This is a genomic window from uncultured Sulfitobacter sp., from assembly GCF_947499945.1.
Taxonomy (GTDB): domain Bacteria; phylum Pseudomonadota; class Alphaproteobacteria; order Rhodobacterales; family Rhodobacteraceae; genus Sulfitobacter.
Window position 1 is genome coordinate 1,646,978 of the sequence record NZ_CANMQD010000001.1, and the last position, 57,671, is coordinate 1,704,648.

General features: G+C 53.3%; 53 protein-coding genes (2 of these 53 running past the window's edge). 22 read left to right on the top strand and 31 right to left on the bottom strand.

The window, feature by feature from the left end; all coding sequences use genetic code 11:
* The 8 genes from Q0775_RS08220 to Q0775_RS08255 all read right to left on the bottom strand — a co-directional run.
* Window positions 1-573 carry the 5' portion of a flagellar biosynthesis protein FlhB gene (locus Q0775_RS08220; protein WP_298859141.1) on the bottom strand. It extends 510 nt beyond the left edge of the window, so the window shows 573 of its 1,083 coding nt (coding positions 1-573); it begins with the start codon at window positions 571-573; the stop codon falls past the left edge of the window.
* Complete coding sequence (locus Q0775_RS08225) at window positions 570-1,343, bottom strand: flagellar biosynthetic protein FliR (RefSeq protein WP_298859143.1); 774 nt, start codon at window positions 1,341-1,343, stop codon at window positions 570-572. Before Q0775_RS08225 ends, Q0775_RS08220 begins: the two co-directional genes overlap by 4 nt.
* Complete coding sequence (gene flhA / locus Q0775_RS08230) at window positions 1,340-3,418, bottom strand: flagellar biosynthesis protein FlhA (protein ID WP_298859145.1); 2,079 nt, start codon at window positions 3,416-3,418, stop codon at window positions 1,340-1,342. The genes Q0775_RS08225 and flhA overlap by 4 nt, the downstream gene beginning before the upstream one ends.
* 269 nt (window positions 3,419-3,687) lie before the next feature.
* Window positions 3,688-5,967 (bottom strand): hypothetical protein, encoded by a 2,280-nt coding sequence (locus Q0775_RS08235; RefSeq protein WP_298859147.1) that lies wholly within the window; start codon window positions 5,965-5,967, stop codon window positions 3,688-3,690.
* The gene (gene motA / locus Q0775_RS08240; RefSeq protein WP_298859149.1) at window positions 5,964-6,833 is read right to left on the bottom strand and encodes a flagellar motor stator protein MotA; all 870 of its coding nucleotides are present in this window, start codon (window positions 6,831-6,833) and stop codon (window positions 5,964-5,966) included. The genes Q0775_RS08235 and motA overlap by 4 nt, the downstream gene beginning before the upstream one ends.
* 67 nt (window positions 6,834-6,900) lie before the next feature.
* Window positions 6,901-7,536, bottom strand: a complete 636-nt coding sequence (locus Q0775_RS08245) for a hypothetical protein (protein WP_298859151.1) — start codon at window positions 7,534-7,536, stop codon at window positions 6,901-6,903.
* A gap of 11 nt (window positions 7,537-7,547) precedes the next feature.
* Window positions 7,548-7,937 carry a hypothetical protein gene (locus tag Q0775_RS08250; RefSeq protein WP_298859153.1) on the bottom strand — a complete coding sequence of 130 codons (390 nt, stop codon included), beginning with the start codon at window positions 7,935-7,937 and terminating at the stop codon, window positions 7,548-7,550.
* Window positions 7,938-7,948: 11 nt separating this feature from the next.
* Window positions 7,949-8,443 (bottom strand): flagellar basal body-associated FliL family protein, encoded by a 495-nt coding sequence (locus Q0775_RS08255; protein WP_298859155.1) that lies wholly within the window; start codon window positions 8,441-8,443, stop codon window positions 7,949-7,951.
* A gap of 122 nt (window positions 8,444-8,565) precedes the next feature.
* Between Q0775_RS08255 and fliF the strand changes: the two genes are divergently transcribed.
* The 5 genes from fliF to Q0775_RS08280 all read left to right on the top strand — a co-directional run bounded on the left by fliF (window position 8,566) and on the right by Q0775_RS08280 (window position 12,598).
* Window positions 8,566-10,188: a flagellar basal-body MS-ring/collar protein FliF gene (gene fliF / locus Q0775_RS08260; protein ID WP_298860001.1), complete on the top strand. Its 1,623-nt coding sequence runs from the start codon at window positions 8,566-8,568 to the stop codon at window positions 10,186-10,188.
* A complete protein-coding gene (locus Q0775_RS08265; RefSeq protein ID WP_298859157.1) occupies window positions 10,185-10,790 on the top strand; it encodes a hypothetical protein in 606 nt (201 codons plus the stop codon). Before fliF ends, Q0775_RS08265 begins: the two co-directional genes overlap by 4 nt.
* Window positions 10,783-11,067: a FliM/FliN family flagellar motor C-terminal domain-containing protein gene (locus Q0775_RS08270; RefSeq protein ID WP_298859159.1), complete on the top strand. Its 285-nt coding sequence runs from the start codon at window positions 10,783-10,785 to the stop codon at window positions 11,065-11,067. Before Q0775_RS08265 ends, Q0775_RS08270 begins: the two co-directional genes overlap by 8 nt.
* Entirely contained in the window at window positions 11,067-11,801 is a 735-nt protein-coding gene (gene fliP / locus Q0775_RS08275) for a flagellar type III secretion system pore protein FliP (RefSeq protein WP_298859161.1), read from the top strand. Before Q0775_RS08270 ends, fliP begins: the two co-directional genes overlap by 1 nt.
* A 125-nt stretch (window positions 11,802-11,926) precedes the next feature.
* On the top strand, window positions 11,927-12,598 hold the full coding sequence (locus tag Q0775_RS08280; protein ID WP_298859163.1) for a hypothetical protein: 672 nt from the start codon (window positions 11,927-11,929) through the stop codon (window positions 12,596-12,598).
* Window positions 12,599-12,607: 9 nt separating this feature from the next.
* Here Q0775_RS08280 and Q0775_RS08285 read toward each other — a convergent pair whose 3' ends face one another.
* The 5 genes from Q0775_RS08285 to Q0775_RS08305 all read right to left on the bottom strand — a co-directional run bounded on the left by Q0775_RS08285 (window position 12,608) and on the right by Q0775_RS08305 (window position 18,455).
* Entirely contained in the window at window positions 12,608-13,720 is a 1,113-nt protein-coding gene (locus tag Q0775_RS08285) for a flagellar basal body P-ring protein FlgI (protein ID WP_298859165.1), read from the bottom strand.
* Entirely contained in the window at window positions 13,717-14,679 is a 963-nt protein-coding gene (locus Q0775_RS08290) for a flagellin (protein WP_298859167.1), read from the bottom strand. The genes Q0775_RS08285 and Q0775_RS08290 overlap by 4 nt, the downstream gene beginning before the upstream one ends.
* Window positions 14,680-14,722: 43 nt before the next feature.
* Window positions 14,723-16,165 (bottom strand): flagellar hook-associated protein FlgK, encoded by a 1,443-nt coding sequence (flgK, locus tag Q0775_RS08295; RefSeq protein ID WP_298859169.1) that lies wholly within the window; start codon window positions 16,163-16,165, stop codon window positions 14,723-14,725.
* 58 nt (window positions 16,166-16,223) lie between these two features.
* A complete protein-coding gene (locus tag Q0775_RS08300; RefSeq protein WP_298859171.1) occupies window positions 16,224-17,525 on the bottom strand; it encodes a flagellar hook protein FlgE in 1,302 nt (433 codons plus the stop codon).
* Window positions 17,526-17,624: 99 nt separating this feature from the next.
* A complete protein-coding gene (locus tag Q0775_RS08305; RefSeq protein ID WP_298859173.1) occupies window positions 17,625-18,455 on the bottom strand; it encodes a flagellar motor protein MotB in 831 nt (276 codons plus the stop codon).
* A gap of 94 nt (window positions 18,456-18,549) precedes the next feature.
* Here Q0775_RS08305 and Q0775_RS08310 point away from each other — a divergent pair, with 94 nt between their 5' ends.
* A complete protein-coding gene (locus Q0775_RS08310; protein WP_366863310.1) occupies window positions 18,550-19,458 on the top strand; it encodes an MFS transporter in 909 nt (302 codons plus the stop codon).
* Window positions 19,459-19,473: 15 nt separating this feature from the next.
* Window positions 19,474-19,782: a hypothetical protein gene (locus Q0775_RS19970; RefSeq protein ID WP_366863312.1), complete on the top strand. Its 309-nt coding sequence runs from the start codon at window positions 19,474-19,476 to the stop codon at window positions 19,780-19,782.
* 1 nt (window position 19,783) lies between these two features.
* Here Q0775_RS19970 and Q0775_RS08315 read toward each other — a convergent pair whose 3' ends face one another.
* Window positions 19,784-20,674 (bottom strand): rhodanese-related sulfurtransferase, encoded by an 891-nt coding sequence (locus tag Q0775_RS08315; protein ID WP_298859175.1) that lies wholly within the window; start codon window positions 20,672-20,674, stop codon window positions 19,784-19,786.
* A gap of 92 nt (window positions 20,675-20,766) precedes the next feature.
* Between Q0775_RS08315 and pncA the strand changes: the two genes are divergently transcribed.
* From pncA to Q0775_RS08330, 3 genes are read left to right on the top strand one after another with little or no spacing between them, the layout of a single operon-like run.
* A complete protein-coding gene (gene pncA, locus Q0775_RS08320; protein ID WP_298859177.1) occupies window positions 20,767-21,360 on the top strand; it encodes a bifunctional nicotinamidase/pyrazinamidase in 594 nt (197 codons plus the stop codon).
* Between the two features lie 59 nt (window positions 21,361-21,419).
* On the top strand, window positions 21,420-22,712 hold the full coding sequence (gene pncB, locus Q0775_RS08325) for a nicotinate phosphoribosyltransferase (RefSeq protein ID WP_298859179.1): 1,293 nt from the start codon (window positions 21,420-21,422) through the stop codon (window positions 22,710-22,712).
* Window positions 22,709-23,617 carry an aminotransferase class IV gene (locus Q0775_RS08330; RefSeq protein ID WP_298859181.1) on the top strand — a complete coding sequence of 303 codons (909 nt, stop codon included), beginning with the start codon at window positions 22,709-22,711 and terminating at the stop codon, window positions 23,615-23,617. The genes pncB and Q0775_RS08330 overlap by 4 nt, the downstream gene beginning before the upstream one ends.
* Here the strand turns inward: Q0775_RS08330 and Q0775_RS08335 are convergent.
* Genes Q0775_RS08335 through Q0775_RS08350 form a run of 4 tightly spaced genes read right to left on the bottom strand, consistent with a single transcriptional unit; the run spans window position 23,614 to window position 27,054 of the window.
* Window positions 23,614-24,447, bottom strand: a complete 834-nt coding sequence (locus Q0775_RS08335) for a metal ABC transporter permease (RefSeq protein ID WP_298859182.1) — start codon at window positions 24,445-24,447, stop codon at window positions 23,614-23,616. The genes Q0775_RS08330 and Q0775_RS08335 overlap by 4 nt on opposite strands.
* A complete protein-coding gene (locus Q0775_RS08340) occupies window positions 24,444-25,295 on the bottom strand; it encodes a metal ABC transporter permease (protein WP_298860003.1) in 852 nt (283 codons plus the stop codon). The genes Q0775_RS08335 and Q0775_RS08340 overlap by 4 nt, the downstream gene beginning before the upstream one ends.
* Window positions 25,295-26,158 carry a manganese/iron ABC transporter ATP-binding protein gene (locus tag Q0775_RS08345; RefSeq protein WP_298859183.1) on the bottom strand — a complete coding sequence of 288 codons (864 nt, stop codon included), beginning with the start codon at window positions 26,156-26,158 and terminating at the stop codon, window positions 25,295-25,297. Before Q0775_RS08345 ends, Q0775_RS08340 begins: the two co-directional genes overlap by 1 nt.
* On the bottom strand, window positions 26,155-27,054 hold the full coding sequence (locus Q0775_RS08350) for a metal ABC transporter substrate-binding protein (RefSeq protein WP_298859184.1): 900 nt from the start codon (window positions 27,052-27,054) through the stop codon (window positions 26,155-26,157). Before Q0775_RS08350 ends, Q0775_RS08345 begins: the two co-directional genes overlap by 4 nt.
* 121 nt (window positions 27,055-27,175) lie before the next feature.
* Between Q0775_RS08350 and Q0775_RS08355 the strand changes: the two genes are divergently transcribed.
* Window positions 27,176-27,601: a Fur family transcriptional regulator gene (locus tag Q0775_RS08355; RefSeq protein WP_298859186.1), complete on the top strand. Its 426-nt coding sequence runs from the start codon at window positions 27,176-27,178 to the stop codon at window positions 27,599-27,601.
* Here Q0775_RS08355 and Q0775_RS08360 read toward each other — a convergent pair.
* Window positions 27,598-28,485 (bottom strand): DMT family transporter, encoded by an 888-nt coding sequence (locus Q0775_RS08360; protein ID WP_298859188.1) that lies wholly within the window; start codon window positions 28,483-28,485, stop codon window positions 27,598-27,600. The genes Q0775_RS08355 and Q0775_RS08360 overlap by 4 nt on opposite strands.
* 178 nt (window positions 28,486-28,663) lie before the next feature.
* Here Q0775_RS08360 and Q0775_RS08365 point away from each other — a divergent pair, with 178 nt between their 5' ends.
* From Q0775_RS08365 to Q0775_RS08375, 3 genes are read left to right on the top strand one after another with little or no spacing between them, the layout of a single operon-like run.
* Window positions 28,664-28,834, top strand: coding sequence for a CbtB domain-containing protein (locus tag Q0775_RS08365; RefSeq protein ID WP_298859190.1), 171 nt, complete (start codon window positions 28,664-28,666; stop codon window positions 28,832-28,834).
* 3 nt (window positions 28,835-28,837) lie between these two features.
* On the top strand, window positions 28,838-29,521 hold the full coding sequence (locus Q0775_RS08370) for a CbtA family protein (protein ID WP_298859191.1): 684 nt from the start codon (window positions 28,838-28,840) through the stop codon (window positions 29,519-29,521).
* 9 nt (window positions 29,522-29,530) lie between these two features.
* Window positions 29,531-30,037 carry a hypothetical protein gene (locus Q0775_RS08375; protein WP_298859193.1) on the top strand — a complete coding sequence of 169 codons (507 nt, stop codon included), beginning with the start codon at window positions 29,531-29,533 and terminating at the stop codon, window positions 30,035-30,037.
* A 17-nt stretch (window positions 30,038-30,054) separates the two neighbouring features.
* On the opposite strand, the gene arfB is transcribed toward Q0775_RS08375, so the two are convergent.
* The 6 genes from arfB to Q0775_RS08405 form a co-directional block, all read right to left on the bottom strand.
* Window positions 30,055-30,474, bottom strand: a complete 420-nt coding sequence (gene arfB, locus Q0775_RS08380; RefSeq protein ID WP_298859195.1) for an alternative ribosome rescue aminoacyl-tRNA hydrolase ArfB — start codon at window positions 30,472-30,474, stop codon at window positions 30,055-30,057.
* Window positions 30,475-30,797: 323 nt separating this feature from the next.
* Complete coding sequence (locus Q0775_RS08385) at window positions 30,798-31,415, bottom strand: queuosine precursor transporter (RefSeq protein WP_298859197.1); 618 nt, start codon at window positions 31,413-31,415, stop codon at window positions 30,798-30,800.
* Window positions 31,416-31,509: 94 nt separating this feature from the next.
* Window positions 31,510-32,295 carry an esterase-like activity of phytase family protein gene (locus Q0775_RS08390; protein WP_298859199.1) on the bottom strand — a complete coding sequence of 262 codons (786 nt, stop codon included), beginning with the start codon at window positions 32,293-32,295 and terminating at the stop codon, window positions 31,510-31,512.
* Window positions 32,296-32,369: 74 nt separating this feature from the next.
* Window positions 32,370-33,326: a penicillin-insensitive murein endopeptidase gene (mepA, locus tag Q0775_RS08395; protein WP_298859201.1), complete on the bottom strand. Its 957-nt coding sequence runs from the start codon at window positions 33,324-33,326 to the stop codon at window positions 32,370-32,372.
* Window positions 33,323-34,696, bottom strand: a complete 1,374-nt coding sequence (locus Q0775_RS08400) for an MFS transporter (protein WP_298859203.1) — start codon at window positions 34,694-34,696, stop codon at window positions 33,323-33,325. The genes mepA and Q0775_RS08400 overlap by 4 nt, the downstream gene beginning before the upstream one ends.
* 79 nt (window positions 34,697-34,775) lie before the next feature.
* On the bottom strand, window positions 34,776-35,315 hold the full coding sequence (locus Q0775_RS08405; RefSeq protein WP_298859204.1) for an acyl-CoA thioesterase: 540 nt from the start codon (window positions 35,313-35,315) through the stop codon (window positions 34,776-34,778).
* Window positions 35,316-35,447: 132 nt separating this feature from the next.
* Between Q0775_RS08405 and Q0775_RS08410 the strand changes: the two genes are divergently transcribed.
* From Q0775_RS08410 to yaaA, 3 genes are all read left to right on the top strand, one after another.
* Window positions 35,448-35,735 carry a YggT family protein gene (locus Q0775_RS08410; RefSeq protein WP_298859205.1) on the top strand — a complete coding sequence of 96 codons (288 nt, stop codon included), beginning with the start codon at window positions 35,448-35,450 and terminating at the stop codon, window positions 35,733-35,735.
* A gap of 112 nt (window positions 35,736-35,847) precedes the next feature.
* Window positions 35,848-37,893 carry a DNA helicase RecQ gene (gene recQ, locus Q0775_RS08415; protein ID WP_298859207.1) on the top strand — a complete coding sequence of 682 codons (2,046 nt, stop codon included), beginning with the start codon at window positions 35,848-35,850 and terminating at the stop codon, window positions 37,891-37,893.
* Between the two features lie 29 nt (window positions 37,894-37,922).
* Window positions 37,923-38,702, top strand: coding sequence for a peroxide stress protein YaaA (yaaA, locus tag Q0775_RS08420; RefSeq protein ID WP_298859209.1), 780 nt, complete (start codon window positions 37,923-37,925; stop codon window positions 38,700-38,702).
* Here the strand turns inward: yaaA and Q0775_RS08425 are convergent.
* Window positions 38,687-40,858: a response regulator gene (locus Q0775_RS08425; protein WP_298860005.1), complete on the bottom strand. Its 2,172-nt coding sequence runs from the start codon at window positions 40,856-40,858 to the stop codon at window positions 38,687-38,689. The two genes, yaaA and Q0775_RS08425, sit on opposite strands and share 16 nt — an antisense overlap.
* A 136-nt stretch (window positions 40,859-40,994) precedes the next feature.
* Between Q0775_RS08425 and Q0775_RS08430 the strand changes: the two genes are divergently transcribed.
* Genes Q0775_RS08430 through Q0775_RS08440 form a run of 3 tightly spaced genes read left to right on the top strand, consistent with a single transcriptional unit; the run spans window position 40,995 to window position 49,384 of the window.
* Window positions 40,995-46,415 (top strand): alpha-2-macroglobulin, encoded by a 5,421-nt coding sequence (locus tag Q0775_RS08430; RefSeq protein ID WP_298859211.1) that lies wholly within the window; start codon window positions 40,995-40,997, stop codon window positions 46,413-46,415.
* Entirely contained in the window at window positions 46,412-48,445 is a 2,034-nt protein-coding gene (gene pbpC, locus Q0775_RS08435) for a penicillin-binding protein 1C (protein ID WP_298859213.1), read from the top strand. Before Q0775_RS08430 ends, pbpC begins: the two co-directional genes overlap by 4 nt.
* A 27-nt stretch (window positions 48,446-48,472) precedes the next feature.
* A complete protein-coding gene (locus Q0775_RS08440; RefSeq protein ID WP_298859215.1) occupies window positions 48,473-49,384 on the top strand; it encodes an AEC family transporter in 912 nt (303 codons plus the stop codon).
* Here Q0775_RS08440 and Q0775_RS08445 read toward each other — a convergent pair.
* Genes Q0775_RS08445 through Q0775_RS08465 form a run of 5 tightly spaced genes read right to left on the bottom strand, consistent with a single transcriptional unit; the run spans window position 49,381 to window position 56,519 of the window.
* Entirely contained in the window at window positions 49,381-49,809 is a 429-nt protein-coding gene (locus Q0775_RS08445) for a GNAT family N-acetyltransferase (RefSeq protein ID WP_298859216.1), read from the bottom strand. The genes Q0775_RS08440 and Q0775_RS08445 overlap by 4 nt on opposite strands.
* Window positions 49,810-49,814: 5 nt before the next feature.
* Window positions 49,815-51,857 (bottom strand): hypothetical protein, encoded by a 2,043-nt coding sequence (locus tag Q0775_RS08450; RefSeq protein WP_298859218.1) that lies wholly within the window; start codon window positions 51,855-51,857, stop codon window positions 49,815-49,817.
* Entirely contained in the window at window positions 51,854-54,619 is a 2,766-nt protein-coding gene (locus Q0775_RS08455; protein WP_298859219.1) for a DUF4159 domain-containing protein, read from the bottom strand. Before Q0775_RS08455 ends, Q0775_RS08450 begins: the two co-directional genes overlap by 4 nt.
* Window positions 54,616-55,497, bottom strand: a complete 882-nt coding sequence (locus Q0775_RS08460; protein WP_298859221.1) for a DUF58 domain-containing protein — start codon at window positions 55,495-55,497, stop codon at window positions 54,616-54,618. Before Q0775_RS08460 ends, Q0775_RS08455 begins: the two co-directional genes overlap by 4 nt.
* On the bottom strand, window positions 55,494-56,519 hold the full coding sequence (locus Q0775_RS08465; RefSeq protein WP_298859223.1) for a MoxR family ATPase: 1,026 nt from the start codon (window positions 56,517-56,519) through the stop codon (window positions 55,494-55,496). The genes Q0775_RS08460 and Q0775_RS08465 overlap by 4 nt, the downstream gene beginning before the upstream one ends.
* A gap of 70 nt (window positions 56,520-56,589) precedes the next feature.
* Here Q0775_RS08465 and Q0775_RS08470 point away from each other — a divergent pair, with 70 nt between their 5' ends.
* Both Q0775_RS08470 and Q0775_RS08475 read left to right on the top strand, forming a co-directional pair.
* Window positions 56,590-57,174, top strand: a complete 585-nt coding sequence (locus Q0775_RS08470; RefSeq protein ID WP_298859225.1) for a DUF1285 domain-containing protein — start codon at window positions 56,590-56,592, stop codon at window positions 57,172-57,174.
* Between the two features lie 9 nt (window positions 57,175-57,183).
* A protein-coding gene (locus Q0775_RS08475) for a hypothetical protein (RefSeq protein ID WP_298859227.1) crosses the window boundary here: on the top strand, window positions 57,184-57,671 show its 5' portion. 70 nt of this gene lie beyond the right edge of the window; 488 of the gene's 558 nt are visible here — the first part of the coding sequence; the start codon lies at window positions 57,184-57,186; the stop codon falls past the right edge of the window.

A 57,671-nucleotide genomic window follows, 5' to 3' on the forward strand; every position in this document is an offset into this window, starting at 1 on the left:
GATCTTAGCAAGAAGTGCGATAGCAGTTTGGGGATTTGTCTGAAGGACGCCAATCATATCTGACAGCCATAATCGAATGAATAGCGCAAGACACAAGGAGAAGATTACTAACTTCAAGAAACTTTTGAAGAATTCGAAAATACCGTCACGACCAAACTTATTCTTGGCGTTTGTTACGATAGAAATACGGTTTAGTTTTGGTTCAAGCTTACTAGGTGCGAAAACCCATGCCTGTTGTGCAAACATGGCAAGAACCACACCAACGGCGGGGAGTGCAAAGACTGGCGCGATGCTCCATCCTATGGTTTGCATGATTCCACCTGCGGGAGCAGAACCGCTCCCGTTAAAAAATAGCGTCGCAAGTTCTGTTGGCTGGTCGAGCAAAGTCATCAAAGCGGTTCCAACATTGTCCAAGATATTTCCCCCAAACGCGAGCAGCGCTGTGAGAAGGCCAAAATATCCACTTGCAGTAAGAAGGTCGTTAGACTTGGCAACGTCACCTTTTTTGCGCGCGTCTAGAAGCTTTTGCGGCGTCGCATCGAAGCTCTTGTCGGCTTCATCTTCTTCGCTCATTGCACAGGTTCCAGTGGGTTAGCGATAAAGCTGTTGAGCGCACTTAGCCAAGTTTCAAGTAAAAGGGGGCCAGAGAGGCACAAGAGCATCAAGCCGCCAGCAGTAATAACTGGAGCACCAACGAAAGCTACCATGAGTTGTGGCATCGCCTTGTTAATAACGCCTAAAGCGACATTATAGAGGACTGACAAAATGACAAAGGGTGCTGAAAAAGTGAATGCCAGCGAAAACGCACGGCGAATTTGGTCGACACCCCATTCGGCCAGGTCGACCCCGCTGGGCAATCGGCCCATTGGCAACATATCATAAGAGAAGATGATCATTTCGGCAACGCGCACGTGTAATCCGGTCATTACAGCTAAGGCCAACCCGCCCATAACAAGTATGTGACCCATTGCAGGCACTGGTTCTGACACGGCACCGCCGAGGATTTGAGCGAGTGACGTTGATTGCGCTGCGATTGAGCCAGCTGTTTGTAAAGCCAATATGAAAAGCCGGATACCAACACCTAAAGTCAAACCAGCCAAAATCTCGGTCACTGATATCCACAAGATTGTTTCGAGCTGAATGGACCGCGCTGGATCAGCTACAGCGGGTGCTATAATCAGGGTAAAAGCAAGTGCGATCGCAAGCTTTACACGGGCTGGAACAGACTGCTCGCCAAACGCAGGCAGTAAACTTACCAAAGCGCTGACTCTCAAAAAAACGACGAATCCTTGCCAAAGAAACGCGTCGGACAGTTGCAGCAATTCGGCCAACGCCTGAGTCATGCGGGGACAATACCCACCAAAGAGGGCCGTGCGTCTAAACCAATTTCCTCAAATGAAAGTACCGGAGATGTTATGCCTTTGGCGCGCAATACTGTATGCAAAAAGCGGCGGCGGCGTGTGTTAGTCACGACGGCAGGGAAAATTCCATTTTGGTTGGCGTCATTTATTTTTTGTGAAACACCGTCTGCTAGTTGATTAAACAAATCAGGTGGAAGTGCAATATCAAGCCCCCTATCGGCATCTATTTGATAAAGATTAAAGGTTTCCTCCCATTCTGGCGCAAGTTGTACGAGGGGGAGAGTGCCATCCTCGCGTCGCACCTCAGCCACTAATTGAAAACCCAAGCGCTGGCGAACCAACTCGCAAATTGCTTCAGGCAGCGCATTATGACCTCGCGCTTCTGCCGTCGCTTCAAGGATAAGCGGAAGATTTCTTATTGACACCTGCTCGGCCAACAACAAACGCAGAACCGAATGAAGAATATCAATTGGTACTTTGTCTGGAATTAATTCGTCGAGAAGTTTGCGGTTAGCTTCAGCGCGTCTTGGTGAGGAAATATTGACCATCTCGTCCAGTAAGCGGCGGAGAGATTTAAGTGTTAATAAGCGTGGAAAGTTACGCTTCACGATTTCGAGCAGGTGGGTGGCAAGTACTTCGGCTGGAGTTACAAGGGTGATGCCTCCTATTGCGGCATCTTCCTCATCTGTTTGATTAATCCAGCGGGCTGGCGCACCATAGACGGGTTCAACAGTATCAATACCGGAGGGTAATAAATCCAGGTTTTCAGGAGCGAGCGCGAGAACTTGATTTGGATTGAGAATAGCGCGAGCTTGCTCGACCCCTTGGATGCGCAATAGATAGGTGCCGTTGGGAAGGCTTGGATTATCGGTTAGTCGTATTTCAGGAAGGATAATCCCGAAAACAGATGCAACATGTGTTCGCATATTTAGAATTCGCGCATCGAGACCTGTACCTGGATCAAGTACCATACCCACTAAATCTGGTGCAAATTCGACATGAATGTCATCCAGCTCCAGAATATCGCCAAGTGGCTTTTCACGTGGCACCGGTTCGGCGTCTGTGTCGCCGTTGTCTGCAGTTGGTTCCTCAGATTTCTGGTACATGCGATAAGATAAATATCCGAGACCGATCGCTCCGGCAATAAAAGGTAAAAATGGCATACCTGGCACCAATGCAAATAGGGCCATTAAGCAGGCTACGGTTGCAAGAGCTGCGGGATGTTTACTCAACTGGGCGAAGACTGCGAGATCAGTGGAACCTTGGGCACCCCCACGAGCGAGCAAAAGAGCAGATGCAATTGAAATAATTACAGCTGGAATCTGAGAGACAAGCCCATCCCCAACTGTTAAAATTGCATAGGTTTCGAATGCAGCACTAAGGGGCATGCCGTGTATAATTGTCCCCATGATGAGTCCAGCAACCAAGTTTAACAAAGTAATTAGAAGTCCTGCGATCGCGTCTCCCTTTACGAACTTTGACGCTCCATCAAGTGACCCGAAGAAGGTGGTTTCTTGCTGTTCACGATTACGACGCTCTTTCGCTTCGGTGTGAGTGATTGCGCCTGCCGACATATCGCTATCGATCGCCATTTGTTTCCCTGGCATCCCGTCCAAAGCGAAACGTGCTCCAACTTCGGCCATTCGAGTTGCACCCTTGTTAATGACCATGAAGTTTACAATTAGAAGCACGAGAAACACTACCAAACCAAGAAAAATAGATCCGCCCATGACAAATTGAGCGAATCCTTGAATTACTTCTCCTGCAGCATCTGTTCCAGTGTGACCTTCACCGATAATCAACTTAGTTGAGGAAACGTTTAGTGATAGTCGGAGCATCAAAGAAGCCAGTAGAATTGTAGGGAAAGCTGAAAAGTCGAGTGGTCGCTCAATGAAGAGCGTCACTGTGAACATCAGAATCGCCAAGGCAAAAGAAGCTGCAAGGCCAATGTCCAAGATCCAAGCTGGCATAGGAAGTACCATCATTACGATGATTGTCATCAGTCCAACGGTCAACAACACAGTAGGCTGATAAAATGAGCTGATTGAGAATTTCATATTATAATGTTCTCTTAATTGAATAGGTATTCAGAGTATAATTATACAGGACATTTATAAACTTCTTTAAAATTAAGATTTCAAATTTTTCTACCGGCATACTTAGCTTAGAGTCCATAAAAATATCGTAATTCAGTGACTGCGTTACGCGGTGAAAAAAGAAGTAAACTCTGGTGCATTTTATACCTCACCTTAACAGTGTTCTACTGTTCGGTTTGAGCGTATACTAAGTAGTGTTTATTTTTTATGACTAATCCGATATTGATTTTTCAAGAATCTGGCTCTGGTTGGATAGTTGGATCGTTAAGCAACTCTCGAAGCGTGTTCCGAGCGGAAGTGCTTTCTTCAAGGGCGAGGCTTGCTCGACCCAACGGGCCCAAGCTGGAATCTATCTCAGGTTCAACAGAAAGAGCGGCTACTGCACCAAAACTATCTGTACCTATCGGGGTCAAATCTTTCCACTCGTTCGAAAGCCATGCAGCTTGTGCTGACTTGACAGTTTCATCGTTCTTTAGATAAATTTCCGATGCCTCGCGGTATGCCCCGGCCATCGCTTTAGCTTGAGCGAGAATGAGTTCAGATTCTGGGTCCTCAATCCCCAAAAGTGCTGCCTGGGCCTGAAACGGTTGGCGAAGTAACAGTGATGCTTTTGCAGCAAGAACCTGGCGTTCTTTCATCCGACCGATATCGGGCATGGAAGAGAGAACATATTGAACTTGTGCTGCAAAACCGAGTTCTAGTAAACGGGTCGCCAACTTAAGGCTTGTCTGTGTCGGTAGCGATGCGGCGCGCAAAACATCTGATGTAAATACGTAGTTCAGGAAATCGAAGTCACTACCCCTCTGAATGAGAAGGTCGAGGGTAGTGTATTTTAAACGATCAATTGTTTTTTGTGATAGAGACGGCTCAATAGTCTTTAAGGTATCGAAAGCCTCAGTAAACCGCCCTGACTGCCCCAAAGCGATAACTTGCGCTTGCCTTAACTGGTTACCAATCTCTGTTCCTCGCAATTCTTGGGCATACGCTTCGACCAGCGTAGCTGTTTCGGGAGAGATAATTTCATCTCTCGAGAGCTTACTGTTTATTAATTTCAAAAGAGCTTCTGGTGAGTGGGTCGTATTGGTACCAATAACCTGGTCTAAGAGCAGTTCCGCCGAATGCCCTGCATCCATCGCCAGTTCTGCTTTCGCCATTAATGATCCTGAACCTGATGCCTCAGACAAGCGGTCAATACTGCGTATCGCTGCGTTAGCAGCAGCAGCGTTACCGTACTTCAGAAGGCGACTGCTTAAAGCCGGCGCAACTAACTGTCGTAGTTGTTTGGGCAGCCGGTTAAGTGCAAGTAGGGCTGCATCGGTATTTACAATAGAGTTTGTGGGAATTTCATCAAAGCTCAATACGGCCCACAGCGCAATGTTTGACGAGCAGTCTGTAAATGGGCTGAGAGAGTTGGGACGAGTTAATGCTCCGTATTCTAGAATGCGGGCAACATCAGCGAGATATGGAAAGTCCTCAAGTAATGACGGATCTAATCCAAGCGTGTTTAAAGCTTCGGCACCAAATCCAAAGTAGATATAAACTCTAGTAAGATTATTTGCGGCGTCCTTGTTTAATCGATCTCGGGCGTTTACTAACTCATTCCGCGCTGCTCCAATTTGAGCAGAGAAACCGGACTCTTCTCCCCACATATCTATTTGTAAAAGCTCATTTTCGGGGCACTTAAGTCCAGTAGATGTGGCGTTCAGTCTTGCGGATGAATCGTCAACATAACGATCCATACTATTGGTAAATCGAATATTTTTTGAAGTCGGTTTAATGTTTCTTGGTAAATTTCCAGGTTCAAATGCTTCCGACTCCATTGACGAGTCTTTTGCTCTATTCTGGATTTTTGATGTTATGATGTCGCCATCTAGCAGCCCGATACTTGTTGCATTTGCGACTTCTTGCGCAAGTTTTCGGTGAACTTCTTGAAGCAGTTCAGCTCGATTATCTAGAATAGGCTCTGTGCTCATTACGGTAGATGTCGGTGTCATAATTTGAGCAAATTGATCTAAGCGACCTCCATCCACTCCAAATGGTGAGTTGCCGCCAATCCAAGGTAGCGCTTCCGCATGTTTTTGAGGGCGTTGTTCAGAGCGCAGTTGAGCACTATCAGCGGTTTGAATAGCACTCTCCATCAGAGGTCCAGCTAAAACAGTGCCTTTGTCAGCAACATCAATGACCAGTAAAGAACCATCTCGAAAAGCACTGGCGATACAATCACAGTTCACTTCTAGAAATAGCTTTTCATTATCGAAACCAATTTTAGAAATTCTGTTTTTCTGCATCCGAACGAATACACGATCAGTGTTCAAGATTCCAGAAAAGCCTGGGAGAGAGAGCTCAACAGCCTTGTCCGTTTGCCGTGCATTCCAAGGCTGCGAATTAGGAAGCGGAAAGGTGATTCTGCTGAAGGTTGGATGATCGCCAGAACGCAACTCTAGTTCTTGCGCATGTGCCGCACCTGTATAGATTACACACACAGCTAATAAGATCGCATCTATTCTCATGCTACAGCCTGCTTGAGCGCCTTGAGCGCTTCTTCAAGTTCCGTATAACTTGGTCGGCAATGTGATGGGGTGTTTTGGCGCCCCACCTCAATGCAAATGTTTGTTGCATGATTATGCAGGTTTGCAACTAAAACCTCGCGTATTAGCTGATAGAAATTGGCTTCGTCTTTCGTAACATCACTTACCTTCGCGGCAAACGGTCCAACGAAACCATATGCAAGGAAAACACCTAGAAATGTACCAACCAAGGCGCCGCCAATTAATTTTCCCAATACTTCGGGTGGCTGATCAATTGATCCCATCGTTTTAATAATACCCAGAACGGCAGCAACAATGCCAAGTGCGGGGAGACCATCTGCGATAACTTGCAATGCATGGCTGGAATGCATTGCGTGCTCTCGATTGGCATCAATGCGTTTTTCAAGAACTTCTTCGACTTGATGGGGATCATCATAATTCATAGAGGCGGACCGTAAGGTATCACAAATAAGTGCGACAGCTTCTTTATCAGCTAAGATTCGAGGGTATCTCGTAAAAATGGAAGAGTCCTCTGGACCTTCGATGTGCTCCTCTATGGCAACGGGATTTTGCCGTGCCAGTCGAATAAGCTCAAATAAAAGGCACAGCAAATCCGTATAATCTTCGTGCTTCCATTTTGGACCTTTGAAAACCTTACCCATATCTTTCATTGTGTGTTTGATTGCTGGGCCATCATTGCTAATCAGAAATGCGCCTAGTGCAGCACCACAAATCATGATTGCCTCGAAAGGTAGTGCCTTAAGGATGATACCCATCTTACCACCTGCAAGCAGGTAGCCGCCAAATACCATGACCAAAATTGTAATGATTCCGATAATACCGATCATGTCAGTCCTCAATGCGCCTATTTACATTAGCGTCACATATAATTGTTAAAGAAGCCTCTGCAGAATTTTAGGTTTTAGGCACGTTCGCATTGCGACCCGCCAAAATTACACTAATTGAATACGCCACCTGAGGTGACAGACCTGCCAAAACAGATGCTGCAGCTTCGGGGCGCATTCGTCCGAGAAAGCCAGCAGCAAAATTGGGCTCCATTTGTTCGAATAATTCGGCGGCTTCCTTTGGCTTCATATTCTCGTAAACTGTAGTGAGGTTCAGTAGGTCCTTTTCGGAAGCCTCATCTGCAAGCGAAAGGGTGGCACGAAGATTCTGTTCCGTCTCACGGAGCGTTTCGAGTCGCTTCTCAATTTCGCCATCAGCGATGGATAAGGCCTGTAGCCGCATTTCAAGTTTTTTCTCACGCTGAGAAATTTGCGCTTCACGTTCGGTCAACGCTGCAATGAGCGCTGACATTTCACCATCATCTACCAGCGAAGATGTTGAAAAGGGGGTACGAGGAGCCTTGTTGGCAGTGATTTCTGTGCTGGCTGGCGTTTCTGAGGCAGGCATCGGCGTAGTCGGTAATTGGCCCCCCTGCGCAAAGGCTTCATTACCGCTGGTTAACATCCTTATCGAAGCCGAGCTTAGAAGAAGTATTGCAATGACTGTTACTGAGCCGCGTCCCGAAGGGACGAGTATTTTTTTCATAATGGATAACATTATGCTGTACCTCCTGCCGTCTGGGCACGTCGAGCAAACAGAGGTGCTGCAGGACTGGACTGCGGAGGCGTAGGAACTGCAGGTTCTGGCTCAGATAGTGGGGCGGTTGGGATATCATGCAACGATGCCATTTGAAGCTCTAATCGCCGAGACATATCTTCCGCGCGTGTGGTCAAGGCTGTCAGGGTATGTGCTGAATCAGAGGCTGTTTTCTGCGCCGCTGCCAACGAGCGATTAAGATCATCGACCTGTGCGGATAGTACTGCGACCGCACCTCCGACCCCCTTTTCAAGATCGTTAAACCGGTTCAGTCGGCGTCCCAAAACAAAACAATATATGCCAGCACCAATAGCGCCTGCCGCTAATAAAATATCTGCGATAAGGTCCATCACATGCTCCTTTAAGTCAGTACAAATTCCATGATTAGAAAGTCATTCACACGATCTTGTCCTGTGACGACTTGAACGCGGCGCAGCATTTGCGCGCGTAAACGTGTTAGTGCTGTTTGATCTTCGAGGTCCGTAAGTTCGAGGGCACGTAGATAACTGTTCAGTACATCAACAACACGCGGTAGCAGTTTGGTCACATCTTCCGCATGGTTTTTTGGTACTTCGAGTTGGGCGCGAAACCGCAATAGCCTGTCTTGAGGTTGTGCATCTACCGAAATGGTCAGCGGCTCAATCTCGACGAACGCGATATCGGCAAAGGGATCTTCTACATCTTTATGTGTGGCATCGGCATGATCGCTCTTTTCGCTGCCATCAAGAATCATGCCTGACCACGTTGCATAGAATCCGCCACCGCCGCCTATCAATGCCAGCACAAGGCCAAGGATCAAAGACATCTTTGATGTTTTAGGAGGATCTTCCTCGGGTGTGTTCTGTTCAGCTGCCATGGTGTGTCCATCCTTTGCTACTTCAATTGATATAGACGCCATTGCACTAACGGGTTGTTAAGCCCGATGAGTCATTTGTTGTGACGAAGCCGGACAGAACGTTCGGTGTGACGGAGGCAGTTGTGCAGCAATACCTGAATGTCTGGATGAAGCTTGGTATCAAGCGTCAACTCATTGTAATCGCGGCGACTGGGGCAATGTTTTTTGCGATTCTCGCAATGGCCCGCATGACAACCGCTCCTAGTATGACTCTATTATATGCAGGTTTGGAGAGTAGCGCAGCTGGCGACGTCGTACGCTCGCTTGAGCAACGTGGCGTTGCATTTGACGTGCGCGGCGGCTCTATTTTTGTGGATAGCAACCAGCGTGATCAACTTCGCTTAACGCTGGCAAGCGAGGGTTTGCCAGCGAATGGTAACCGCGGATATGAGCTTTTGGATCAATTGACTGGGTTTGGGACCACAAGCCAAATGTTTGATGCAGCGTATTGGCGTGCGAAAGAAGGTGAGTTGGCACGAACTATCGTAGCGAATCCTGCGATTGCGATGGCACGGGTTCATATCGCAAGCACTGGATCGAATCCTTTTCAACGTGGTGTGACGCCTAAAGCATCGGTGTCTCTTACACCAAATGGTGGCGGCATTTCGCAAGCACAGGGCAAAGCGGTACGTTTCCTTGTTGCCTCTGCCGTTGCCGGCCTATCGCCAGAGGATGTGGCGGTCATTGATGCAAACGGTACGCTTATTGGTGCGACAGAAGATTCTGCTCCTACTGTTGGTGGTGATGACAAGGCGCAGGTTTTGCGTGATCGTGTTCAACGCTTGCTTGAGGCGCGTGTTGGCTTCGGAAATGCAGTGGTTGAAGTAAGTGTCGACACGGTTACCGAAAGTGAGTCGATCCGTGAGCGGAGTTTTGATCCCGATGGTCGTGTAGCAATTAGTAGTGACACAGAAGAGCGGACAAACACGGCCGAAGGTACCGGTGGTGGAGACGTTACAGTAGCGAGTAATCTACCCGATCAAGAAGGGGCAGGTGGTGGCGATAAGTCTACTTCGCAAAATAGTGAAACCCGTGAACGCATCAATTATGAGGTTTCCGAAACAGAACGTGAAATCATTCGTGCTCCAGGTGCGATAAAGAGGCTGTCGGTAGCTGTATTAGTGAATGAATCAACTGTCCTGAACGACGTTGGTGAACCCGTTACTGAGCCGAGAAATCCAGAAGAAATGGAGGCATTGAGAGAGCTTGTCTCCTCCGCTGTCGGTTTTAACGAGGAGCGGGGTGATATCATTACGCTGAAATCTATGGCTCTTCAAAGCGTTGCTCCTTCTGGTACTGCAGCCAGTACTTCCTTGATGGATCAATTTGACCTTGATCTGCTTTCCGCCATTCAAATGATTGTTTTGGCCATCGTCACACTGATCTTGGGCCTGTTTGTGATTCGACCCGTTCTCAGCCGGCAGCCTGTAGAAGTTGCTGCACTTGCAGCGCCGGAAGTCGCTGAAAAAGCCGGAGGAGATCCCACCCCAATTGGCAACCTACCAGCAGTGTTTGACGCAGAGGATATGGGAAACGCACAAGCATCTTCTGGTGTCGAGCGATTTGATCCACGAGGTTTGCCAAATGGTGTTGACGGTCAACCCCAAGATCCCGTCGCGCGATTGAGAGGTATGATCGGAGAACGGCAAGAGGAAACAGTCGAAATTCTGCGCGGATGGCTTGAGGATAAAGAGGAAAAAGTATGACCTCCATTTCACATCGTTATGCAGATTTCAGTTTTTTAGACTCCGATGGCGCACAGTCTGACCCTGTTCCCCTTGAACGTGTGGAAGATCAGAAGTTGCAGTCTTTTGAAGAGGGTTACCAGGCTGGATGGACTGACGCTGAAAAGAACTTCGAAACTGAACAGAAAAATGTGACAGACGAAATACTGCACACATTAAGGGACCTGTCATTTACGTACCAGGAGGCTCTGATGCATTTGAATCGTGGATTGCATCCGATGTTTGAGCAAATGATGAAAGCGCTGCTGCCGCGTACTGCAAGTGCGGCGCTAAGGGCGCATGTTATAGAGCAGTTGGTCGAACTTGCTGGCTCGCAGACAAATGGACAAATCACGTTACGAGTATCTGAAAACGATTTGCCGATGCTTGAGGATTTATTGGAGGGTGTAGAACTCAAACTTCCTGTCTCACTCGCTCCTGATAAAAATCTGCACATTCACCAACTTTTCATATCGTTAGATCTGGTTGAGCGTGAGATCAACCTGGACGCAGTTTGCCAAGAAATCATCACCGCGATGAACGCCTTTAACTTCCATTCCCAATCGGAGTACCCAGATGACTGATCAAACGACCTTAGCCACGGATGTCTCAAACCCGTTCACCTCTGTTCCAATTGAAGTCACCGTTTGCGTTGGCAAAGCACGACCTTTGGTTCGTGACCTCGTCATGCTTGGCGAAAATGCTGTTCTGACGCTGGATCGGCGGGTCGATGATCCGGTTGATCTTTATGTTGGCGACAAGCTTATCGCACGTGGTACCTTAGAAGAGGCGGAGGGAGCCGCTAGTGGCCAACTCATGGTGCGATTGACAGAAGTTGTTGATATGCGCCAGGGTATCTGATGCAGAAACTCTTGCTCGGTTTCCTGTCAGTTGGGGTTCTGATATTTCTCCCTGGTGGAGTTGCCGCTCAGGATCTATCGATCTCGCTGGGCGCTGACGGTTCAATTTCAGCTCGGACGATACAACTGTTTGTACTGATCACGGTTCTTAGTTTGGCACCGGGGCTGGCCATTATGGTCACTTGCTTTCCCTTTCTGGTAACGGTTCTATCGATTTTGCGTCAGGCTATTGGTTTGCAGCAATCTCCGCCAAATATGCTCATTGTGAGCCTTGCCCTGTTTCTTACGTATTTCATAATGGAGCCAGTTTTTACCGCAGCATGGGCGAATGGAATCGGTCCGTTGACACGTGAAGAAATTGACGTCGAAACAGCCTTTAAACTCACATTAGAACCGTTTCGCATATTTATGGCTGGCCGCCTCGATCCTGAAACCTTCTTTGCGATGGCCGAACTGCGGCCAGATACTACAGCCGCACAGCCCACGCCGGATGCTCCACTTTCCGTTCTAGTGCCTAGTTTCATGCTTTCGGAGATTTCGCGTGCTTTTCAGATTGGTTTCCTGATCTATTTACCATTTCTCATAATAGATTTAGTTGTAGCAGCAATTCTGATGTCGATGGGTATGATGATGGTCCCTCCAGCGGTGGTGTCTCTGCCATTTAAATTGGCGTTTTTTGTTGTAGCAGACGGTTGGGCCCTCATCGCAGGTAGCCTTGTAAGAAGCTACTTTTAGACATAATAAATCTCATTAGCATCGTTTTAGAGGTACTTCTGAGAGCGATGTTAAAGGTGTGAGCAGGATTTTCCTTTAGTTCTATTTCCATATGTCAGGGGTGACAGTTAAATGGGAACGGGATGATGGAAAAGTTGATCAGGCTCTTAAGCAGTGGAATGTCTCAACTGCGTGTTGGGGGCTCAAGTATCTCATTCCGCCTCTTATTGCGAAATGCAGATTTATTGATTGTTCCATGGGTTTTGGATATTTTAGTTCTCTATTCGTACATTTGCGCCCGTGCGGCTTCCTCAGCGATCCCGGCCGCTACCACATACCTCGGTTATCAGGTGCGGCCCCAACTTTTAGCGCTTGTTTATTCTGGTCATCAGACACTCTTTCAAGCAGCAGCTGCACGGGTTAACTTGGGTTATTTAATGGTATGTGGCGCCGTCGCTCTATTGATCCTGAGTCTTGAATCTCACATTTCCAAACTTGTTGGCGCAGATAGTGGCGATTTTAGGCAAGTATTGATATGGGCTGTTGCTGGTCAGTCAACACCAGTTCTGTTTGGCGCTACGAGCTTATTGATGCAGGTAAATGACCGTCGTGTGTTTCATGATCTTTTACTTGGTGTAGCAGTAGTTTTCTTTCTTTGTTTTGTTGCTGTAATCGATGACTGGGATACTATTTTGATTGTACAAACTTGGGCGGTCGCCCAACTTACACACGCAGGAATATGTGCCCTTTTGTTAACGCAATGCGGAGTATGGCCTGGCCTCACAGCGGTATTTCACAAAGAGATCAAGCTGTTTTGACCCAAAGGATTAGCGAACAACAAATTCGGCATGAAGCGCGCCCGCTGCTTTTATGCTCTTAAGGATATCGATCATATCACGAGGAGATACGCCCAGAGCATTTAGACCTGCGATTACTTCTGAAAGGGATGCACCAGAAGGAATTTCTGCAAGCCCGATCCCTGGTTCCTCCTCAATTGCTGCGCGGGTTCGTGGAACGATAACAGTTTCGCCAACCGCAAATGGATTTGGCTGGGCCACTAATGGCTCTTCTTGAATACGCAAGGTCAGGTTACCTTGACTGACAGCCACCCGAGAAATACGAACATCCTCGCCCATCACGATCGTACCAGAGCGTTGATCAACAACGACGCGGGCCTTACGTTCTGGCTCCACTTCGATATTTTCTATTCTTCCTAGTGCATGGGCAACAGATCGCATTCGAGTGGCGGGTACGTCGAGTAGTACTGTGCCACTATCTAGCATGACAGCTACCCCGCGCCCAAAATCCCTGTTGATGGCTTGTTCTATTCTGCCAGCAGTTGTGAAATCCGCTTCGCGTAATGCCAATCTTAAGTCGCTAAGAGAACTTAATTGAAACTCGATTTCCCTCTCAATCCGCGCACCAGAAGGAATTGTCCCTGAAGTTGGCACGCCTTGGGTGACTTGGCCCCCATCACCGCCTACCGTAGCGCCACCAGCAATTATCGTTCCTTGTGATACGGCGTAAATTTCCCCGTCTGCAGCGTTCATGGGGGTCATAATGAGGGTTCCGCCTAAGAGGCTTTTCGCATCACCAATAGCAGAGACTGTCACATCGATCTGTCCTCCTGCACGTGCAAAAGGGGGTAGTGTTGCGGTAACCAGAACGGCAGCAACGTTTTTAGGCCGAAATTGTTCTCCCGTTACATTCACACCGAGGCGCTCAAGAATATTTGTCATTATGTCTTCGGTAAAGGGTGCATTTCGCAGCCCGTCGCCAGATCCGTTAAGTCCGACAACGAGGCCATAGCCCACCAAATCATTACCCCGAACCCCGTCAAAATCCACCAAGTCTTTTATTCTAACGGGGCTGGCCTCTACCGGCTCAAAGGGAGCGAAAACGATACCTAAACACAAAACTATTTTACCCAAAAATCTCATAGAAAATTCACGAGTGAAAGCTGTGACATGCGGGATGTGATCGCGTATAAACTTTGAAGTTGAAATTGGACTTGCTCCAGTTCTGTTGCGGCTTCAAAAGGATCAGAGCCCAGAATATCATTACGCGCCATTTCTAATGCGCTACGTTCGGCGCTTTGTCTTACTAATATGGTCTCAAGCCGGCTCTCAGAGACGCCGACCCGTGCTTGTAGCTCGACAATGCTATCAGTCGCGCCGACGACTGCTGATGTTGATTTTTGGAACAATTCAGTTTGTTGCGCGGAGGTGAGACCAAGAGACGGATCATCTGCCAGCGCAATCATTGCAAAGTTCTGTAGTATTTCGCGGAAAGCCGGGTCATCACCACGCAGTCCAAACTGTGCGGTTTCGTCATCGGAAAGCGAAATCGGTGCTAGCGACGTTTGCGCACCAAGATAACCTAGAGACTCAAAACCAGCCGGGTCATTGAACCAGGCCTTTGCAGCGGCTAACATATCATCGACGGTTGATGCTGATCCGACTGCTGCACTTAATTCGGAAAGCAGATTTTCCGACGGTGCGACAGGATTGGAAGATGTTGCTGTTCCTCCAAAAATAAATCGTCCTGCAACACTTGTATTCATCACGTTGATTAGATCGCTAAGGCCAGATTTAGCCTCGCTAATAGCCGTTTTGGAGCTGGCTTCCAAGGCGGAACTGGCTGTTTCAATTAGAGTGTCACGAAATGCACTATTCAGATTGCTCATTTGGGACAGTGCTATTTGGACGCCCTCAGCAAATTGGTTAGCTTCTCGTGTCGCTAATTCATAGCCGTTCATCTTGGTTAGGCTCCGCTCTATATCATTGATATAGGAAGAGTTTCCTCCGATGGCCTCCCGAACGTCAGATACTTTACCTGAAGCGATCTCCAAAGTGAGGCGTTGGATGTCTTGCTTTAGCGCAGCGTTGCGCGACTGCATTGCGTATGATTGGGCCATATCACCCAGAGAACCTATGCGCATCTTACAACCTCGTCATTGTTTCAAGCATTTCATTTGCGGCCTGAATGACGCGTGCGTTAGCGGCATAGGCTTGTTCGAGTATCAGCAGGTTTTGTAGCTCTTGGTCGGTATCGATTCCGTCTGAGAGTTGCAGCTCTGTCAATTCAGTTAAACGTGCTGCTGTGAATGTCATATCCTGCTCTGCACTTCCCCGGGTTGAAGCGAGAAGACCCGAAAACGCTGAGATCAGGCTTGCAGTATTGCGTGACCCTGTACCAAAATTCCCTGATGCAGGTATGCGGTTCTCTTCAAGGGAAGCACGCAAGCCGTTAAGCAAAGAAGCATCTCCTGCAAGACCCGGAATCAATGCACCTAATCCGTCGCGCAAACGCCACGTTTCCCCGCCGTCGGCTGGATCAACTGCAACATTGATGGCTAATCGACTACTCAGACCAACTTCATTCGCGTTATCAAACAAGTTGCCAGCATCCGTGAATAATCCTGGATCGCCGGCACCACGCGTTAAATCAAGTGCTGGATCATCAAACCGTGTAACTAGATCGCTGGCCAGAGCGTCCAGCTGAGACTGGGCCGCAACGCCGTAGGTGTCCCGAACAGCGAAATGACCACCTAGACTGCCGCCATTTAAGGCGCCGGTTCGTAAATCTTGCCCATTGAGGGTCAAACCTGACAGAGTTCCAGCATCAAGGGTTTGGAATTCGGTCACAAGGTTTTGCTGATTGAATCCAATTTCGGCGGCTGTGATATCCAACAAAATCGCACCCCCTCCAGTGTATATCGCTACTGCCCCATTGTCGCGGGGAACAACATTGATTGGAACGATACTGCTGATTGCCTCCAGCACTGACTGGCGCTGATCCAGAAGTGCGGGACTTCCGCCTGATCTTGCAATAGAGGTCGCTATTTGACTGTTTAATTTTTCAACTTGCTCCAACGCAGTATTGAGTGTTGCAACGTCTTGGGCAATCTGGGTGTCTGCATTCGTTCGCAGGCTTTGTACTTCTTTTGAAGTACGCACAAGTCCATCAGCAAGTCGCTTTGCATCTGTCACAGCTATATCAAGGCGCTCGATTGAGTCTGGTCTACTCGCTGCGGAGATAAGGCTTTCTTCAAATGCAGCGAGACGGCCACCCAATCCTTCGGGATCACCTGCAATACCTGTCACGTCCTCAAGTCGACGAAAGAAATCAACAGCGGTCTGTGTGTTTTGTTGCGCAGCGTTCGCGAGACGTAGATCGGCTATAACACCCTCATTCATATTGCGGGTAATGCTATCGATCCGAACGCCGCCATTAGCGCCATAGTTTAGCGATGAAAGTTCTAGGCCGCGCCGACCATAATTTGGGGTTAGGGCATTCGAAATATTGTTCGAAACAAGTTCTGACCCCCGCGCTGCGGCGCGCAATCCTGAGAAGGCCGCATTCATAGCTCCGGTAATCGACATGGTGTTCCCCTTAGTTTAGTTGAGGAGGGCGCGGTCGCCGCTCCCCTTTGCCATTAAATTAGCGTTTGATGTTGGTTGTTTCCTGCAACATTTCGTCAACGGTCTGGATCACCTTTGCATTTGACGAATATGCCCGTTGTGTCTGGATCATTGCGGTGAGTTCATTAGCAACATCAGTTGTAGACTCTTCACGGGCAAACCCGACGATATCACCGGTAGGTCCCTGACTTGCGTCCCATAGAAAGAATGAGCCGCTATCCACAGAAGGTTGATAGGTTTGACCATCAAGTGCGACCATCCCATTAGGGTTGGGCAGATCGACCAAGGGGACCTGATAAATTGTGCGTGTTACGCCAGTATCAAACGTAGCGTGGACGTATCCATTGCTATCAACGTTCACGCTGGTCATATTCCCAACTGGCGAGCCGTCTTTGGTGATAGAAACGGGTGCAAAGGTATCTGACAGTTGCGTCAAGGCATCGCTTTGTCCGATGACGCCAATATCGATTTCAATTGGACCGCCCGCCACATCTACAATCAAATTGCCTGTTGCAGGATCATAAGCACCACCTGATACAGTCGTTACAGTCGCTAAGGTACCACCAGCAGTCCTATTATCCTCAAACGTGAGGATGTATTCTCCAATAGTCACAGCAGGATCTACCGAGTCAGTGAGAGTCATTGTCCATTGATTTGACGCGCCCGCTGCAGGGACTGTAGGAGTGAATGTTACATTTACGCTCTCCGAAGTTCCAAGATTGCCATAATATTCAACGGCAAGCTGCTGGGCCTCACCCAAGCTGCCCGCAACCGTCTCTGTGGCAGGCAGATTAACACCCAGCGTCATTCGTGTTGTTGGCTCGCCAGTGAGCTGGTTTACATTGATCTGGATTGGCTCCAAACCTTCATCGGTATCACGTGAAAATGTCGGGATGGTGCCATCGGGCTGTGCCGGCCAACCCAGCAAAACAAGTCCTGAGGATGTCGTGAGATATCCCTCTGCGTCGGTTCGAAAAGACCCGGTGCTGGTCAAAAGCATGTTTGTGTCGCCGTTGCCGACGTTCAGGTCGGTTACCCGCCCCACAGGTAGCATTCCGCGACCACGTACCGCCAGATCTGTCGCGTTTGATGTCGCGACAAGGGAGCCGCTTTGATCGATTTGGCGCGTTGTGTCTGCACGTACGCCGCCAGCCGAGTAGCGCCCGCCGTTGCCGGAAATTACCATAGATTCGAAATTGGTTTCGACTCGGCGGTAGCCAAAGGTTGAGGAATTCGCGATGTTATCGGAAATACTAGCCAACCGTGTTGCGTTAGATTGAAGTCCCGCAACGCCTGCGTTTAGCGAAGATGATATTGTCATAGACACGCCTTTCTGCTCTGCCAATTGTTCTGGAACAAGGCATAGCGCGACACACTTTAATGTCGGGCTAACAGATAAAATGCAGTCTAATATTCTAGATCAGAGCACGCTGCGAAGAAGCACGATTTCGATTCTGTCATTTCGCAGGGCCATAGGGTCACGAACGACATGTTCGCGGTCTGCGTGTCCTGTTACCCGTTGAATTCGTCCTGATGCAATTCCTCGATCCTCTAGGAGCAGTCGCAATTGCGTCGCACGTTGTTGAGACAGGTCCCACACGGGGTTGTCTATCAGGACGAGGGGCCGCGCCCGCACATGTCCACCAATCGCGATGTCATTGGTTACAGTTTTGCTGATTTCCGAGATCAACGTAGCGAGGTCGCGCAGTAGGGATGTTGGTGTTGCGCTGTCGCTTTCAAATATCTGTAGAGCGTCACGCGAATAGACCTCAATAACCAAACCTTCATCGGTGATGCGAGTTACGATGTGTTCAAGCAAATTCTCCATGACCTCGGATTCTCCGCCCTGACCTAACAGAAGTTCGTTCAGGCTCTCGAAAACCTCATTCTGGCCATCTGTGTCACCAATAGTTTCACCAAGCGCTTTATCTTCTGCAGAGACGCGGCTGACCGAAGCGCCAGTACCATTTTTGGTAAGGGTCTGTTCGGAAAAGATGCTCTCGCCGCCGAACGCACCATTGCCTCCGCCTGAGGATTGAACGATCGGAATCGTTGGTGTGAAATAGTCGGCCAACCCTGCCTTTTGCTGCTCTGTGGTCGCGTTCAAGAGCCACATCAACATAAAAAATGCCATCATTGCAGTTACAAAGTCGGCATACGCAACTTTCCATGCACCACCATGATGCCCACCACCTTTGATGATCTTTTTCTTCTTTATAATGATTGGTCTGACATTTGCTTGCGCACTCATACCGACCCCCTTTTGTTCACCCGAGTTCAGGAGTAGCGGAGGAGGAGTTAGCAAACGGCTAATGCCTAAAGCTTTGGTTATCAAAAGGTAAATCTTGCAAAAGGCGGCAATTCCCGTCCAGATCACCGATAGTCGATATTCATGGAGCCGCCTCGCGCTTACTCTCCTGATCGGAACAGTGCTCAACGCAGGCATGTGGGCGATTATTGTGATCATGCCTGCCGTAGAGGCAGAATATAGCGGCAGCCGTGCCATGGCCTCGCTTCCCTATACCCATACGATGATCGGGTTCGGGACGGGGAACTATGTGATGGGCCGCGCCGCGGACCAGTTTGCCGCTATGCTGTCACCCATTATAGCGGCGTTTCTAACGGCGCTGGGCTACCTCCTTGCAACTATGTCAGGGTCACTGCTCATGCTTTCGTTGGCACAGCTTTTGGTCGGTTTTGCCTCGACGATTGGGTTTGGACCTTTAATAGCAGATATCTCGCACTGGTTCGTGCAACGTCGTGGTTTCGCAGTAGCCATAACGGCATCGGGGAACTTTCTATCGGGTGCGATATGGCCCATCCTGCTGGCCAATGTGCTGCAAGATTGCGGGTGGCGTGCAGTCTATCTGGTCATGGCTGTTGTGACGCTTGCTGTCGTTGTTCCACTTGCGCTCGCCCTCCGGAGCAGGCTTCCCGATAAGTTAAATGCTGCGGCCGAACAAGCCTCTGTGTTTAACGCAAAGTCGGCAGGCCTTTCATCGAGTGGCTTGCAATATCTGTTAGGGCTTGCAGGTATCGGGTGCTGTGTTGCGATGTCGATGCCACAGGTCCATATCGTAGCGCTCTGTGTGGGCCTCGGGTACGGCCCTGCTGTGGGCGCGCAAATGCTCTCGCTAATGTTGTTGGGTGGCGTTGCTTCCCGCATCGTATCAGGGCTGCTTGCTGATCGCTTAGGGGGCGTGCGCACATTGCTGGTCGGCTCAATTTTGCAATGTTTGGCTCTTTTTCTGTAACTGCCAGCGGGCGGAATGATTTCGCTCTATTTGGTGATTATGATCTTTGGCCTTAGCCAAGGTGAGATTGTGCCCAGCTATACGCTCATCGTGCGGGAATACATGCCAGCCAAAGAGGCGGGTGCGCGTGTCGGCTTCGTCATGATGGCGACGATCATGGGCATGGCGCTGGGCGGTTGGCTTTCGGGAGTAATCTATGACCTGAGTGGATCGTACATGCTCGCCTTCGTTAATGGGATCGTTTGGAATGGAATGAACATCGCAATCGTCCTCTGGCTAATTTCGCGTAGCCGCCCACGCATGCCAAATACCGCATTGGCCTAAGTTACCACTTTCGCCGTTTTGCCAGAACCATCTGCTTTTGCCGCTCGCGAAAGCGGTTTTTATCATCTTCTGCGGTCTCATTTACGCAGTGGTGACAGCTTACGCCCGCCTCATAGCCCGCACGTTCCGTATCAGACGGCAGGATTGGCCGACGGCAGCCATGGCACAACAGATGTGGACCGGGTTTCAGCCCATGCTCCACACTCACCCGGTTATCAAAAACAAAGCATGAACCGGTCCAAGTGCTCTGCGCAGCAGGCACTTCTTCGAGGTATTTCAGGATTCCGCCTTTTAGGTGGAACACATCTTCGACCCCTTGACCCAACAAGTAGTTGGTGGATTTCTCACAGCGAATCCCGCCTGTGCAGAACATCGCAATCTTCTTGTTGTGAAAACGGTCCTTGTTCGCTTCCCACCACGCGGGAAACTCGCCAAAGCTGGCGGTTTGTGGGTCAATCGCCCCATCAAACGTGCCAATTGCAACTTCATAGTCGTTACGGGTGTCGATCACTGCGACATCGTCGCGGGTTATCAGGTCATTCCAATCGGCAGGGTCGACATAATTACCGACGCTGGTGGTCGGGTCCACATCGGGCTGACCCATAGTCACGATCTCACGTTTGATCTTAACCTTCATCTTGCCGAAGGGCGGCTTTTCCGCATGTGAAATCTTGTGCTCCAGACCTGAACAACCGGGCAGCGCACGTAGATAAGTGAGAACAGTATCAACCGCCGTTTGCGACGGTCCTGCGATGGTGCCGTTAATCCCTTCGCGTGCCAACAGAAGGGTACCAGTGATCTGATGCTCCAAGCAAAACTTGAGCAACGGAGGCTTCATCCTGACGGGATCATCAAAGCGGGCAAAGTGGTAAAGGGCGGCAATGGTATACATGGGATGCCAAATAGGCCGCGTAGGGGTTGTTGCGCAAGAGGGCCGTGGGTTAAAACTGGTCCCAAGATGAATTCAGGCAGAAAGTTAATCCTATGCACGCACTCCTTGTTATCGACGTTCAAAACGATTTTTGCCCCGGCGGTGCGCTTGCTGTTGCGGGTGGTGACGAGATTGTCGCGGGCATTAATGCTTTCATGGGCCAGTTTGATGCAGTGATTCTGACGCAGGATTGGCATCCTGCTGGCCATTCCTCTTTTGCCTCCGTGCATGATGGCAAAGCACCCTATGACATGATCGAGATGCCCTACGGTGCTCAGGTTTTGTGGCCTGATCACTGCACCCAAGGGACCGAGGGAGCTGCATTTCACCCTTTGTTAAAGACTGATTGTGCCGACTTGATCATCCGAAAAGGATATAATCCGGCAATCGATAGCTACTCGGCCTTTTTCGAGAATGACCATAAGACGCCAACGGGTCTTGAGGGCTACTTGCGGACACGAGGCATAAAAGAGGTGACATTGGTTGGCCTCGCGCTTGATTTCTGTGTGAACTTTTCCGCTGTGGATGCTGCGCAGCTTGGCTTCAAAACGCATGTCCGCACCGAGCTTTGCCGTGCGATTGATCTGAATGGATCGCTAACTGAGGCAACAAATGCAATGGCGGGTGCTGGCGTCGCTGTAGACTAACCACTTGCCCCCTAACGCGGCATAGGCCACAAAAACGACGGCCTAAGGGAGATTGCACAATGGTTGATATCGCCACCCGCGTTTGGAACCACAAATGGAGGATCGACCCGATTGTTCGGTCGCTCATCGATACGGACTTTTACAAGCTGTTGATGTGCCAGTCCATTTTCCGCAACAAACCGGATACGAAAGTTACGTTCAGTCTGATCAATCGGTCCAAGCATATCCCGCTGGCCAAGCTGATTGACGAGGGAGAGCTGCGTGAGCAACTCGACCATATCCGTACGCTAAGCCTTAGCCGTGGCGAGTCCACATGGCTGCGAGGCAATACCTTCTATGGCAAGCGCCAGATGTTTCGCTCTGATTTTATGGAGTGGTTCGAGAACCTGCGTCTGCCGCCCTATCACCTTGAGCGGAAGGGCGATCAGTACGAGCTGACATTCGAGGGTAAATGGCATGAGGTCATGCTTTGGGAAATTCCTGCACTGGCCGTTCTGATGGAGCTTCGCGGGCGTGCCGTTTTAGGCAACATGGAGAAGTTTGAACTTCAGGTGCTCTATGCCCGCGCCATGACCCGTGTGTGGGAAAAGGTAGAGGCGCTGCGCGATGTACCTGATCTATCGATTGCCGACTTCGGCACGCGTCGCCGCCACAGCTTCCTCTGGCAGGATTGGTGCGTGCAGGCGATGAATGAAGGCTTGGGCGCGAAATTTACTGGTACGTCTAACTGTAAGATCGCCATGAAGCGTGAGCTCGAGGCCATAGGCACCAATGCCCATGAATTGCCAATGGTTTATGCCGCCTTGGCCAAGACTGACGAAGAACTTTTCCAAGCGCCTTACAAGGTGCTTGAGGACTGGCATGACGAGCATGAGGGCAACCTGCGTATCATCTTGCCTGACACCTACGGGTCTCAGGGGTTCCTCGACAACGCGCCTGACTGGCTGGCAGGTTGGACTGGCATTCGCATCGATAGTGGCGACCCTGCGACAGCAGCACAGCAAGCGATTGACTGGTGGAAGTCGCGTGGTGAAGATCCTCGCGAAAAGCGCGTTATTTTCAGCGATGGCCTCGACGTGGCCAAGATCAAGGAACTGCATACGCAATTTGCGGGCAAGACTGCGATATCGTTTGGATGGGGTACACTGCTCACCAATGATTTCCGAAATCTTGTGCCCGACGATGCTCTCGCCCCCTTCAGCCTTGTCTGCAAAGCGGTGAGTGCGAATGGATCACCAACTGTGAAACTTTCCGACAATCCGAATAAGGCGATGGGACCAGCGGATGAGATTGAGCGCTACAAACGGGTTTTCGATATGGGTGAGCAGACCGCACAGGAGGTGGTGGTATGACCACGACACACGAGGCGAATGAAGACGCCCGTAATCAGGACATCCTGATCTACGTCAACGGTGATTTGAAACCTCGTGCCGAGGCGACGGTCTCGGTCTATGACAGCGGCTTCCTTTTGGGGGATGGCATGTGGGAAGGGATGCGACTCTATAATGGCGTCTGGGCATTTTTTGATGAGCATATGGACCGCTTCTTTAATTCCTGCAAAGCGGTTTCGCTTGATGTGGGAATGGATAAGGCGGGCATTGCGGAGGCTCTGCGCATGACAGCAGAGGCCAATAACATGACCAGCGATGTGCACTGCCGTCTGATGCTGACACGCGGCGTAAAAGTAAAACCGTTCCAGCACCCCTCGCTCTCGCGATCCGGCCCGACGCTGGTGATTATTATGGAACATTCCAAACCTGTCGCCACGCTCAGCGATAAAGGCATCCGCCTTGCCACTGTTCCACAAGTGCGCGGCTTGCCCATGTCGCAAGATGCAAAATATAACAGCCATTCCAAGCTGAACTGCGTGATCGCCTGCCTTCAGGCCGAGCAAGCAGGCGCAGACGAGGCACTGATGCTCGATCCGCATGGATTTGTGAACACCACCAACGCTTGCAATTTTTTCATTGTGCGGCGCGGCGAGGTTTGGACCTCATCGGGCGATTACTGCATGAATGGTGTCACGCGGCAGAAGGTGATTGATTTGTGCCGTGCCGATGGCATCCCAGTATTCGAAAAAAACTACTCGCTCTATGAAGCGATCGGTGCGGATGAGGCGTTTCTAACTGGCACATTTGGTGCCCAGACGCTGGTGTCCGAGATTGACGGCAAGCCTATCGGCGATGGAGCCCGCCCCGTGACGGAGCGGATCAGGCAGCTTTATAAGCAGGCTATTGCAAAGAACATCGCGCGTTAGCCCTTGGCGGATGCACGGCGCGTTACGATACCAGAGCGGATAAACGCAGCGATGAATATCGCAGTGAGGATCAAAATGATCGTCGGCGCGGGTGCGCTGTCCAAAAAGAAGCTGGCATAGACGCCTATTACGCCAGAGATCATGGTCACTCCAACCGCAATAGGCAGCATACGCGAAAACTGCTGGGTCAGTAGAAACGCAATCGCTCCAGGGGCGATAAGCAGGCCAATGGACAGGATAATCCCTACCGCCGAAAGTGTTGCCACAATCGTCAATGAAATCAGCGCCAGTAACCCGTAGTGTAGCCAACCAACGCGAAGACCTACCGCCTGTGCCTGAACTGGATCAAAGGCGTGCAGCATCAGATCGCGCTGCTTGGCGATGATAATGACAGCGACGAACAATGAGATCAGCCCCGCCGTCCACAAATCCTCACTCCCTACGCCAAGCATGTTGCCAAACAGGATATGATCGAGGTGCATATCGGTGCTTATCTTGGTGTACATCACGATGCCAAATCCGAACATGCCAGAGAACACGATGCCCATAACAGTGTCCTGTTTCACGCGGCTGTTCTCAGATAGGAATCCTGTCGCCAGCGCACAGAACATGCCCGCACAAAACGCACCGATGATGAGGGGAATGCCCAGAACATAGGCCGCCACCACACCGGGCAGGACCGCGTGGCTAATCGCGTCACCCATCAGGGACCATCCTTTGAGAACCAGATAGCAGGATAGCAAACTGGTCGGCACGGAGATCATTAGCATGATGAAAAACGCGTTTTGCATAAACGGAAATTGGAACGGTTGGAGCAATGTCTCTATCATGGGCGTAATGCCTCGCGCGCCTTGCGCCGCGCGGCGAGGTATCCATGTTTGGGCGCAAAGACAAAGGCGGTCAGGAAGATCACGGTTTGTAAACTCACGATGATACCGCCAGTAGCACCATCTACAAAGAAGCTGAGGTAGGCACCAAAGAAGGATGTCAGCGCACCGATGGCGACACTCACAATCAACAGGCGTGGAAAGCGGTCGGTCAGCAAATAGGCGGTGGCACCCGGTGTCACCACCATCGCAATCACCAGAAATGCACCAACAGTTTGCAAGGCGGCGACACAGGACGCCGACAGCAGCATAAAGAAAATTACCTTGAGCAGGTCAGGTTTTAACCCGATCGACCGCGCATGGTTTTCGTCAAAGAAGGTCACCATAAGATCCTTCCACTTCGCCAAGAGCACTGCCAATGTGACAAAGCCGATGATCGCCAGTTGCAGTGTGTCGGATGGGGTGATCGCAAGAATATTGCCCATGGTGATCGTCTGGACCGAAACGGACGTGGGTGACAGTGACACCATGAACAGGCCCAACCCGAAGAATGAGGTAAAGATCAGGCCGATGATCGTATCCTCCTTGAGGCCCGAACGTTGATTGAGAAACAGCATTGCACCAGCGGCCAATCCTCCGGCGGCAAAGGCTCCCAGAGCAAAGGGTAGGCCCAGCATATAGGCTCCTGCCACACCGGGCACGATGGAATGGCTGAGCGCGTCGCCAATTAGGGACCAGCCTTTGAGCATGAGGTAAGCAGACAGGAAAGCGCATACGCCGCCCACTAGTGCGCTAACCCACATGGCGTTGAACATATAGCCGTAGGTGAACGGCAGCAGGAGCGTCTCCATCACTTGACGTCTTCCTTTTCCGGTTCGCCCTTTTGCGTCTCGTCCGCATAAACAACGAACGGACGTTCATCATCGGTAATGACGCGGATGGAGCGTGCATCGTCATCGTCATGCAGGTCCGATCCACCTATCACAAAGTGGCGAAGCACGCCCCCAAACGCCAATTCCAGATTGTCATGGGTAAATGTCTGTTCGGTCGTGCCATAGGCGATGATGGTTTCCTTGACCAAAACGGTGCGGTCGCAAAACTCTGGCACCGACCCTAGGTTATGGGTCGAGACAAGCATCACGCGCCCCTCATCGCGCATCTCGCGCAGCAAGTCGATAATTTGATCTTCGGTTTGAACATCGACACCTGTAAACGGCTCGTCCAACAGGATCACCTGACCTTCTTGGGCCAAGGCGCGGGCAAGAAATACACGCTTGCGCTGACCGCCTGACAACTCGCCGATCTGGCGGTGGCGAAAGTCGGACATGTTGACGCGCTTTAATGCATTGCTGACCGCCGCGTGATCAGCTGCTTTAGGTCGGCGAAAAAATCCCATGTGGCCGTATCGGCCCATCATCACCACATCCTCAACCAGCACGGGAAAAGACCAGTCAACCTCTTCAGACTGGGGAACATAGGCCACGATATTGCGCTTGAGCGCTTCTTTAACAGGGAGACCAAGAACGGTGATCTCACCCTTAGCAGCGGGCACGAACCCCATAATTGCCTTGAATAGGGTCGATTTTCCTGCCCCATTTACACCGACAAGTGCGGTGATCGTCCCCCGTGGTACGTCAAATGTCGCATTGCGCAGGGCGGTATGCCCGTTGCGGTAAGTCACGGTTACATCACGTGCAGATATCCCCTCACTCATTTGGTCAACCCTCTTACTATTGTCTCGGATGTGACGCGCAAGAGGTCGAGATAGCTTGCCACAAGGCCATCTGCTTCGGTCAGGCTGTCTACATAGAGGATACCACCATATTCCGCGTCAGTCTCCCGCGCGACCTGCTGTGCAGGAGCTTGCGACACCGTGGATTCGCAGAATACCGCAGGAATGTCATTTTCGCGCACCGTATCAATTACTTTGCGTACCTGTTGCGGTGTGCCTTGTTGGTCGGCATTCATCGGCCAGAGATAAAGCTCCCTCATCCCGAAATCACGTATGAGATAGCTGAATGCACCCTCGCATGTTGACAGCCAGCGTTGATCTTCGGGAAGTGCCAGAATGGCAGCACGCAAAGGCGCAATCGCTTCGGAAATTTGCGCCTTATAGGTTTCGGCATTGGCGCGGTAGACATCCGCATTGTCTGGATCATGCAAAACAAATGCGTCGCGGATGTTGTCGACGTAGATCAAGGCATTGGTCAGCCCCATCCACGCATGCGGATTGGGTTTGCCGTCATATTCGCCTTCTGAAATACTTATCGGCTCAATTCCGTCGGTGAGGGTGGCAGAAGGAACATTTCGCAAATTTGACAGAAACTGCTCGAACCATAGCTCAAGGTTCAGACCGTTCCAAAGAATGAGGTCAGCGTCCTGAGCACGGATAATATCGCGCGGCGTAGGAGAGTAGCCGTGGATTTCTGCACCGGGTTTCGTGATGCTTTCCACGATAGCTGCATCGCCCGCCACATTACGCGCCATATCCGCTATGACGGTAAAGGTTGTTACAGCTTTGAACTTCTCTCCTGCGATTGTAGCGGTACCAGCCAGCGTGAGGATGGAAGTGGTCGCAAAAATTTTCACAGAATTGGCAAACTTGGACATGGTCGGATTGATCCTCTTACATCACGTTAACAAAATGCTTATGAGAACCATTCACAACTGTAAATAAGAATGATAACGATTCTCAAAGATAGTATATTAATGCGAAAATAGGGCGGTAATGATGGCTGGCGAGAGTGACAGAACCGAAAAAATGACGGCTGCCCTGCGTAAAGCGGGAATTCGTGTCACCCGTCAGCGGATTGCATTGCTTGGGGTTCTTGCAGAAGCTGACGATCACCCCGATGCGGTTGAGTTGCACGATCGCGCCAAGCGGATCGAGCCGACCGTTTCACTCGCTACGGTGTACCGCACCCTGTCTGTGCTGGAGGAAAGTGGCGTTGTGCATCGGCATTCCTTTAAAGGAGGTGGTGCGCGATTCGAGACTTCCCATGAAGAGCATCACGATCACATCCTGGATGTGGACACCGGAGAGGTAATTGAATTTCAGTCCGACAAAATCGAACGACTCCAAGACGAGATCGCGCGTGAGTTGGGGTATGAAGTCGTTCATCATCGGCTTGAGCTTTACTGTCGCAAGAAACGCTAAGCTCTTTTGAGGCGCCGTTCGCGCCAAACGATGAGCAGGCCACTTGCGAGGATCAGGAGCGCACCAGGGAAGAGTTCGTTCCATGGTGCTTCGTCAAAGAAGATCCAGCCAAGCAAAAACGCTAATGGAATACCGAAATAGTTAAACGGGGCGAGGTTACTTTGCTCCGCCATGCGGTAGGCCATGATCAACAACAATACGGCAGAGCCGCCAAATCCACCCATTGCGATCAGCCAGAGGATGTCTGTCGCGCGGTCCAATGGTGAAAAGTCACCTGTGATAAATGCAAGGATCACGGCACCCAACAACGCAACAATGCTGGAATAGAGATTGATTAAAGGGGTGGGCACATTATCGTCCATCATGCGCGCGGTCACACCAACCATGGCATAACAGACAGCAGCGCCCAGAGGCAGGAGCGCAGCAGGCGAGAAGGTGTCCGACCCGGGCCGCACAATCCAGACCACACCAATAAAACCAAGGACGACTGCACCCCACCTGATCCAACCGACTTTTTCCCCCAGCAGTACAGTTGCCAAGGCCACAGCAAACAGCGAATTGGCATAGGTAATCGTAGACGCTGTGGCAAAGGTCAGAAGCCCGAGCGACAGATAAAACGAGAATTGAGCAAAGGTCAGGATGACACCGCGTGACAGGGCCAATCGCCACTGCCTAAGCTTCCATATCCTCCCCTTCGCGTGCCAATCGCGAGAGCCATACAGGATAATCAAGGAGGGAATTAACCCAAAGGTATTCCGATACGCAGAGAGTTCAGCCGCGCCGTAACGCGGAGAGAGATACTTAATGATCAGACCCATCGCATCAAAAAGCGTCAGGGCGCAAAGCAGCAGCAAGACGGCCGTCAGGGTCCGATCAGTTTTCATCCCGCCATGATGTGTCGTTAGCAAGGTAATGACCAGAAAGGAAATCGGGAAACCTAACCATTGAAGTGAAATCGATTGCACCGCTTGGGGGAGTTCGCCTACCATAAATTAGAAAAAGTACCCATTTGACGGCGTGCGATTTGCGCAAAATAGATGTGTACAAATTAGGAGAACAAAAATGAAGACCGAGGCAAGAGCCGTTACTGCCAAGCGGACATCTGTCCTTCCCGCGATTTTTGCGCTGGTTTTGGGTGTTCTTATTGTAACCATGTCGGGTCATCTACAGGCGGAAACTTTGCATAGTGCTGCCCATGATATGCGCCACGCAAACGGTTTTCCCTGTCACTAAAATATGTTGTCAAAATTACTAACCGGCAGTTTGTTTGCTGGCGCGGCCGCAGGGTTGATCGCAGGTCTGCTGCAGCTCTTTTTTGTTCAGCCGGTCCTATTGCATGCCGAGCTTTACGAAAGTGGTACGTTGGTGCATTTTGGCGCGGTGGCCCCTTCGGTACAGCCAAACCTCCCATTTTTTAATCCTGTCCGAGATCTGCTTAGCATTGTCTTCACGATGCTAACTTACACAGGCTATGCCATGATAATGGTCGCGCTTATGCTGCTTGCCGAGGAACGGGGCGCAGAGGTTAGTGTGCGTACTGGTATTCTTTGGGGTGTCGCCGGCTTTGTAGCAGCGCACCTTGCTCCCGGGTTCTCTTTGGCACCCGAAGTGCCGGGTGCCGCTGCCGCTGATGTTGGGGAACGACAATTGTGGTGGTTTGCAACAGTGAGTGCCGCTGCCGTCGCAATGTGGTTGCTGGCCTTTGGTAAAAACTGGTCAATGTGGGGCGTTGCAGTGATCCTACTTTCTGCACCGCACCTGATCGGGGCACCAATGCCTGATAGATTTTTCGGTCCGGTTCCGCCCGAGATTGGAGCCCTCTTTGCTGCCCGTGTGTTTGGCGCAGGCCTTGCAGGATGGGTGATTTTGGGATGTATGGCGGCATATTTTCTTGATAAAGAAAAGTGGGCACCAAGTTAGGGGATGGTAATGCGCAAAATTATGATTTTCGTGATTGGTCTTACATTCGGTATCGCAGGCGGGTTCACCGTGGCGGCGGGGAGCGGGATCAAGATCGAGGGACATGATCACGCCGAAATGGACCACAGCACCATGGATCATTCCGCGACGGGCCACAGTGATGCAGGCCACGCGATGTTGCATGACATGCCATTGGAAATTGATGCTGCGTCAGCGCCTACAATCGATATCATGGTTACGAAGGATCTAATGGCGGGCTATAATCTACATGTCGTGGCCGATGGTTTTCGCTTTGCCCCAAAATCGGCCAGCCTCGCCCATGTAGCTGGTGAAGGTCATGCGCATATCTATGTCAACGGCGTGAAACTGGCGCGGCTGTACAGCGATTGGTATCATCTTGATACTCTGCCAAAAGGTGACGTTGAGATCGAAGTCTCGCTCAACAGCAACGATCATCGGCCCTTAGCGCTGGATGGTACTCTGATCACTGCTAAAAAAATTGTGACAGTAGACTGACGCGGGGCGATTGCCGCTTATTCAGGATCAACTTTTCCGCGCATGGCCTTCACTTCGCCGCGAACCTTCTTTGCCTTCAAGCGCCGCTTTTTCGACCCCAGCGTAGGGCGGGTTGCGATGCGGCGTTTGGGGGGCGCGAGCGCGTTTTGGATAAGCTCCTTCAGTCGCTCGCGTACAATATCGCGGTTGCGTGCTTGGCTGCGTGTCTCGTCACATTGAAGAACAAGGGCGCCTTCATTGGTCCACCGCCGCCCCGCCAGACGTTTCAACCTGTTCTTCACGGGTAAGGGAAGGGATGGCGAAGTCGCGGCTTCAAACCGTAACTCTACAGCAGACGACACTTTGTTCACGTTCTGCCCACCTGGGCCAGAGGCGCGCATGAAACTCTCGGTGAGTTCCCAGTCCTGAATGATAATCTTATCAGTGATGTGCAACATGGTGCAGATCATAGCGCACAATAGCACAAGGTGAAGGCTTGATCATCCATGGTGCAAAAAGGGCCGCTCTGAAACAGAGCGGCCCAATCGAATTGCATAGGAGGTGGGATCGGTAAGACCGATGGTCCACTTCGGCTTTCAGTGAACTAGGGGCTGCCCTAGCAAACGACCTCCAAAGTTGTTCCGACACCTTTCTCCAGCACATTTCTAATCACTAGATCACCTCCTTTACATTTGTTGAACTCACCCTGAAGCTGGCACAAGTTCGTCAAATAGCAAAGTGTTTTTTGAGTGGTTATTCTGAACGTTTCCGTGCTGCCCGATTATGCAGCACGCAAGCGTGCTGTGATGATACGGAACGGGACGAGGGCAACCAAAGCCAATGTCAGCTTTACCGCCCAATCCGCGACCGCAAGAGATACCCAAAGTGGCGCTTCTGGACCCATGCCAAGGACCGGCACGACCTCCGATGCCCAAGAGACGTCAGTACCTACGTGAATGAAGGACAGTGCGCCAGAAAAGGCGATTGAAAAGAAGATAACCGTATCCACTGTGCTGCCAACGAGGGTGGAGACAAGTGGCGCTTTCCACCACTTGCCATCGCGTAGCGCTGCAAAGATGCCTACGTCCAGCATTTGTGCGGTGAGAAAGGCAAGGCCTGACCCGACTGCGATGCGTACGGTGACCAATGGGCCAAATTCACCCATGATCTGTGTTCCGATCAGCGAGCAAATGATGCCGACAACAAACCCGGCCAGTACCACGCGGCGTGCTGCCGCTGTGCCGTAAACACGGTTCATAATGTCGGTGACAAGAAAAGCGAGGGGGTAGGTGAACGCCCCCCATGTGAGCCAGTTTCCATAAAGGAACTGAACAAGGATGTTTGAGGCTACAACGATGGCGGCCATGGCGATGATGCCAAGAAGATGTGTGCGTGTCATAATATAAACCGTTTTGTGCAAGGGTGCGGCGACTTGGCCTGCGGGGATCGCAGACGATTGGTGCTTTAGGCGGCTTTGGGCGTTACTGCAACAGCTATTCGCGGACGGTGTATTCGACAATCTGCGTCCGCTGCAGCTGGAAAAAGTTATCGTCCGAGATCATCGTTACGTGCATTTGCCCGCGTGGATCGTCCCATATGCTGATCCCTTCAAGGTTGTCATGGCGTGCGGGGATTGTCGTAAGTAACGTGTATTCACGCGGCGCACGCGGGTCGATGACGAACAGGCGGATACGGGTGCGGAACCCTAGCGGCGTCGTAGCCCGTTCAAGCAGCCAAAGCCGCCCCTTGCTGTCGATGTCAGCTCCCACGGGGAGAAACGGGCCGCGCTGGGGAATACGCGCACTCACCCGCCATTTGCCGTTTGCATAGGCAAAAAGGGGAAACGGCTGTCCGCCTGCGGGGGCCGCCTCGGTGATTGCATAGAGAGTACCATCAGGCCCGATGGCCATCGCTTCTACACCGGAATTGTCGCCCATCGTATTCTCAAAAGGGAGTTTGATCCGATCGTATGTGCGCCCTGTCGCCAGATCAACGCGCATTATCCTGTGGCGATGCTCGAATGAAACATAGGCGAGGTTATCCCCTATGATTGCCAGACCTTCGGCGTCGCTTGCCTTTTTACGCAGACGCCCACCGGAGGACCTGCCCAATCGCTTGTTGCTTAGGACACGAACACCTGTGAGGCGTCCGTCCGAGCGTTGAAGTGACGCTTCCAGAATTTGGCCACGGTCACTGATCACCGTCATCTCGGTGCCTTCCGCACCTACCTCTATTCCTGACCAGCCCCCAAACCATGGCGCATCAAGCTGCCAACGCATCGTTCCGTTTGAACGAAGCGTAGGTTCCGCCAGTACGCTGCCGCACAAGCAGATCAGAGCAAGGGCGAGACGGATCAATTTGAGTCGAGCACGGATTTACACTGTGCTGGGAGATCGGCCAGTACCAGCTCACGACGCGCTTTGCGCGGCGCTGCGGGTTTTGTGGACTTCGGTTTCGGCTTTGCCTTTGGCGGGTTCAATATATTTGCTTGCCATTCGCGTGCGTCATCACAACCATCACCTGCAGGTGGCGGATTCTGATCGCGACAGCCGCTGGCCCCTTTGGGACACGCAAGGCGGATATGGAAGTGGTAGTGGTGACCGTACCAAGGACGAATTTTCCGCAGATAGGAGCGGTTGCCACGTTCGTCGTCGCACATCTGAACCTTTGCTCCGGGGAACACAAAAATCCGGGAGACTCGCGAATCTTGTGCCGCTGCTTTGATGATCTCATGGTGCGACCGCGTCCAAGAACTGTTCACATAAGCACCGCTCGCGCGGCGGGTCGAAATAGATGAAATGTTTTCACGCTGCTTGCGCGTGAGGTTAAGCGAATTCGGTGGGAGCATCCAAATATCCGCGTCGAGACCGATCTGGTGGCTACGATGGCCTGTCAGCATCGGGCCGCCGCGCGGCTGGCTCATATCACCAATATAAAGACCGTTCCAACCCGGCTGCTGGGCGGCAAACTGGCTCAGCTTGGTTACCATATCGATCAACTCAGGATGCCCCCAATTCCGCCCGCGCGACAAGCGCATCGCCTGCCATGTTGGACCAGATTCTGGCAGTTGGACGCCGCCTGCCAGACATCCCTTTGCATAGCTCCCAAAGGGCGCAGGGGATTGGCGCGTGCCCGCCGATTTTGTGCCAAAGAGCTTCTTCGCTTCGACATTCGCGAGAGGGCCAGCCAACTCACCGATTGTCGGGAGCTCGGCCTTCTTGGCCTTTGACCCGCTAATGTCACGCGCGCCGCCACAACTGGCGATCACCATGCCCAAAGCGACAACGGTCAGGAGGTTTTTGATCTTCATTTGGAGAAATCCCCTTTTGGTTTCACCCAGATTAACAGAATGAGTCCTATGATGAACAGCCCCACAAGCGGGCTCACGCCCAAACGCTGGCTGCCAGTCATTTGACTGGTCAAAGCGATCAATGCAGGTGCAAGAAAAGATGTCGCTTTTCCAGATAGGGCATATAGGCCAAAGGCCTCTGTCATCCTTTCCGGGTTTGCTTGGCGTGTCATCATATTGCGTGATGATGCCTGAAGTGCGCCACCCGCAGCGCCAATTACAGCCCCTGCAATAAAAAAGGTGACGTCTGGCATGTTAGAGCCTGCGGCAATTGGAATGAACAGAATCGTTTCGGGCGTAATGGACACGACCAAGAGCGACACAAATGCCAGCGCAACAACACAGACCACAATCACAGGCATAGGCCCAAACCGACGGTCAACCCGCCCGGATATCCAGCAGAAAACAGCGCCAGAAATAATGGCGACAATACCGAAAATCCCGATTTCAGTTGTGGACCAGCCAAGGACGCCAACAGCGTAAACGCCACCAAAAGTGTACAGACCGTTTAGCGCATCTCGGTAGAACATGGACGAGCCGAGGTATGCCAACAAAGATGGATGTTTGGGCAGCCCTTTGAGGGTGCGACCAAGATCGCGTAGGCTCTCGCCAATGAGGAGGGGCTTTGCGCCTACAACATGAGTGTCGCGAATGTAGAGAAAGAAGGGAATCATAAAGACAGCAAACCAAACCGCAGCCAATGGGCCTACGATGCGGGTATCTGCTTTGGTCACAGTGTCCAATCCGAACAAGGGGGTCAGTCCAATCAATGTTGTTCCGTTTGCTGTGGCCTGAAACAGCAGTAGCATTATGACCAAAGCCACCAATCCGCCGACATATCCAAACGCCCAGCCTGATCCAGAAATGCGCCCCAACTCGTTCGGGTTTTCATCAAGTTCTGGCAAATAGGAGTTGGTAAAGATTGTCGCAAATTCCATCCCGATGAGGCCCATGCCAAAAAAGAATAACGTCCAAACGGCTGAGAAGTCCTGCGGCGCAGTCCACCAAAGAGCGCCCGATCCCACAAAATACATGGCAGAGAACAACCAGATCCAAGGCAGCTTGCGCCCTGAGTTATCCGCTATTGCGCCAAGGACGGGAGCCAAGAATGCGATGCAGATACCCGCAGCGGCTAGCCCCCAACCCCAATAAGCCTGAGCTTGCGCACGAGCGGCCTCGTTTGTGACACCCTCTGAAATCAGATTCGCCGTTACGGTGCTGGTGAAATAGGGGCCAAAGATGAATGTCAGAAGAAGTGTATTATATGGCTGGCTGGCCCAATCGAAAAAGTACCAACCCCAAATACGTTTGCGCTTTGATACCACTGACATTGAACACCACTCCCCGTTTGGATCATCATAGAACAGGCCAAATGCATTGGTGCAAGAATTGGTTTAGCGGTTCACGCCATCAATCCTGCATTGGGGGCCATGGCCTTGCGCTTTCAGCGCGGGTCCAATGTGCAATCCATTCGGGCATTTCTGGTGAGGGGCGATCTTGTCCCATTGCGGACAACACCCGCGCAGGTATGACGATCCCGTTCTTGTCCGTCACGGCAGAGCGATAGAGAACGTGACTCGCGCATTCCCCGTCCCGCTTCCACATTGATTGTTCGATGTAAATAAACTTGTCATCCCAACAGACCGCGCGACTGCGGACTTCGAACCGTTCAAATCCGCGGATGCGGCGACGAAAGCGCACATGCGATCCTGCCATGGTGAGTCCCCATCGCTTGCGTTTTAGCACCGCAACCAGTCCCGCACGCTGGGCCATCGCAATGCGACCCAGATCATAAAGCGTAAGAGCACGTCCGTTATTAAGTTCGAGAAAGATATCGAGATCCTGAGGCCAGCAAACATGCTGTGATACGTGAACCTCCGTGAGAGTTGTGAGCGGCGGCTGACGGCTTGCCAGAAAGACATCTTTGATCAGGCGGAAAAACGGGAACATGAGGGTCACTCCTTTGTCCGCTCAATTGACCCGTCTTGGCCTAACGTCAACCACGAACCTCGCGGCACCCTTGTCCTTTTTGAACAGCAGGCTTAACTGCATTTCACGCGCTTAGAAAAAGGATGGCCGCCTGTGACCTCAATCTTTATGATCCTGATGCTTTTGCTGAACATCTTGTGGTTCTTTATCATTGCCCACGTAGTGATGTCATGGCTGATCAACTTTCAAGTTCTCAATACGCGCCAGCCGCTAGTGGCACAAATCTGGTATGGCATTAATCGTCTATTAGAGCCTATCTATGCGCCGATCCGTCGCGTTCTGCCAAATATGGGTGGTCTTGATCTGGCGCCACTTGCAGTGCTGATCGGTGTTGCGATTGCGCGGATCGTCCTGACCAACAACGCGGCATTGTTCTACTAAGCATTCGCACTTTGATGGGAAAAAGGGCCGTATCAGCCTGACAGACCCTTGCCCCTTACCAAGTGATATGTGACTCTGCGGTCGCTGCATTTCCCAAGTTTCAGGTTCACTTATGTCCGGCGCCACCCCGCTGCTAAAAAATGTATTCGGCTTTGACGGGTTTCGCCCCGGACAAGAAGAGATTGTGGCGGCGGTTACGGCAGGGGAGAACGTGCTGGCTATCATGCCCACAGGCGGCGGTAAGTCGCTGTGCTTCCAGCTACCCGCGCTTATGCGGGACGGTGTCACTGTTGTAATCTCGCCTCTGATTGCCCTCATGCGCGATCAGGTCCGCGCTTTGCAGGAATTGGGCGTTGGTGCGGGAGCGCTCACCTCAGGAAACACACCCGAAGAAACTGACGCGGTTTGGGAGGGGCTTGAGGCAGGAACGCTCAAACTGCTTTATATGGCACCTGAACGCCTTGCCGCCGGCTCTGTTATCGGGATGCTCAAACGGGTCGGTGTGAAAATGATCGCCGTGGATGAAGCCCATTGCGTAAGCCAATGGGGCCATGATTTCCGACCCGACTATTTGCGCATTGGAGAGTTAAAAAGATCACTCAATGTACCGCTGGCCGCTTTTACTGCTACTGCCGATGCCGAAACACGCGACGAGATTGTGCAAAAGCTTTTTGAGGGCACGCCGCCGCGCAGTTTTTTGGGTGGTTTTGACAGGCCAAATATTCATTTGGCATTTGCGGCAAAGAATTCACCGCGCAGCCAGATACTGAACTTCGCTGCCGCACGGCGGGGGCAGTCTGGCATCGTTTATTGCGGCACGCGAGCCAAGACTGAAGGCATTGCAAAAGCGCTCAATGACGCAGGGCAAACAGCGATACATTACCATGGCGGGATGGAGGCAGAGGACCGCCGCATTGCGGAGCGCCGGTTCCAGCAAGAGGACGGCCTGATCGTGGCGGCAACTGTTGCGTTCGGTATGGGCATCGACAAGCCTGACATCCGCTGGGTTGCACACGCCGATCTGCCCAAAAGCATCGAGAGCTATTATCAGGAAATTGGCCGCGCAGGTCGTGATGGTGCGCCTGCCGAAACGCTCACCTTGTTCGGGCCCGAAGACATCCGTCTGCGCCGCACCCAGATTGACGAGGGGCTTGCCCCGCCAGAACGCCGTGCGGCAGATCATGGCCGCCTCAATGCGCTGCTTGGTTTGGCTGAGGCACTGGAATGTCGCCGCAAAACGCTGCTCGGCTATTTTGACGAGAGCGAAGTCACCTGCGGCCGCTGTGATCTTTGCGACAATCCCGTTGATACGTTTGACGGCACCACAGCAGTGCGAAAAGCGTTGTCGGCCATGCTGCGCACAGACGAATGGTTTGGTGCCGGTCACCTGATCGATATTCTCCTCGGTAACGAGACGGACAAGGTGAAGCAACGCGGCCACCAGTCACTGCCGACGTATGGCGTTGGTACAGAATATTCCAAGCCGGAGTGGCAAGCTGTGTTCCGCCAAATGATGGGGCGCGATCTGGTGCGGCCTGATCCCACACGCCATGGTGCTTTGCGCATGACGGATGCAGCACTGCCTATTTTAAGAGATGAACAAGCCATAACCCTGCGCCGTGACAGCATCAAAGCGGCCGGTTCCTCGCGCCGTCCTGCGGTCAAAGCGATGGTGAACGAGGAAGACGCGCCCCTGCTCAGTGCCCTCAAGGCCAAGCGCAGAGGGCTGGCGGAAGCTGCAAAAGTGCCAGCCTATATCATCTTCACTGACCGCACCTTGATCGAGATGGCAGAGACACGGCCCATGAACCTCGATCAGATGGCGGGGATAAGCGGTATTGGTGCCAAAAAGCTCGAAAGCTACGGCGCAGCGTTTCTCGAGGTGATTAACGGCGAAGCTGAAATGATGCATCCCCAGCGGCGCAAGCTTGCAGGGCGTGGCGCAGGTGATCTTTATGACCAACTCCTCGAAGTGCAGGCCGACTTGTCGCGTGGCGCGCTGGGCACTGAAAAACCGCTGAGCTGCTCCGCATCATTGTTGGCCAAGGTGGCACAGATGCACAATGCGGATGCAAGTGCGATTGAGCGGGTGCTTGGCGACAAGCGGGCCGAGCGTTTCGGCACCGCATTTCTGGACGTGCTGCGGGGCGCGGACTAGATAACATTCTAGAACAAAGAGGAGCGGATATGCTTGTTGTGATTTCGCCAGCGAAAAAGCTGGATTGGGCCGAGCGCGATGTGGCCACATCTACCCCTGATTTTCTGGACGATGCCGCACAGTTGGTGAAAGCTGCGCGCGAGCTTAGTGTGGATGACCTGAAGTCGCTTATGTCATTGAGCGAGAACCTCGCTACGCTTAACCGCGACCGCTTTCAAAGTTATGACGAAGCCCCTGAAGATGATTCAACGCGCCCCGCCGCGCTGGCCTTTGCGGGTGATACATATCAGGGTTTGGAAGCAGATAGCCTTGACGCGGACGAGATGGCCTTTGCCCAAGATCACCTGCGCATCCTGTCGGGCCTTTACGGTGTGTTGCGCCCGCTTGACGCGATCCAGCCTTATCGCTTGGAAATGGGCAGTAGGCTCAAGACAGAGCATGGCAAGAATCTCTATGAATATTGGGGGGAAGCACTCTCCGAAGCGCTAAATAAACAAGCTATAGCTACGGGCAGCGATGTTCTGGTAAACTGTGCCAGTCAGGAATACTTTGGCGCAATTGATCTAAAGGCGCTCAAACTGCGTGTGATAACGCCGCAATTTATGGAAGATAAAGGGGATGGCAAAGGGCCAAAGATCGTCAGCTTTTACGCAAAGAAAGCGCGCGGTGCGATGGCACGGTTTGTCATGCAAAACCGCATCAACTCGGCTGATGGTCTTCTTGATTTCGACGCAGGCGGTTACGCTCATGTGTCAGAATTTTCTAAACCTGACGCACCTGTGTTTTTGCGCCCCTATCCCGCGTCCTGAGCATCGGGTTTAAACAGCGGCTCCGTCCCGTTGGGTTGGGCGAGTTTCACATGCTCCTCTATTGAGGCCCGACGCAGCGGTTTTGTGAGGTAATGATCCAAGCCTGCTTTGAGAATTGATTTGTCATCGTCAGGCATTGCATGCGCTGTCATCGCTACGACAGGAATATGCTTGCCTGTCCGGGCTTCGATCTCACGTATTTTCTGGGTGGCCTGTTTGCCGTCCATACGAGGCATCGAGATATCCATAAAAACAAGATCAGGCTTGAACGATTGATAGAGTTCAACAGCTTCTTCACCATTGGCAGCAAACTCCAGCTCGATGTTTAGCGATTTGACCATCTTGCTAAAAACAAGCTGGTTGGTCCGGTTATCCTCTGCGGCCAACACGCGCATTTTACCTGACGTTACTGGGCGCTCTGGCATCTCTGTGGCCGGCGCGATTTTCTCTAATGCAGTGAACAGAACGCGGCGCGGCAATGGTTTTTGCAACATTGCCGCGAAATTAAATGCCCGAGGATCGTCATTAAGGCCGACCAGGTTCGAGGACACTAATAGAACCGGAACAGTGCTCCCCTGCGCACTCAAATTTTCCATAAGACTCAGCGCGTCCAGATGTGGCAGTTTGTGGTCTGTGATAATCAGATCAATGGTATCATTCAGTTTTGCTAACGCATCATTTATGTTTGTGACGCCCACAGTCTGCAGACGTAATTGAGCCAATTGCCTTTCGAGGATTATGCGATTGGCAGGCATGTCATCCACGACCATGACGCGGCGTATCTCGCGTGGGAGCGTCGGATATGCAGTGTCGATTGCGCCGTTTGCGGCCATCTCCATTTTAAAGCCGAAACACGAACCAACTCCCTCTTCTGACGTGACCCAAATCTCGCCCCGCATCAGCTGTACCAAACGCTTGGTAATCGCAAGTCCAAGGCCTGTGCCGTCAAATTGGCGATTACGTTCATTCTCGACCTGATTAAACTCGCCAAAAATATGGTCTGTCATATGTGCCGGTATACCGATGCCCGTGTCCTCGACGGCGATATGGACCGATACATTACCAGTGCCCGCATCCGCGATGCCTGTGACGCGGATCAAAACATGTCCTTCTGTGGTGAACTTGACTGCATTACCGATCAGGTTCGTAAGAACCTGCCGCACACGCCCTGCGTCGCCCATCAAATCGGTTGGCAAAAACAGATCATAGTCGAGCAAAAGCTCAAGCCCCTTTTCACGTGCCATCGGTTGCAAGAGCATGATGACTTCCTGACAGGCACGCTCCAGATCAAAAGGTGCCATCACAAGTTCCAGACGGTCGGCCTCGATCTTGGAGTAATCGAGCACGTCATTGATGATCACCAACAGAGCCTCGCCAGAGTTCTTGATGGTCTGGACATAAAGTCGCTGTTCTTCGTTGAGGTGGGTGTCGTCCAACAGATCAGCCATACCCACAACACCATTCATTGGCGTGCGAATTTCATGGCTCATATTGGCCAAGAAAGCTGATTTGGCACGGTTGGCCGATTCGGCCAGTTCACGCGCTGCGTCCAACTCCCGCTCGTATTGTACGGTAGCAGTGATATCGAGACCCAGCGAGACGACATCACCGCCGGGTCCGCGCTGATCAATCATCTTTATATAACTACCATTCCAAAGCTGGATCACTTCCGGTTCTGGATGACGGGCCTGAAAGCGGGAGAGCATGCGCTGACGCCATGCTGTAGGCTCCATCCCGCCCAAATCGACGATGCCCTCATCGGTGAGCGCTTGAAGAATAGTCACAAAGTTGACACCTGTCTGAATGACTTCAAGTCCCTCAAAAACTGCCAAATAAGCTTGATTTGCCATAATCAAACGGTTGTCACCGTCAAAGAATGCAAACCCGTCTTTGATCGTCTCAATGGAATGCCAAAGTCGCCGCTCGACCACAGCGATTTTCTCATGGGCTGCGGTCAGGTCGGACTTCACCTTGCGATTCTCTGCACCCATGCTTTCCATCAGGGCACGAGTGCCGACGATCTCGTCGCTCAATTCGCGGGTGTTGCGGCCAAGCTTCCGGTTCGCAGCAAAAAGCTCCGCTTTCTTGAGCTCTAGCATCCGTTCTGCCGCCAAACGACCACGCCGCTCCTCGGTGAGTTTTTGCTGTAGGCTCATCCGTTCCTCATTGATCGTACTGTGCAGGCCTTCTTTTGCCGCATGGCGGGTAAAGATCATCTTAAAAACCAACAACCTTGCCTGCGTGTATGGGGGCATGGCACGCTGGGGTCATTAAACAACAGAGGATTCTGTCATGCGTATTTTGATGCAGGTTGTGGGTGTGGTGACTTGGCTGGTTGTTGGATCCTTTGGTGCTGTGGCGCAGCAGGCCCTTCCCGAGCACCGCTATGTCTACAGCAACGATGCTGATTTTTATGGTGCGGACCTCGGGCCTCTGTTCGAGACAACAAAGGACGCTTGCGCACGTGCGTGTGCGGCCCAAGCAGCCTGCACTGCTTTCACATTTAACACGCGTTCCAATGCATGTTTCCCTAAATCCGACGTGACTGAAGAACAATTTTTTGCAGGGGCGGTTTCAGCACGCAAACTTTTAACAAGCCCGCAGGCGCACACCTTGGCACTGGCACGAAAGCGCGAGCTTGAGTTCTTGGGAAAACAGGATTTTGAAGCGGCAACAAATCTTGTGCGTCTGAATGCCGAGCGTCACCCGATAGACGGCGACTATGCCCCTGATCTGGTTGCTGCAATGGATGCAGCGATCGGGCGAGGCGATGTTGCGGCTGCTGCACGCTGGGCAGGACAAGCGGTTGCCCTGACAGATCGGAGCGAATTATGGGCGCGTATGGCATGGCTTGGCCTGCGTCCGCGAGGGGACACATCGCGCGATCTTGCCCGCCGCTTGTCCAATGAGGCAGTACCCGCCGCAATCAACGCTTATCTGCGCGCAGAGACGACAGATGCGCGAGTGACCGCATTGGATTTGCTTGCCCGCGCCCTTGAGGTCAACCGCCGTGGGCGGGATATGATTGGTCCGCTCCGCATCGCTGCAACACTCGAGCCGCGTGCAGAGTTTGAAGCCGCATTGGATCAAGCGATCGGAAAATACGGTTTTCGCATCACAAACACACGTGTTGATAACAACACCGCGCGGCCACGGATATGTGCCGAGTTTTCGGAAAAGCTAGTTGAGACCGGAATAGACTACGCTACTTTTGTGCGGCTGGATGATCCCAAGCTGGTTGTAGAGGCCGATAGTCAAACACTTTGCATTGACGGTGTCACCTTTGGCACCCGTTACACCGCGAATTTTCGGGCGGGCCTGCCTGCGGCAAGTGGTGAAGTCCTGCATAAAGATGTGACTGTGGTTCAATATGTCCGCGACCGTGACCCCGCTGTGCGGTTTGCGGGCCGTGCCTATGTCCTGCCGCGTGGGGCTAATGCTGCTTTGCCTGTAGAGACTGTTAACACGGATACAGTGACGTTGAAGCTGCGGCGCGTCAGTGACCGAAATTTGCTGCGCGCCATGCAGGACAGCTATTTCGGTAAACCGTTGAGCAAATATGAAGAGGATGCCTTCTCCTCCACTATCGCGCAGGATGTTTGGGAGGGCGCGGGTGTTGTGCAAAACACACTCAACACGGCGATGACCACGCGGCTACCCTTGAGTGAGGCATTGACCGATCAGCCCGCAGGCATCTATGCGCTAACGGCTGCGATAAAAGGGGCTGACCCCTACGAGACCCCCTCAGCTACACAGTGGTTTATTCTGACCGATCTGGGCCTGACCACGATGTCGGGGATCGATGGGTTGTCTGTGACAGTTTTAGGGTTGGGCGATGCAGTTGCACGCGAGGATGTGACGCTAACCTTGCTCTCTCGTGCAAATGCGGTGCTGGGTGAAGCTGTTACCGACGCGCAGGGTCGCGCGCAGTTTGCAAGTGGCCTAACCCGTGGCAGTGGCGCAAGTGCGCCTGCATTGCTTATGGCGCAGGACGCCTCTGGCGACGTCGCATTTCTGTCGCTTACCGATCCGGCATTTGACCTGTCGGATCGCGGTGTTGAGGGGCTGCCGCCAGCACCTACGATTGATGCTTTTCTGACGACGGACCGAGGTGCCTACCGCGTCGGTGAGACAATCTTCGCAACGGTTCTGACGCGTGATGAACAGGGCCGCGCGATCAATGGCTTGCCCTTGGTGGCGGTGCTGATCCGTCCTGACGGCGCGGAATATAGCAGGACCCTTACAGCGAACGCGATGGCAGGTGGCCATGTCTTTGCTCTGCCTGTTGGGTCGCAAGCGCCGCGCGGGGCGTGGCGTTTGGACATTATTTCCGATCCTGCACAGGGGCCACTTGCTTCTCAAACTGTGCTTGTCGAGGATTTTCTTCCTGACAGGATTGAGTTTGACATGAAGCTTGAAGATAGACCCATTGCGCTGGGCGATACGCCGACCCTTCAAATTGAAGCGCGGTATTTGTTTGGCGCACCTGCTGGTGATTTGGCCGTGGAAGGAGAGGTGCGGCTGCGTACGACCCGAAGCCTTGCGGCGCACAGCGGATATTTTTTCGGCCTTCATGATGCGCGGTTCGATGCGCGAACTGCGTATTTTGACCCTGCCCGTACCGACGCGCGGGGAGTGGTAACGCTGCCTTTGACCCTGCCGCAGATTGACGAAGTGCCAAGCCAACCCCTCGAACTCGCTATTACAACGCGGGTAGCAGAAGGGTCGGGGCGCCCTGTCGAGCGTCGGATGACAAAAGCACTATCGCCCGAAGGTGCGCTCATCGGGATTAAACCCAAATTTGACGATGTGTTGTCCGAAGGGGCCGACGCACAATTTGACGTGATCTCCACCGAGGGCGAGATGCCTGTTCGCTGGACCTTTAACAAGGTTGAGACCCGATATCAGTGGTATCAAAATGGCGGCAGCTGGGCGTGGGAGCCTATCACCCGCCGCATCCGTGTGGGGACTGGTGACGTAAAGCTGAGCCCTTCGCCAACCCCCCTCACGCAACCAACGCAATGGGGCCAGTACGAGTTAGTGATAGAGCAGCTTGCCGCGCCCTATGCGGCTTCTTCGGTATTGTTGGCTTCAGGATGGTACGGAGGCGGCGATGCTTCTGCGACACCTGATTTCCTTGCAGTTTCTTTGGACAGTGTTCGCTATGTGGTGGGGGATACTGCGCAGTTTCGGATCGTCGCTCCGTTTGATGGCGTTGCTTTGGTATCGGTCTTGTCTAACCGTGTGATCGATCAGCAAAGCGTCGCGGTACAAAAAGGTGAGAACCTCATCGCATTGCCTGTCACGCAAGAGTGGGGCAACAGCGCTTATGTCGCGGCTTCAGTTGTCAGGCCGATGGATGTTGATGCTGGCCTTAACCCCGCGCGCAGCCTCGGGCTGGTCCATGCCGCGATCTTGCCAGAGGCCAGACAGCTTGGTGTTACCTTGGGTGCTGTGTCCGAGGTGAGTGGACAGGCCGGAACGTTCGGTGTGCCTGTAAAAGTTGACGGGATCGCAGCAGGTGAGACAGCCTATGTGACGCTTGCGGCGATTGATGTGGGTATCCTAAACCTCACCGATTTTGACGCGCCTGATCCCTCGGAACATTATTTCGGCCAGCGCCGCTTGGGCGTTGGGATGCGTGACGTATACGGGCGGTTGATTGATGGCCTCAGCGGCACGATGGGGGCAATCCGGTCTGGCGGGGATGCGGCTGCTACAGCCCAGCTTCAATCGCCACCGCCAACCGAAGCATTGATGGCATTTTTCAGCGGTCCAGTTGTTGTGGGCGCTGACGGGCGTGCAGTGATCGAAGTGACGCGCCCCGCGTTTAACGGAACTATCCGTTTGATGGCGGTGGCGTGGTCCGAGACGGCAGTGGGCAATGCGACAAGTGACGTTGTCGCCCGCGATCCTGTCGTGATCACCGCTAGCTTGCCGCGCCTTCTGGCCCCTCAAGATAACAGCCGCTTGCTACTGGAAATGACGCATGCCAGTGGTCAAGGCGGGGTGATGGATTTGGACGTATTTGCTGATGCGGGTATCGCGATGGGGCAAGTGCCAGTACAGGTGAATATCACAGAAGGCAGCACACTGCGTTTGCCCTTGGAGATATCGGCACGCGAGATTGGGGATCATGAAATCACTGTTGTCCTTACAACACCTCAGGGCGATACCTTGCGCCGCGTTTTGCAGATGCCTGTGCGGATCAATGATCCCGAAGTGGCAGTCACACGCCAATTTACGCTCGGCGCAGGTGAAGCGTTTACCTTTGACGGAGCCGTTCTCACCGGCCTTCGCGCAGGGACAGGCCGCGCAACTTTGAATGTCGGGGGGCTTGCCCGCTTTGATGTGCCAGGCTTGTTGCGACAGTTGGATCGCTATCCTTACGGTTGTACCGAACAGGTTACATCGGGCGCGCTGCCGTTGCTGTATATGAGCCGCCTTGCGCAGGACGCAGGGGTAGGAACACCGTCCGAGATTGAAGCGAAGATTTCCCAATCCATCGACCGTGTTCTGGCACGGCAGTCCTCAAATGGCGCTTTTGGGATGTGGCGTGCGGATACGGGTGCCTTCTGGCTGGATGCGTATGTCAGTGATTTCTTGTGGCAGGCGCAAACGCAAGGGCATGCCGTTCCCGCGCGGGCATTGTCTTTGGCGCTGGACAACTTGCGAAACCGCATCAACTTTGCCCCCGACTTTGACACAGGCGGTGAGGATATTGCCTATGCCTTGCTGGTTCTTGCCCGTGCGGGTGCTGCCCAAATGGGTGATTTGCGCTATTATGCAGATACTAAAGCGGGTGCATTTGCCACACCGATGGCAGCGGCCCAGCTTGGGGCTGCACTTGCCGCCTACGGTGATCCAGCGCGTGCCGATTTGATGTTTACCCGTGCAGGTGCCTTGTTGCTGAACGCGCCTGATCGGAACAGGTGGCGCGATGATTTTGGCAGTGGATTGCGTGACCGTGCTGCTGTTCTTTCCCTAGCGGCAGAGGCAGGCAGCAACGTGATAAATCTCACCAGTTTGACGCAATCGGTGTGGACGCAGGACCGCAACTTGTCGACCCAAGAGGCAGCCCAAGTAGTCTTGGCCGCACATGCGCTTGGCACGTCCCAAGCGGGGGGGACAGTTGAGGTTGACGGCGAAACCCTGCGCGGCAATGTCGTGCGGCAGATCAGTGACCGTAATCCCGTGACACAGGTCATCCGCAACACAGCATCAAAGCCAACGGCCGTGACGCTCACCACATTCGGCGTGCCAGAGGTCGCACCTGCGGCGGGTGGTTACGGCTACTCCCTCACGCGGCGGTATTTCACGATGGAGGGGCAGGAGGTTGCTGGTCCTGTCGCGACAGGCACACGGCTTGTTGCTGTTCTGGACGTGCAATCATTCGAGAAGATCGGGGCGCGGTTGATGATTGATGATCCGCTGCCTGGCGGCTTTGAGATCGATAACCCCAACCTGTTGCGCAGTGGTGCGGTGAAATCCCTCGACTGGCTTGAGGTTGCACAACCCCAGAATGTTGAGTTCCGCAGTGACCGCTTTTTGGCAGCGGTGGTCCATGAGGGCGCGGGTCGTTTCCAACTTGCCTATGTCGTGCGTGCAGTAAGTCCCGGAGCATATCATCATCCCGCTGCTTTAGTGACCGACATGTACCGCCCAGAGTACCGCGCAAATACCGCGACATCACGGCTGACCGTCACAGAATGAGACGCGGCGCCATCACCACGCTGGCGGTATTGGCGGTTGCTCTTGGCATCGCTCTTTTGATCCATGACAAGTTTGAGCAGTGGGTTGCGCAGACAGAGCTTCCGCCCGTCCTGTTGGAGGTAGGAGCGGAGGTGCGTGCGCATGACGGCACGTTGCTACGCGCCTTCGCGGTTGAGAACGGCCGCATGCGCCTTGGTGTAGAGCTGGAACAGGTCGATCCACAGTTCATTGCAATGCTGATCGCCTATGAGGACAAGCGGTTCTTTGATCACAAAGGTGTCGATCTGCGTGCCATGGTGCGGGCGATAGGGCAAGCAGTTTGGCATGGCGAAGTCGTCTCGGGGGCATCGACGCTCACCATGCAAGTTGCGCGTTTGCTGGAGAACTCCGGCACAGGTAGCCCTGCGGGAAAGCTGCGGCAAATCCGTGTGGCACTCGCGTTGGAGCGGCGCCTGAGCAAAGAGGACATCCTGACCTTGTATCTGCATCATGCACCTTATGGCGGTTCCATTGAGGGGATCCGCGCCGCCAGCTATGCGTGGTTCGGAAAAGAGCCATTGCGCCTCACGCAGGCGCAAGCCGCTTTGCTGATCGCCCTTCCACAATCCCCCGAGGCACGACGCCCTGACCGCCATCCTCAAACGGCGCACGCCGCACGAGCGCGGGTTCTGGTGCGGCTTGATCTGCCGCCTGATTTGAACCAATCCGATGTGCCACGCGGGATACGCCCTTTGCCGCAGCATGCCCCGCATCTGGCCGCAGCATTGCGGCGCGAATCGCCTGCTCAATTGCGCCATGACACAACTCTTCGTGTGCAATTGCAGCGCAAGATCGAAGCCTTGGCACGCCGCGCTGTTGCGGGTCAGGCGGAAAGTGTCTCGGCGGCGATATTGGTTGCAGATCATCAGAGCGGCGAGATTATTGCACATGTGGGATCGCCCGCCTTTACCGGTGCCGAAGGCGCACTCGGGTTTGTCGATATGACCGCGGCGCTTCGCTCACCCGGATCTACGCTAAAACCGCTTGTTTACGGCCTTGCGTTTGATGAGGGGCTTGTGCATCCCGACACGCTGATTAACGATGCGCCTGTTGTCTTTGGCAGCTATGCGCCACAGAATTTTGACGGGCAATTCCGTGGGATGCTCACTGTGCGGGACGCCCTTACACTCTCCCTGAACATCCCGCCTATCCTGCTCACCCATGAGTTGGGTGCTGGGCGATTGATGTCGGGTCTGCGCCGCGCTGGCACACAGCCGCAATTGCCGGCGGGAGAGGCTGGCCTTGCTGTCGTTCTTGGTGGTGTAGGGATGACTTTGACCGATCTTGTCCAGCTCTATGCAGGGATTGCACAAGGGGGCCGTACCGTTCCTTTGCAAGTAAAAAAGCAGGATAAGGGCGGCTTGCCCAAGCGGTTCATGTCGCCGGTAGCAGCTTGGCAGGTCACGCATATCCTATCTGGTATCGCACCTCCGCAGGGGAGTGGGGATGCTATCGGGCAGATTGCATATAAGACGGGCACTTCTTACGGGCACCGTGATGCATGGGCGATCGGGTTTGACGGCCAGCACGTGGTCGGTGTTTGGCTCGGACGTCCTGATGGCACCCCCGTTCCGGGGGCGTTCGGGGGTGCATTGGCGGCACCGATCCTTTTTGAGGCTTTTGGCCGTATTGGGGCGTTTCGTGTCCCTTTATCGTCGCCCCCTGCGGATGCCTTGATCCTCGGCACAGCGCATTTGCCCCAACGGCTCCGTACGTTTAAGAGCCGAAATTCGGCGTTTGTTGCTGACCCGAACAGCCCTGTTGTGACCTTTCCTCCCGACGGTGCCGTCCTGAGAGAAAACGGTTTCGGGGTACCGCTCAAATTGCGCCAAGGGGTATTCCCGTTGACTATTTTGGTGGACGGCTTTCCTGTTATGACCGAACTGCGCAGCCGCGATGTGGTTTTGCCGCTTGAGCAGGCAGGCTTCACCCGTATCTCCGTTGTGGATGCGCGGGGGCGCAGTGACAGTGTGGAAATTCGTCTGGACTAAGCGTTAGGCGGGTGGCACTGCACAATCATGTCTCTTGCTTTATCAGTCCTTCCCCTGCTGTTGATCCTTGCCGCTGGTTACGGGCTTGCCAAATCGTTGATCATTCCGCGTGCTGGATGGGCCGCGATTGAGACACTATCCTTCAGAGGGTTGATCCCCGCGACCCTCATCCTTGCCATTGCGCGATCCGACTTGTCGATGGAACGGTTTGGCGGCTTTGGTTTGGCGCTTGTCGGGACATTGCTAGTCATTACCATATTGTTGCTTTCCCTCAGGTTGTTGTCGCAAACAGTGTTGGACAACCCTGCTTTCACATCGCTGTTTCAGGGGGGTGTCCGTTGGAATGCCTTTGTCGCCCTCGCCGCTGCGGAACAGTTTTTGGATGACGGTCTGGCGGTGTTGGCTGTCGCGATTGCTGTGCTGATCCCGATGATCAACATCACGTGTATTGTCGTTCTGGCCGCCTTTGGTCCGTCAAAGGCGAGTGTCTCAAAAGTAATGAACACACTAGTGCGCAACCCGTTGGTGCAGGCTTGCGTCATTGGCCTGACGTTGAACTTTAGCGGGATGTCCCTGCCTGTCCCTGTGATTGAAGCGCTTGATATGATTGGGCGTGGTGCTTTGGGCGTTGGCCTGATGGCAGTTGGCGCAGGTATCAGCCTGCGCAGATTGACGCGGCTGGATTGGCGGGTGTGTCTGGGTGTGGTGATGCGGCCCATTGCGGCCTCAAGCATCTTTGTGATGTTCAGTCTTTGGATGGGGCTTCCAGCGGTACAGGTTTTTGCTGGGGTTCTGGTCTTTGCCGCGCCTGCCGCTTCGAATGGGTATATTGTGGCCAAGCAGATGGGTGGCGACGCTGATCTTTATGCGGATATTATGACATGGCAGGTGGTATTGTCGTTGCTGGTGCTGCCCATCTGGGCGCATCTCCTGCTTTAGAACCTCAGGACAAGCCCATGCTTTTCATGTCCTAAAAACCCCAGCTTCTCATAGAACCCGCGCACGCCTCGGGCCTCTCCTGTGAGCAGCATGATTTTATACCCGTTCGCGGATTTTGCACGGTCAATACAGGCCTGAAGGACGGTCCGCCCAACGCCCCTATTGCGGTAATCAGGGTCAGTCACGACATTCTCGATCAAAGCATAGGGCCTGCCTCCTGATGTCATGTTGGGAAGCAGATGAAGCGTCGTCATCGCGATGATCTGTTCGTCATGCTCCATCCTGATGATCGTGGTGCCGTTGTGGCGTAGCACCGCGTCAAAAGCATCAGGGTCGTCAGCGACCGGCACCGGATCGCGGGTAAGGATGCGGTAGAGCCTAAGGGCATCGTCAAAATCTTCACTGCGCAAATCGCGGATCAACATTGTCCCTAACGGCGCCCTTCACGAAGCCATGCAGCAGTGATGAGTCCTGCACTGAGCAACAAGACCAGCCATGCAGGCAAAATTGGTGTCTGGCGTACATCGCGAGTTTCATAGGCCGCACGGGGTGTGAGCCCGATCCAGCCGCGCCCCGCAGCTGGACGACCTGTGCGGACGTTGCGCACACTTGGCAGTCCATCTTCAATGCGGACGACACCGCCGCGCAGGGCGGTGATAACAGGCTCTAACACAGCGGCATCCGCGATGGTTTCCACAAACTCGCGCGGGGCAGCGGGTCCAAGGCCGATCACGCTCAGCTGATCGCCGTTCTCGAGGCGATAGAGGCCAATCTCGGGGCCCGTGAACGTGGCTTCAAACCGACCGGGTGCAGATGGCAAAAGCTCCAACTCAGTGACCGTTCCATCAGGTCCAGTGATCGTGAGCGGCGGTACTTCCTTATTCAATGTTCGTCGCTCTATCTGCATCGTTTGGCCAATCGCATTGGCAGTCAGCGCTTCTTCTTCCAGTTCGGGCTCTCCCATCATCCAATGGGCCAAACGGCGGAGGAGTTCGAGCTGTGGCCCACCCCCCTCATAGCCGCGATTCCAAAGCCACGCATGATCAGACGCAAGTAGGGCCACACGCCCCTCGTCCACGCGATCAAGGATCAGAAGAGGGCGGTCCTCAACTCCTGTCATGACGGTGTTTCCCGAAGTTGCCGTGATATCGATCTGGCGCAGCCAGCGGCCCCACTCCCCGTTTTGTGGCAGATCAGCTGTAACGGGATGGCGGTTACCAAGGTCGGATACCAGTGGCATGTACGGTTCCTCAATTACACGGGCGGTTGGCGTGGCAGGCAGCACCGCGCCCAAAGGGGAGCGAAACAAGCTGTCCGCACTGGCAAAGTCAGGGCCTGCAGAAACCAGGACTGCGCCACCGGCTCGAACGTACTGGGCGATATTTTCAAGGTAGAGCGAAGGCAGGATGCCGCGCCGTTTATAGCGGTCAAAGATGATGAGATCGAAATCATCAATCTTTTCCATGAACAATTCGCGGGTCGGAAACGCGATGAGCGACAGCTCTGACACGGGCACACCGTCCTGCTTTTCCGGTGGGCGCAGGATTGTAAAGTGTACAAGATCGACCGAGCTGTCGGATTTGAGCAGGTTACGCCATGTGCGGCCGCCTGCATGGGGTTCACCGCTTACCAACAGGACGCGCAGACGGTCGCGCACGCCGTTCATCTGGATCACCGCGGCGTTGTTGCGGTCGGTCAACTCTCCCTCGGCCTCCGGAACGGAAAAGCGGATCACATTGCGTCCGCCGTGGGGCAGGGTGACGGGCAGCTCCAAGTCTTGACCGATAGGAACGCTGAAGCGTTGTGCATCCTCTCCATCGATGGAGATATCAAGCTCGGCGAATAGCTCACCTGCAGGAGCGGCTCCAAGATCGTCGATGCGCAGAGTGAGTACAACAGGCTCGCCGATAATGGCAAAAGCTGGGGCGCCAATAACACTCAGGCGGCGGTCCCAGTCCGCCTCTTTACCGCTGAGCAGCACGTGAAATGGGGCGGGCAGATCAATTGGCAGATCAGTGTCGTGCACGCGCCCGTCCGTCACCGCGACAATTCCCGCAACCCGCGCACGTGGCTCCTCGGCCAATGCTTCGGTCAGCGCTGTCATCAATTCGGTTCCGGCGTCTCCTTGACCATCGGGTATGGTAATGCGGCGCAATTCTGTATTGGGGCGTGCCTCTATCTGCGCGGCAAGAGTGTCAGCGGCAGTAGAGGTTTGCGTGGCACGGTCCGAGAGGCGCTGACTAGCGCTTTCGTCTTCCAGCATCAGGACAATATCGCTGAGCGGTGCGCGGTCTTCTTGTTGGAATGACGGACCAGAGAGCGCGACCAGAACGACCAGCCCCGCCAAGGCTCGCAGCGGCCAACCGTGCAGGCCGCGCACAAGGGCGAGCAAGATGCCCAGCCCTGCGATTACGGCAACCATCACCAGCATCGCCCATGGGATCAGAGGATCAAATACAATTGTAGTTGTCATTGGCCCAACCGATCCAAAAGCGCAGGCACATGGACCTGATCTGATTTATAGTTACCCGTCAGTACATGCATCACCAGATTGATGCCAAAGCGGTAGGCGATCTCGCGCTGTCGCTCACCACTGAACCCGCGCCCGACGGGCAGCAGCGGCGCACCGCTTGCGGTGACCGCCCAAGCGGCGGCCCAGTCATTCCCGCCGATCACAACAGGCGTTACGCCATCGTTCAGGTCACGGAATGGCATGCCTTCAATCTGTTCGGCATTGGGATCAGCGGCTTCGACCCAGACATCGCGACTGTTATGCCGTCCTGGAAAGTCTTGAAGCAGATAGAAGGTACGCGTGATGACATGATCACTGGGAAGCGGCTCTAACGCAGGAATATCAAGGGGTGCAGCCAGCTCTTGAAGCTTGCGACCATTCGGGCTGGAGGCACCAAAGCTGGCTGTGTCGGCATCGCGTGTGTCAAACAGGATCATCCCGCCCGAGCGCAGGTATTTGTTGAGCTTTGCATAGGCCTCAGTCGAGGGGGTTGGCTGGCGCGAAGTGATGGGCCAATAGAGTATTGGAAAGAAGGCTAATTCGTCTGATTCTATGTTCACACCGAGTGGGGAAGACGGCTCTACCGACGTGCGAAAGAATAATGTGTCGCTAAGCCCTGTTAGTCCTGCAAGGGCTACTTCATCGACTTGGGCATCACCTGTAATGATATGGGCCAAGGTCAGTTCCGACGTGGCTGACAGTGCGAATTCTTCCTCGGCAGTCTGCGCATCTGCAGGCATACCAAACAACATCAATGCCCCAAAAATAGTTGCAGCAGCATTGCTGCGGCTCAACAGCCTGCCAGACAAAGAGAGCGATACAACGACGTCAGCCAACAGCAGAAGAATTGCGAGGCTCAAAAGCCATCCCGCCACAGGCTGTTCAGGTGCAACTGCGAGGCCGCGAACGGGAACGTCTAATGGCCAAATGCTGCGCGTGAGGGTGCTGTCGGCAGTGAGAACATTGCGCGCCAATGTACGATCGCCGGAGGCATAAAGACCGGGAGGCAACATCGGCCCTGTAGGTGCTTCGATCAACATCGGGCCGTCCACACCCGGTAATGTGCCTGCGTCCGATAGCGTTCCAAACCCGTCGAGCACACGGCGCGGTATCCATGTTGTGCCCTCAAGCGCGGTAAGTGATGTACTCGCAGCAGAAGAAGAAATTGCCAGCCGCTCCATCATTTCGACAAACAATCCTGACAAAGGCAACGTAGACCACTCGGCTGTGGCAGTGACGTGAAACAGGACAATCTGCCCTTGGCCTACATTTTTTCGCGTGACCAGTGGTGTGCCGTCGGTCAGGGACGCGATCACACGCTCTGCCAATGTTGGATCGGGTTGCGCCATGACCTGTGCACTCACTGTGACATCCTCGGGTATATTCAGACCAAAGAAGGGAGAGCCGTTCGAGAAAGGCGAGAGCGCTTTTGGCTCCCCCCAGCTCATTGCCCCACCCACGCTTCGCCCGCCAGCGCGCAGGCGCACAGGCATAAGCGGATCCTCGTCGACACGGGAAATATCACTGGCCGCGATACGTGGCCCTGCAAAACGAACCAGCATACCTCCACTCTCAACCCACTCGGTTAAGGGCGTAGCCTCGGCCTCTGACAGCGTTGCGATATCGGCCAAAACAATCACATCGGGGTTAGCAGGCAGCACATCACCAAGCGAACCATTCAGGAGGTCGGCCGTAGGGTTCAAGGCCTGCTCAATATAATGTAGTGGCGACAAAAGCTCCAAGCCTTCGCGGTTCTCGCGGGCGGAGATAAGGGCGACCTCGCGACGACGTAGCCCGTCGTCGCTTATCGTGCTGGCCCCTGCCGAACGCTGTCCTGCAATGTCAAAGCGGGTAATGCGCGCACGAAGCTCGGATGGCAGGACGAGAGCAGTTTGCGCCTCGGTTGCACCCTGTTCGAAGGTCGCAGTCGCGGAGGCAAGGATACGCCCGTTGCCTGCTGGATCACGACCCTGCGCTTGGATTACGACTTCACGTTCTGCTCCTGCCGTAGCGCGAAGAATACGCAATTGTACCGCACCGTCTTCATAAGTTGCAGGAAGGAGGGCGAGAACGTTGGTCCCTGTCTCATAGGCTTCAACTGTACCTCGTTGTTGTAGTGTGTCGAGCAACGCATCGCGCCCCTCATAGCCGAGCGTATCGCTGAACCAAAGTGTATCAAAATCGCCGACATCGGCGATAGCAACACTAGCACGGTCCAGCATATTCGGGTTGGGTTGCCACGGCGCAGGCGCAAATCCTGGGAGGCGGCTGCGCCAGACATCGGCGGACAGGAAAACCGGTTCCGCAGGTCGGGTAAGCGTCAGGAAGCCAACGGTACGGCCGATGCGGCTGGCGCGGGTCAACTGAGCCTCAATCGCCTCTTGCTGCTGGGACCAGCGGGTCGCACCTGCCCATGATCCATCAAGGACAAAGAGGATCGGACCGTCGCCTTCGGCTTGTTCCGCTTCCGGATTCAGCACGGGACCAGCCAAGCCGATAATGATCGCGGCGATGGCCAACATGCGGAGCAATAGCAGCCACCAAGGTGTGCGGTCCGACACCGTCTCGTCATCCTTTAGGCCAAGAAGCAGCGCCACACCAGGAAAGCGCTGCTTGATCGGAGCGGGCGGCACGGCGCGTAACAGCAGCCACAAAATTGGTAGCGCGCCAAGGGCAAGTAAGAGCCAAGGCGCGGTAAACCCGATGCCGCCCAGAACCATCATGCCGCAACACCCCGCGCATCAAGTGCGCCATAAAGCCATAGCAACCCTGCCTGCGCCGCGCTGTTCGTGTGGTGGACGCCATAGCGCCATCCCGTCAGCGCACAAAGCGATTGAAGCTCGGCCTTTCGCTCCGCTAGCCGCGCAAGGTAGCGGTCACGCAGGTCGTTCGCCTTGAGAGTTTCGTGGCTCATTGTGCCACCCATCGATTGAAAAATGGTCCTGCCGGTGAACGGAAATGCTTCCTCGGAAGGATCGAGAACATGGCACAGTACACCGCGCACACCGCGATCTGCCGCTTTTGTCAGTGCAGTCCGGACACCATCAATGTCACCCATAAAGTCAGAGATAAAAACAGCCCGTGCGTGCGGGATCATGGCGCGGTGTTCTGGTGGGGCATAGTCCGCCTGATCATCCCGACACATCAATTCAGCCAATGCCATAATTTGCGGTCGTCCTGCACGCGGCGGTAGCTCGGTTCCAGTTAGGCCGACACGTTCTCCACCGCGGTTGAGCAGGATGGCAAGGGCCAGTGCAAGAACTCGCGCACGCTCGATCTTTTGCGGTAGCGAATCATTGGAGGAAAAACGCATTGAAGCGCCCTGATCCACCCAAAGCATTACGGATTGTGCAATTTGCCACTCGCGCTCACGCACAAATTCCGTATCGCCCATTGCCGAGCGGCGGTAATCAATAGATCGCCTGCTGTCACCAACTTGCGCGGGGCGGTATTGCCAGAAATCATCCCCTGCACCTGCGCGTCTGCGACCATGTGCGCCCAGAAGGACAGCGCCTGCCAAATGTTCCGCCCGCGCCAGAAGCGCTGGAAAGGCAGCCGCTTCAGTCTCCGACGTGGCACGCAGGGTGAGGGGATTGCTCATGCAACGGCAGCTTTTGGTGAGGCAAGTGCGGACGCAGTCTCGTCGATCAGCGCAGTCAGGCTGTCACCGCGTGCACGCGCCGCAAAGTTGAGCGCCATGCGGTGCGTCAAAACAGGTCGTGCCATGTCGATCACATCCTCAGCAGAAGGGGCCAAGCGACCTTGCAACAATGCACGCGCCCGGACAGCGAGCATTAAGGCTTGGGCCGCACGTGGGCCAGGACCCCATGCTACGGTTTCTTTCACACGTGCGCTCACGCCTTCTTCGTCAGGGCGGAATGCGCGGACGAGATCAAGGATCATCTCGACCACCGAGTCACCGACAGGCATGCGGCGCAAAAGCTGTTGTGCCGCGAGCAACTCACCAGAAGTGAAAACTTCGACGGATTGACCTTCGGCCTCACCCGTAGTCGCGATTAGAATATCACGCTCTGTCGCGCGATCGGGATATTCGATGTCGATTTGCACAAGGAAACGGTCAAGCTGCGCCTCGGGGAGCGGATATGTCCCTTCCTGTTCAATAGGGTTTTGTGTGGCCAGAACGTGGAAGGGGTTCCCTAACGGGCGATTCTGCCCCGCAACGGTCACAGTTTTTTCCTGCATCGCTTGCAATAGCGCGGACTGCGTGCGCGGTGAGGCGCGGTTGATTTCGTCGGCCATCAGAAGCTGGCAAAATACCGGCCCTTCGATAAACCGAAAACTGCGGGCGCCCTTGTCGTCTGTGTCCAACACTTCAGAGCCAAGAATATCCGCCGGCATCAGATCAGGAGTAAATTGAACCCGCTTGCCGTCCAAACCCATTACTGTGCTGAGTGTTTCGACCAATCGGGTCTTGCCCAGACCAGGTAATCCAACAAGCAAACCATGCCCGCCGCACAGCAGCGCAGTCAGCGTAAGCTCGACGACCCGCTCTTGTCCGATGAAGCGTGCAGTGATGGATTTACGTGCCTCGCCCAGCTTTTCGCCCAAGGTTTCGATCTGTTCGACCATGTCTTCTGTGGCTTGTGTGTCCGCTTGGGTCATGACTTCTCCGCTGTGCAGGTTATATCGTTACCATGTAAGTGTATCTCGATTAGAGGGAATGGCAAAAGTTATGAGCGGACAAAAAACTGTTACTCCATCGGCGGAAGGGCTTGCTGCGTCGATAAAAGCGACAAAAACGCGCGGTTTGCCGCCGGTAGAGACGTGGAACCCGCCATTTTGCGGTGACATCGACATGGAAATCCGTCGTGATGGCACTTGGTTCTATGAAGGGACGCCCATCGGTCGACCCGGTTTGGTCAAACTGTTTGCATCGATTCTTATTCGGGAGGGGGACGACTATTTCCTTGTGACCCCTGTGGAAAAGGTGGGCATCCGCGTACAAGATGCTCCATTTGTTGCTGTCGACTTTGAAGCATCAGGTGAGGCAGAAGCGCAGCGTCTCACTTTTACCACCAATCTTGAGGACATCAGCGTCGCAGGACCCGATACGCCCCTTCGATTCGTGCGCGACCCTGATACTGGCGAACCATCCCCCTATGTCCGTGTTCGTCGCAACCTTGAGGCGCTGATTGACCGCAAAAGTTTCTACCGTTTGGTCGATCTGGGTTTCCATCACGAGGGCTGGTTCGGTGTCTGGTCGGGAGGTATGTTTTTTGGCATCATTCCATCCGACGAATTACCCGCCGAATCCTAGGAGCGTCTTTTGAACAGCATCGGCCAAATTATAGTAACGGTTTTCGCTAGCTTGGGCCTATCAGGTACGTCGGTTGCCGCGCAAAACATGAATCTGAAGGTGTTTTTTGACCTTGTCGCCATCGGTTCTGCGTCCGAGGTTGCGCAAGCATTAGAGCGAGAGCCCGCGTTGGCAAAAGCGCGTGACCAGTATGACTTTACCGCCATTCATATGCTGGACGAAATCGAGTTTGACGAGAAATTGGCGTTGTTGCAGCGATTTGGTGCGGACGTAAATGCGCAGAATGATCAGGGTCATGCCTTGTTACATTTTATTATCACCCCCGAATTTATACCAACAATCGTCGCTGCGGGCGGTGACATTAATTTGCGCGATGTCTGGGGGCGCACACCGATCATGGTGAGCCTGACAGAGCCTGATGCCTTCAACTTCCTGCCAGCTTACCTTGAAGCAGGTGCGGATCCGAGTGCCCGTGATGCTAAAGGCCAGTCAGTCCT

Coding starts and splice junctions, on each gene's coding strand:
- Q0775_RS08245 (WP_298859151.1), bottom strand. CDS start 7,536: ATGAAAAAAATACTCGTCCCTTCGGGACGCGGCTCAGTAACAGTCATT.
- Q0775_RS08335 (WP_298859182.1), bottom strand. CDS start 24,447: ATGATAGAGACATTGCTCCAACCGTTCCAATTTCCGTTTATGCAAAAC.
- Q0775_RS08390 (WP_298859199.1), bottom strand. CDS start 32,295: ATGCGTTGGCAGCTTGATGCGCCATGGTTTGGGGGCTGGTCAGGAATA.
- Q0775_RS08300 (WP_298859171.1), bottom strand. CDS start 17,525: ATGACAATATCATCTTCGCTAAACGCAGGCGTTGCGGGACTTCAATCT.
- Q0775_RS08460 (WP_298859221.1), bottom strand. CDS start 55,497: ATGAGCAATCCCCTCACCCTGCGTGCCACGTCGGAGACTGAAGCGGCT.
- Q0775_RS08360 (WP_298859188.1), bottom strand. CDS start 28,485: ATGAAAACTGATCGGACCCTGACGGCCGTCTTGCTGCTGCTTTGCGCC.
- pbpC (WP_298859213.1), top strand. CDS start 46,412: ATGAGACGCGGCGCCATCACCACGCTGGCGGTATTGGCGGTTGCTCTT.
- Q0775_RS08345 (WP_298859183.1), bottom strand. CDS start 26,158: ATGAGTGAGGGGATATCTGCACGTGATGTAACCGTGACTTACCGCAAC.
- Q0775_RS08445 (WP_298859216.1), bottom strand. CDS start 49,809: ATGTTGATCCGCGATTTGCGCAGTGAAGATTTTGACGATGCCCTTAGG.
- Q0775_RS08280 (WP_298859163.1), top strand. CDS start 11,927: ATGGAAAAGTTGATCAGGCTCTTAAGCAGTGGAATGTCTCAACTGCGT.
- Q0775_RS08270 (WP_298859159.1), top strand. CDS start 10,783: ATGACTGATCAAACGACCTTAGCCACGGATGTCTCAAACCCGTTCACC.
- Q0775_RS08430 (WP_298859211.1), top strand. CDS start 40,995: ATGCGTATTTTGATGCAGGTTGTGGGTGTGGTGACTTGGCTGGTTGTT.
- Q0775_RS08465 (WP_298859223.1), bottom strand. CDS start 56,519: ATGACCCAAGCGGACACACAAGCCACAGAAGACATGGTCGAACAGATC.
- Q0775_RS19970 (WP_366863312.1), top strand. CDS start 19,474: ATGATTTCGCTCTATTTGGTGATTATGATCTTTGGCCTTAGCCAAGGT.
- pncB (WP_298859179.1), top strand. CDS start 21,420: ATGGTTGATATCGCCACCCGCGTTTGGAACCACAAATGGAGGATCGAC.
- Q0775_RS08250 (WP_298859153.1), bottom strand. CDS start 7,937: ATGGACCTTATCGCAGATATTTTATTAGCGGCAGGCGCTATTGGTGCT.
- Q0775_RS08385 (WP_298859197.1), bottom strand. CDS start 31,415: ATGACACGCACACATCTTCTTGGCATCATCGCCATGGCCGCCATCGTT.
- recQ (WP_298859207.1), top strand. CDS start 35,848: ATGTCCGGCGCCACCCCGCTGCTAAAAAATGTATTCGGCTTTGACGGG.
- motA (WP_298859149.1), bottom strand. CDS start 6,833: ATGATCGGTATTATCGGAATCATTACAATTTTGGTCATGGTATTTGGC.
- Q0775_RS08470 (WP_298859225.1), top strand. CDS start 56,590: ATGAGCGGACAAAAAACTGTTACTCCATCGGCGGAAGGGCTTGCTGCG.
- Q0775_RS08355 (WP_298859186.1), top strand. CDS start 27,176: ATGGCTGGCGAGAGTGACAGAACCGAAAAAATGACGGCTGCCCTGCGT.
- Q0775_RS08455 (WP_298859219.1), bottom strand. CDS start 54,619: ATGATGGTTCTGGGCGGCATCGGGTTTACCGCGCCTTGGCTCTTACTT.
- Q0775_RS08425 (WP_298860005.1), bottom strand. CDS start 40,858: ATGAGCCTACAGCAAAAACTCACCGAGGAGCGGCGTGGTCGTTTGGCG.
- Q0775_RS08370 (WP_298859191.1), top strand. CDS start 28,838: ATGTTGTCAAAATTACTAACCGGCAGTTTGTTTGCTGGCGCGGCCGCA.
- Q0775_RS08340 (WP_298860003.1), bottom strand. CDS start 25,295: ATGGAGACGCTCCTGCTGCCGTTCACCTACGGCTATATGTTCAACGCC.
- Q0775_RS08375 (WP_298859193.1), top strand. CDS start 29,531: ATGCGCAAAATTATGATTTTCGTGATTGGTCTTACATTCGGTATCGCA.
- Q0775_RS08440 (WP_298859215.1), top strand. CDS start 48,473: ATGTCTCTTGCTTTATCAGTCCTTCCCCTGCTGTTGATCCTTGCCGCT.
- Q0775_RS08285 (WP_298859165.1), bottom strand. CDS start 13,720: ATGAGATTTTTGGGTAAAATAGTTTTGTGTTTAGGTATCGTTTTCGCT.
- Q0775_RS08290 (WP_298859167.1), bottom strand. CDS start 14,679: ATGCAGTCGCGCAACGCTGCGCTAAAGCAAGACATCCAACGCCTCACT.
- Q0775_RS08405 (WP_298859204.1), bottom strand. CDS start 35,315: ATGTTCCCGTTTTTCCGCCTGATCAAAGATGTCTTTCTGGCAAGCCGT.
- flhA (WP_298859145.1), bottom strand. CDS start 3,418: ATGAAATTCTCAATCAGCTCATTTTATCAGCCTACTGTGTTGTTGACC.
- Q0775_RS08235 (WP_298859147.1), bottom strand. CDS start 5,967: ATGAGAATAGATGCGATCTTATTAGCTGTGTGTGTAATCTATACAGGT.
- flgK (WP_298859169.1), bottom strand. CDS start 16,165: ATGTCGATTACCGGAGCTATGAATGCGGCCTTCTCAGGATTGCGCGCC.
- Q0775_RS08265 (WP_298859157.1), top strand. CDS start 10,185: ATGACCTCCATTTCACATCGTTATGCAGATTTCAGTTTTTTAGACTCC.
- Q0775_RS08365 (WP_298859190.1), top strand. CDS start 28,664: ATGAAGACCGAGGCAAGAGCCGTTACTGCCAAGCGGACATCTGTCCTT.
- mepA (WP_298859201.1), bottom strand. CDS start 33,326: ATGAAGATCAAAAACCTCCTGACCGTTGTCGCTTTGGGCATGGTGATC.
- fliP (WP_298859161.1), top strand. CDS start 11,067: ATGCAGAAACTCTTGCTCGGTTTCCTGTCAGTTGGGGTTCTGATATTT.
- Q0775_RS08255 (WP_298859155.1), bottom strand. CDS start 8,443: ATGGCAGCTGAACAGAACACACCCGAGGAAGATCCTCCTAAAACATCA.
- yaaA (WP_298859209.1), top strand. CDS start 37,923: ATGCTTGTTGTGATTTCGCCAGCGAAAAAGCTGGATTGGGCCGAGCGC.
- Q0775_RS08350 (WP_298859184.1), bottom strand. CDS start 27,054: ATGTCCAAGTTTGCCAATTCTGTGAAAATTTTTGCGACCACTTCCATC.
- Q0775_RS08450 (WP_298859218.1), bottom strand. CDS start 51,857: ATGACAACTACAATTGTATTTGATCCTCTGATCCCATGGGCGATGCTG.
- Q0775_RS08225 (WP_298859143.1), bottom strand. CDS start 1,343: ATGACTCAGGCGTTGGCCGAATTGCTGCAACTGTCCGACGCGTTTCTT.
- Q0775_RS08315 (WP_298859175.1), bottom strand. CDS start 20,674: ATGTATACCATTGCCGCCCTTTACCACTTTGCCCGCTTTGATGATCCC.
- Q0775_RS08400 (WP_298859203.1), bottom strand. CDS start 34,696: ATGTCAGTGGTATCAAAGCGCAAACGTATTTGGGGTTGGTACTTTTTC.
- Q0775_RS08330 (WP_298859181.1), top strand. CDS start 22,709: ATGACCACGACACACGAGGCGAATGAAGACGCCCGTAATCAGGACATC.
- pncA (WP_298859177.1), top strand. CDS start 20,767: ATGCACGCACTCCTTGTTATCGACGTTCAAAACGATTTTTGCCCCGGC.
- Q0775_RS08305 (WP_298859173.1), bottom strand. CDS start 18,455: ATGAGTGCGCAAGCAAATGTCAGACCAATCATTATAAAGAAGAAAAAG.
- arfB (WP_298859195.1), bottom strand. CDS start 30,474: ATGTTGCACATCACTGATAAGATTATCATTCAGGACTGGGAACTCACC.